The following is a 57671-nucleotide window of genomic DNA, read 5'->3' as shown; positions in this document are numbered from 1 at the left end:
AGGATGTGAAAACAGTGAGAGTTATCAAAAGATAATTTTTAATAATCTAAAATTAAAAGCCCTTCCAATTTGGAAGGGCTTTTTTATTTTTTATACTTTTTAAAAACTACTCTTGTTCTAAACCAAAGTTATCAAGATCTCTCCTGTCCTTTTTGGTTGGTCTGCCTTCACCATGTTTCCTGTAATGCTCTTTAGAGAGTTTTAATAATTCCAAATGCTCAAAGCTTTCTTTTGGAGTTTCATCTTTGCGGTAAACATCTACTAATTTTGCACCAACTCTGTTGGCAGGGATGTCTAAAACAGAAATTATGTAGGTGATTTGATCTTTTCTAAAGGTGATTTTATCCATAGGAAATACTTCCTTAGATGCTTTTGCTACTTGACCATTCACTGTAACTTGATTTTTTTTACAAGCCTCTGTCACCATGTTTCTGGTCTTATAATAGCGCACACACCATAAAAATTTGTCTACTCTCATAAAATTTCTAAAATCAACGTTAATTTGTTTACAAAAATAAATCAATATTGTATCTTGCACGACCTAAACAAGAAAGAATAATGAACAAATTTTTAAAGACTTTTTCGATGTTGGCAATTATAGTGATAATTGCTTCTTGTAGTAAAAGTGATAGTAGTAATGAAGTGCCTTTAAGAGATTATGCAGAACAATATGCAACGGATATTGCTAATATTGAGGAGTTCATGCAGACTCATTATATGGAAGTGGTAAATAATCCTGGTGCTGATGATGATATGGATGTAACATTTACTAAAATTCCTGATGGAGGAACACAAGTATCTATATGGAATCAAACGGATTATCCTATTCAAACCAGATTAGTAGAGCAAAATGATATTACTTATAAAATATACTATTTACAATTAAGAGAAGGTTCAGGTCCTGAAAGTAAATCACCGTGTAATGTTGATCAGGTTTTAGCAGGTTACAGAGGAGAATATCTTTATAAAAGTACTGTAGATGGCGTTACTGAATTAAAAGGTATTCAATTTGAAGAAAATAAAAACCCGCAATCTTTCTTATCCCTTACAGGTGTAATTCGTGGTTGGGCTGAAATATTTCCAAAATTTAAAACAGGTGTTTATACTGAAAATCCAGATGGAACTGTTTCTTATTCTGATTTTGGAGCAGGAGTAATGTTTATACCTTCAGGTTTGGCTTATTATAGAAGTTCTCAAGGAACGATTCCTTCGTATTCACCTTTAGTATTTAGCTTCAAATTATATGAAATTAACAGAGCTGACCAAGATGGTGATGGTATTCCTTCTTATTTAGAGGACATTAATAATGATGGTTATATGTATGTTTTTGATGCAGATGTTACCAATCCAGATGATACCGATGGTGATGGGGTTCCTGATTTTTTAGATACCGATGATGATGGAGATCAGTTTCTAACCCGCTATGAGATTAGAATAAACGTTGAGGAAACCGCTATTTATTCATTTGATGATATTCCAACTTGTGGTTCAAATGGTAATGGTAAAAAGCGTCATTTAGACCCGAGCTGTCATAACTAAATAATTTCTCTTGATAATCAATCTAAAAAACGGTATCGACAAACTTCTTTTTGGAATGAAACAAAAAGATGTTGAAATGCTTTATGGTAAACCGGATAAAAAATTTGAAGACGAAGACGGAAATCAAATTTATCTTTACAATGATAAAAAACTTCGTTTGACTTTTTATGCCGATGAAGATTTTAAATTGGGTTATATTATTTCTTCAAATCCTGAAATTACTATTTTAGATAAGAAGGTAATTGGTAGGAATGTTGATGAAATAAAAAATGATTTACCATTTAAATCATGGGAAGTTGAAACATTTGACAGCACCGAAAATCATTTTAATGAAAGTAATTGGCTGATTCTTCAAACGGAATACAATGAAGTGATTCGTGTAGAAATTGGTGCAATTATCAAAGATAACGATGAGTTTGACTGGAAGTTTAAATAATTTCGGCGCTTAGTCCAGCTTCTAAAAGTTGAGTGCATTGAGGTTTTAATTCATCAAAATGACCTGTTTTTACGGTACACTTTCCTTTGTAATGCACTAAAATAGCACATTGTTCTGCTTGTTCTGATGTGTGTTGGCAAACTCTTATTAGTGTTTCAATTACATGGTCAAAAGTATTGACATCATCATTATACAACACAATTTCGTTATTAATACCAATTAATTCTTCAACTAAAACTTCTTCTTGAACTTTTTCTATTGTACTCATTTTCATTAGCTTTACTTCGTAAAATTTTCAAAGACTAATTTACATATTTTAGAGAAACCCAATTGTTTCTTTCCAATTTTTTAACAAAAGTTAATCCTTTATCTTCACACGATTCGTTGATGAAAGGAATGTCTTCATTATAAAAACCACTTAACAACAGGATTCCGTTTTTATTTAAACAATCCACATACTGTTGCATATCATTCAACAAAATGTTTCTGTTAATGTTGGCAATGATTAAATCGTATTTTTTTCCTTTTAGCAAATTTGCTTCTCCTTCATAAACTGAAATTTCTTTACAATTATTTCGTTCAGCATTTTCTATGGAGTTTAAGTAGCACCAATTATCAATATCTATGGCATCAATTGGTTTAGCGCCTTTCATTTCAGCTAGAATGGCCAAAATTGCAGTTCCGCAACCCATGTCTAACGTTTTTAAATTGGTAACATCTGTTTCAAGAAGATGTTGAATCATCATGTGTGTAGTTTCATGATGTCCTGTTCCAAAACTCATTTTTGGTTCAATGATAATATCAAATTCAGCTTCAGTTTTAGGATGAAATGGAGCACGAACATGACACTTTCCGTCTACATCAATGGGTTCGAAGTTTTTTTCCCATTCTTCATTCCAATTTACTTGCTCTATTTCTTCAATAGAATAAGTTATTTTAAATTCAGGTGAACTTAAAATGTAGATATCGTTCAATATATCATCGGTGTAAAAATCTTTTTGAATGTAAGCGCTCAATCCAGTTTCTGTTTCTATGAAACTTTCAAATGCTTTTTCACCCAGTTCTGCAATTAATATTTCAGAGCCTAATTCTTTAGGTTCAATGTTAAAATGAAACCCTAAATAACTGTTTGACATAAATTATTTTTTGCAAAGGTAACAATCGAATGAAGTTTTTCAATTGTTTTGAAAATAAAAGTTAATCAACTTTTACGATAGTTCGTAAACTGGATTCTGGCAGTTCGTCTGGAACAACATTAAATATTAGTAATCTTCTATAACGATTGTTATCTGCATCATACAGATACGTTATAGTATTGTCTTGTGGGTTATAAGTCATTTTAGCTTTAGAAGTCTTAGATTTAAAGAGCCACGTGCCTTCATTTTCAGAAGTTTGAGAATAATTATAGATAGAACCATGATGTAATCGTGTTAAACCGTTATCAAGCATACTTATTACAATGTAACCATTTGTTTTAGAACCAATTTCGCGAATATCAATTATGGAATGTTCATATTCAGTTTCCATTAATTCATATTTTTTTTCATCATTATTCCAAACATAATATTTGCGAACGTCTGACTGTAATCTTTTTTGATTGTCAACCTGAGCAAAAATGTTAACGCAGGTGAATACAACTAACAAAAGAGCGAATTTAATTTTCATTGTATTATTTGTTTTGACATTGTGAGGTAAACTTAAGTCATTTAAACGTTAAAAAGCAAATAATATCGATGAAATACATTAATTTGGTTTTATAAATAAAAAAAACCTTTCAATTTAATGAAAGGTTTACGTATTTGAATTATTATTTAAATTAATTAAATTCCTTCTACAATTTTAGCAAAATCACTAGCTTTTAATGCTGCGCCACCAATTAATCCGCCATCAACATCGGGTTTTGAAAAAATCTCTTTTGCATTTTCAGGTTTAACACTTCCACCATAAAGAATGGAAACATCTTCAGCTATAGTTGCGCCATATCTTTTTATAACAGTTTCTCTTATGAATTCATGCATTTCTTGAGCTTGTTCTGGCGAAGCAGTTTCTCCTGTTCCGATTGCCCAAACAGGTTCGTAAGCTAGAACTATTTTTTCCCAATCTTCATTTGCAATGTGAAATAATCCATCTCTGAGTTGATTTTCAACGACATTAAAATGTTGATTATCTTTTCTGTCTTTTAATTCTTCTCCAAAACAAAAGATAACGGTCATATCGTGTTTTAAAGCGGTAGTTACTTTTTGAGCTAAAATAGTATCCGTTTCATGAAAATAGGCTCTGCGTTCTGAATGTCCAATTATTACGGTATTCACACCAATGCTTTTTAACATATCAGCTGAAATTTCACCAGTATAAGCACCATTTTCATTTTGATGCATGTTTTGGGCAGCAACAATGATATTGGTATATTCTAAATGGTCTACAGCGGAAGCAAGATTTACAAATGTTGGAGCAACAATTATTTGAGCTTCAACATCATTTGGCAATTTATCAATTAAATCATTTAATAAATCTTCGGTTTCTTCCGAATTTTTATTCATTTTCCAATTACCAGCAACAATTTTTTTTCTCATTATTTTAATTCTTTTAGTGTAGCATTTATTTCGTCAAAATCAGTTTCTATCGCTCTATAGGTAATTATTTTTCCTTCTTTATCAAGAATAATATACCTCGGAATCCAATCTAAATCTATCGATTTTCCAAATTCGCCTTTTGTTCCATCAGTTGCCCAAAAATGTTCTCCTTTTAAATCATGCTTTTCAATTCCATTCAACCATTTTTCAAAAGTTTTATCCATTGATATGAATACATAACTCACATTTGGATTGTTTTCTTGCATTGCTTTAACTTTTGGCATTGCTTTTACACAATCACCACACCATGAAGCCCAAACTTCAATTACGGTAATTTTGCCTTTTTGTTTTTCGAGTATACTAGAAAATGAAACTTCTGATTTATCAGTAGCAACTAGATTTTTAGACAATGTTTGTTTTGAAAATTCTTTTTTTTGTGCATTTGTACATGATATAGAAAACAGAGCACAAATCAGCATTATTGATATTTTTTTCATAGTAAATTATTCTTCTTTTTTCTTTTCAATGGAATCCTTTTTCAAAAAAACCAATTTATGTTTTTTTCTTTTTTGTTCTCTTCTTTTCTTCTTTCTTTTAACATCATATAAATGTTTTACTATAATTATAATACCGACTGAACCTATAGCAATTAGAGACAATCCAACTAAAATGAAAAAAGTATGCCCAATAGGTGGATCTTCATAGGTAGCAATTGTATTTAATACTATATATCCAATAATAATTAAAACAAAACACAATACTATACCAGCAATAGCTTTATTTTTTTCTTTTTTAAGGTTAAAAGACTTTAACATATATAAAATTAAAAGAATATTATTTTTTTAATTGTTCAAATGGTTTCTGAATTAACTTTTGATAATCAATTACATCAAATTTATTATCATTAATTCCATCGTAATATTTGTATTCATTTCCATTCCATAGATATTTAACTCCAGGTGTATCACGTCCTTTGCCAAGAACTTTCCAAAAAGGAATTATTTCAATAATCTTGTATGGATATTCAGCACCAGCAAACTTAAAGAAATCTGGAATTAAATCGGCTTCCTCGTTCATAAAGATAATAGAAATTTCTGGAAAGTTTTTTGTTTTCTTTTTCAATTCGGTTAATTCTTTTGCAGCTTCTCTACAATGGTCACAACCTGGAACAAACAAGCAAAGTGTTTTTCTTCCTTTATCTATGGATGGAAAATATTGTGCAAAACCTGATTTGTGCATTTCAGGTTCACTTATCACTACTGGTTTTGGTTCTTCTTTAGAAACTTCAACAGCAACAGTTTTTTCAACTTTTTTTACAGTATCGGTAATTGGTTGAATAATTTCTGTTTTTGGTTTACTTAACGAATCAATTGTTTCAAGAGAGTTTTCAATAGTTACTTCAGGTTGTTCAGCCTCGATAGGTTGAATTGGTGCAAGCATGAATAATGATAGGATAGAAGCAAAAGTAACTGTTGTTAAAACCCAAAAATTATCTTTTCGTTCACTTGTTTTTGAAATAATGATGAATAGCCAAACCAATAAAACAATAGCTATTACATTTTTAATAATTGCTTCAATTGGCGTCATTGGTAATAAACTTCCAAAGCAGCCACAATTTCCGGTATTTCCACCATTAATAAATGATTCGATAGTTAAATGGGTAGTGAAAATTGCAAGTAATAAAATAGTTCCAGGAATTACAATGCTTCTCAAAAAGTTTTTTTGCAGAATTAATAACCCAAGTGCAATTTCTATCCCGATTAAAATTCTGGAAAAATAAGGAGCAAATCCTTCTGAAAAACCCATTGGATACAACTGTTTTACCTCAAAAGTTGAAATAGCAAAATAGGGTGAAGGATATAATTTAGCAACTGCTGAGAGTAAGAATAAAAAGGAAATAATGATACGAATTCCCCAGGCAATGTTATTTTTTGAAGTCATAGTTTTATGTTTAGTTTTGACCAAATTTCATTAGTATTAAAGCAAAAACAGAATAATTAATCATGTCTTGATAATTAGCATCGATACCTTCAGAAACGATAGTTTTACCTTTGTTGTCTTCAATTTGTTTTACACGTAAAAGTTTTTGAAGTATTAAATCGGTTAATGAACTTACGCGCATTTCGCGCCAAGCTTCACCATAATCGTGATTTTTGTTTTCCATTAAGGTTTTGGTGATGGCAACTTTTTCATCGTATAAAGCAACTGCTTTTTCAACTGATAAATCTGGTTGTTCTACAACTCCGAGCTCTAGTTGAATTAATGCCATTATAGAATAATTAATGATACCAATGAATTCGCTTGTTTCGTCTTCATCAACTTTACGAACTACATTTTGTTGTAAACTTCTTATTCGTTGTGCTTTAATAAAGATTTGGTCGGTTAAAGAAGGTAATCTCAAGATTCGCCAAGCACATCCATAATCTTTTAATTTATTAGCATAAAGTTGTCTGCAAATAGCGATAACATTATCATATTCTTGAGATGTATTACTCATTTTTTCGATTTTTTTAGGTCAAATTTTTCCAAAAATAAAGAATATAGATTGAAGTACAAAGTTGATAATCTTATTCCTGAATTAAGATTTGTAATTAATTGATTTTTTATTTTTTACTTTAATTCAAATAGATTGTTTTTCTTGTTTGAATCAGGAACATAAGTACTGCCTAAAACCACTTTTTTAATTTTTTTTGCTGATTTTGTTGTAACAACAACTTCTTTGTTACCTTTTTTCCAAGCGGCAATTGATTGATGGATTTTTTCAACACTTCCATCGCTAAAGGTAATTTCTAAGTCAATTGGTAATGGTTTTTCGCCTAGGTTTTCAATCGTAATTTGATTCGCTTTTACATTTTTAATCGATAAATCTAAAATTCCTGTTCCAAAAAACCATTTGTCCCAAAACCAATCCAAATTTGTTCCGCTACCAGTATTCATGCAATAGAAAAAGTCATTTGGCATTGGGTGTTTTCCGTTCCATTTTCCGATGTAATAATGTAATCCTTTGTAAAATAGTTCATCGCCAAGCATATCTTTAACAAACAAATAGCCAAAAGCAGGTTTAGGATATGAATTGATGAACATTGAAGTGTCGTTTAAAAGCGTTGTCAAAGTTGTAATAGGAACATCAATTTCTTTTCCAGCATTTTGAGCAGTTGGTTCAATACCATATTTATCAACAAATCGATTGTCAATTAAAGGTGTAATTATCCATTCGCCAATGGTTGCCCAACCTTCATCCATCCAACCGTATTTTGTTTCGTTAATTCCCATATAAAAAGGAAACATAGTGTGAAAAATTTCATGATCAGTCAGTTCAATGCTTTCTTCTCTATCTTCAACCGGATTATCATTTACCATCATTGGATATTCCATTTGGTCTAAACCATCAAAAATAGTTTCATGTTGATATGGAAAAGGCCATTTTGGAAAGCTATAACTCATCGCTTCAACAGTTTTTCGAGCATCAGAGGCAACAAGTTCAAAATCTTTATGAATTTCGTTATAAACTGCATCAACTCTGGTTCTGCGTTTTGTTTTTGGATCAACCATTACACTCGAAGATTGCCAAACATAGTGATTACTCAAAGCTATTGCAACATCGGTTACATTTTTTGCTTCAAAGTGCCAAGTGTTCTCTTGTTTTGTTGAATTGGTAATTCCGCCTTTTTTTAAATCTTCACTAGAAATAATATACTTAATTTCATCATTTGTTTCAGCATGATGAATTCGCTCGCAATACTTATCATTATAAACTTCATTGCAATTCATTAAATCGCCTGTTGCCCAAACCATATAATCATTTGGAACTTTAACTTCCATTTTAAAATCACAAAAATCATTGTAGAATTCCTGTGTTCCTAAATATTGATGTTTGTTCCAACCATCAATATCATCATAAACTGCGATTCTTGGGAAAAAATAAGCTAAAAAGTAAGCACCATCATCAATTTTTCCAGTTCTGAAATTTGAACCTGTGTTAAGTGTAAATGAGAAATCAATGGTGAAGTTGATGTTTTGTTTTGGAGCAAGTTTTGGAATTCTAACAGTCATGTTAGTACCATTAATCATAAGTTTGTTTACATCAAATTTTTCATTATTTACAGACATACTTTCTATCGAAACACCATCGCTCACATTGTCTGATTCAACTTTCATCAAGCGCATGGAACCTTTTTTGAAAAAGTTTGGGTATAACTTGAATTCAATCGTTTTTAAAGTATCAGGACTATTATTAAAATATTGAATGGTTTCACTTCCTTTTAGCAACAATGTTTTCGGGTCAAAAGCAATTGAAATATTATAATTGGCTTTGTTTTGCCAATATTTTTCGCCTGGTTCGCCTGTTTTTGAACGTGTTTTTTTGATGTATGTTGCTTTAATATTAGTTGGTGTTGGAATGATGTTTTGAGCAGAAATTATGCTAAAAGAAATAAGCGCAATTGCGCCATAAATATATTTGTGCATTATATGATTTGTTTGCATGTTGATTTCAAAAGTACAAAAAAAGCAATAGCTAACGTTTGTAATAATTAAAAGGATAGATATTCTGAGTTTAATATTTATCTTTACAAAGAGTTAAAAATAGTTTACAAATAATTTCTTTTATCATATAAATGACCATCAATTGCCTAGGAAATCTTATTGATTTGTCTTCTCCCAAAGTCATGGGAATATTGAATGTTACTCCGAATTCTTTTTATGATGGCGGGAAATTTTCCAATGAAAAAGATATTTTAAATCAAGTGGAAAAAATGCTTCTTGATGGTGCTACTTTTATTGATATTGGTGCTTATTCAAGTAAACCTAATGCAGCATTTGTTTCGGAAGAAGAAGAAATAAACCGATTGCTTCCTGTTTTGAATGCTGTTTTGAAAAGTTTTCCAGAAACTTTGATTTCAATTGATACTTTTAGAAGTAATGTTGCTAAAATTGCTGTCGAAAATGGCGCATGCATTATCAACGATATTTCTGCTGGAAGTTTAGATGACAATATGTTTCTAATAGTAGCCGATTTGCAAGTTCCATATATTATGATGCATATGAAAGGAAATCCGCAAACGATGCAAAGCTTGACGCAATATGAAAATATTACGAAAGAAATGTTGTTCTATTTTTCGGAAAAAGTAGCCAAAGCGAGAAGCTTTGGAATCAATGATTTGATTATTGATCCTGGTTTCGGTTTTGCCAAAACAATGGAGCAAAACTTTGAAGTTTTAAATAATCTGGAGTTATTTCAAATGTTAGAATTACCTGTTTTAATTGGTGTTTCACGAAAATCAATGATTTATAAAGTATTAGAAACTTCAGCAGAATTTGCTTTAAATGGAACAACAGTTCTGAATACAATTGCTTTGCAAAAAGATGCAGCTATTCTTCGTGTTCATGATGTAAAAGAAGCTATTGAATGTATAAAATTAGTGAACCAATTATGAAAAAAATAGTACTATTAGGAGTTTTTGTTTTGTTGTTTTCTTGTACCAAAAAAGATGTTTTGTTACCTCAAATTCCTGAAACTATAGTTTCGGAAGTGCAAGACCATTCGCCAATTTATATGTTTTTTGAAGTAAAAGGAAAAGACACTTTGGTTGATGTGAACCGAAAAAATTCTATCAGTTCTACCAATTGGTTGTTTAATATTGATAAACGTTTGCCATTAAAACTGATTATTCCCGAAATTCAAAAACTTCAAGCCAAAAAAGAAAGTAGTGTTCACAAAAGTGAAACCGCTGAGAACTATTTTACTTATATGGATAGCAAGAAAAAAACATTAGCCTTTGAACCTTTTACGGAAACAGTTTATACAATGGAACAACCAACTTTTGGAGTGGAAGTTTATTTTGATGCTCATTCAGAGTTGTTTGTGGATAATGTTAAAGTTGAAAAAGAAAATTTACAATCTTATTTAGACAGTTTAGAAAGTGATAAGCCTAATAAATTTCAATTTTGTTTCAGTAAAGAACTCTCTTTTGAAGCTTATTTAAAGAATAGATTTTTATTAAAAAAATTAAACTTTGATACTCCAATATTACAATCGAGTACAATTGAATTTATTTACTAATCCAAGCAATTTACTGATGGTGATAGGGTTCGTTTTTGAGAATTGTAAACCCACGATACAATTGCTCAATAAAAAATAAACGCACCATTTGATGCGAAAAAGTCATTTCGGATAAGGAGACTTTTCCTTGAGCTTTTTTATAAACTTCCTCACTAAAACCATATGGTCCGCCAATTACAAATACTAAAGTTTTAACGCCCGAATTCATCTTTTTTTGTAAAAAATCTGAAAAACCAACACTGGAAAAACTTTTACCATTTTCATCCAAAAGTATTAATTGGTCAGTTGGTGAAAGTTTTGATAAAATTAATTCGCCTTCTTTTTCTTTTTGTTGTGCTTCCGATAGGTTTTTCACATTTTTAATATCGGGAATAATTTCCAAATCAAACTTGATATAAAAAGACAAGCGTTTTGTGTAATCGTCAATCAAGGTTTGAAGCGATTTATTATCTGTTTTACCAATTGCTAAAAGTTTGATGTTCATGAATTCTTATTTATTCCAGATTTTCCATGCTTTTTCGGCCTGAAGCTTTAACATTTCTGCTCCGTTTTTAATGATAGCGCCTTTCTTTTTGGCTTTCTTCAAAAATTGAGTTTCTTCAGGATTATAAATTAAATCAAAAGCAATGTGTTTTTCAGTAAAAAATTGATAAGGCAAATTGGGACATTCTTTTACATTCGGAAAAGTTCCTAATGGTGTACAATTAATAATAATTTGATAGTTGTCAAAAGTAGTAGCATTGATTCGGTCATAATCAATCATTCCTGGTTTTTCTTCGCGAGTTACAAAAGTGTAAAGAATACCTAACCGTTCTAAAGCATAAGCTACAGCTTTAGATGCGCCGCCAGTTCCAAGAATCAAAGCTTTTTTATGATGTGGTTGCAACAAAGGTTCTAAAGATTTCATGAACCCAAAATAATCGGAGTTATAACCTTTTAGTTTTCGATTTTTTGTAAAACGAATTACGTTTACTGCGCCAATTTTTGTAGCGTTTTTGGAAAGTTTATCCAAGTAAGGAATTATCGTTTCTTTATAAGGAATGGTAACATTCATTCCGGCCAAATCAGGATTGTTTTTGATTACTGCTGGAAATTCATTTAAAGATTGCAAGTCAAAGTTTTGATAAGTATAACCGTCAAGATTACCCATGGCAAACTTTTCCGTAAAGTATTTTTTTGAAAACGAATAGGAAATATTTTTACCGATTAGACCAAATTGTCTTTTCGACATTTATTCAGATTTTTTATGTTTAGCTATATATTCTTGAACAGATTCTCTATCCCAAACCAATGGAAATAATTCTTCTAAAAGCGTAACGTTCTTTGAATTTAATCGCAAAGCATTACTCAAATGAAAGTTGCCTTTTTCTTCTTCATGCAATAAGAAATGAAAACCTGCCATACGATATTCAATTTCAAATTGCTCTGGAAAATATTCCGCAGCTTGAATTAAGGTCAAAATAGCATTATTGTTTTCGCCCATTATTTTCATAATGTCAACCCAAAACAACCAAGTGTCTAATTGGAAATCACCAAGTTCTACGGCTTTTCTATAGCCAAACTCAGCTTCTTCAAAGTTATCCATTGCTTTGTTGATAGTAGCAAAACGTTTCCAGTACAAACGATTTTGGTCGTCTATTCCTAATGCTTTATTAACATAGTACAACGCTTTTTGATAATTTTTTTGACGAACATAAAAATCAGTTATAGCAATCCAACCTTTATCTAAAAGTGGATCTTCGTGTACTGTTTTGTTGAAATATTTTAATGCTTCAACTTTATTACCCAGTTTTTCAAAACATTTACCGATACGCAACAATGCATACGAAGTTGGATCGCCCAATTCTATAGTTTGATTGTAACTGTCAATGGCTTCAGCATATCTTTTTAAACGCTCCAAAGCTTTACCACGTTCCATGTAAGCGCCAATGAATTCTTCATCAATATAAGTTGCTAACTCAAAAGCAGCAGCAGCCAATTCATATTCTTTTAATCCATAGTATAAACGACCAGATTGGTGCCAAGCTATTTCGCTGTATGGATTTCTGTCGATGTAAGTTTTTAGATATTCAATGGCTTCTTTGTTTTGGTCTAAAAATTCAAAACAATAAACTACGTTGTATAAAGCAGATTGATCTTCAAAATCTTCTTCAAGACATTTGATGAAACTTTCTTTTGCTTTTTCAAGATTATCCATAAAAAGATATTCCATACCAATTAGGTTGAAAATATCAGCATGGTCTTCTGAGAATTGTAAAGCAGATTCTAAAAGTTCAACAGCAGTTTCATGCTTGTCTCTTTTAGAGTAAATATTTGCTTTTTGAATGTAAATTTCTTCGTTTGTTGGTTCGATGGCATACAACTCGGTAAGCAATTTTTCTGCTTGGTCAAGTTTGTCATCATAAATTAGCATTTCTACCTGAACTAATTTTAATCCAGTAGATTTAGGATGTTGATCTAAGCCTAACTTTAAAGCTTTTTTAGCTAAACTAGATTTTCCCATATCGAGGTAATGCAAGATGATTTCCTCGAATTCCTCTGAGTCAAAAAAGAATACTTTGTTGGTTTTCAACATAGATTCAAATTTTGATAGGGATAAATTACGGTCTTCTTCTTCGTTTTCGAAATGCATAATAGTAGGTTTAAAAATTATACTTAATAAAAGTAGTTAAACACATGCTTTTTTGAAGAAAAGTGAATTATTGTTGTAAACAATTTAATTAACAATTTATGATAAAGTATTCAGTACTTCATCCATCGCTTCAATGATTATAGCGCAACCTTCTTTTATTTCCTCTTCAGAAATGGTTAATGGTGGCGTTATTCTAATGGCATTAGCTTCAAATAGTAACCAGAATAATATTAAACCTTTATCTTGACATTTAAAAATGACTTGATTTGTAATTTCAGCGCTCTTTGTCATGGCTGCCAGCATTAATCCCTTTCCTCTAATTTCTTCTATCAAAGGATGTACCAAAAGACTTCTAAATAACTTTTCTTTTTCTAAAGATTGTTTGGCGTAGTCTTTTTCTAAGATTTCTTCTAAGGTTGCTAAACTTGCTGCCGCAATGACAGGATGTCCGCCAAATGTGGTAATATGTCCCAATTTTGGATCGTGCGATAATAAATCCATATACTTTTCATCAGCAATGAATCCACCAACAGGCATTCCGCCAGCCATTCCTTTTCCTATTATAATTACGTCAGGAACAACATTATAGTTTTCAAAGCCAAATAATCTTCCGGTTCTTCCAAAGCCAGGTTGAATTTCATCGACTATCATTAATGCACCAACTTCTTCACAACGTTTTTTTACTTTGGCTAAGAAATCATTTGTTGGTTCAATAAAACCTGCGCCACCTTGAATGCTTTCAAGAATGATTCCAGCGGTTTTGGTAGTGATTTTTTCTAAATCGGCTTCATTGTTAAAGGTGATGAAATCTACATCGGGAATCAATGGTCGGAAGATTTGTTTGCGTTCTTCAAAACCCATAACACTCATCGAACCCATAGTGTTTCCATGATAGGCGTTATGGCAAGAAATCAATTGACTTCTGCCAGTAACACGTCGAACCAGTTTTAGCGCACCTTCGCAAGCTTCCGTTCCTGAATTGACTAAGTAAACTTTGTTTAAACTCGGCGGTAAATGTTCTACTAACAATTTACAGTATTGCACAGCTGGATGTTGTGCATATTCACCATAAACCATCACATGAGAGTATTTGTCTAACTGGTCTTTGATGGCTTGATTGACTCTTGGATGTTGATGTCCTAAACTACACGCTGAAACTCCAGCTACAAAGTCTAAATATTTCTTATTGTTGGTGTCGTATATATAAGAACCTATGGCGTGCGAAACTTCCATTCCTAAAGGATATGGTGAAGTTTGAGCTTGGTATTTCAGGAAGTCTTCTTTCATCATTAATCAATTATCGCAAGTATTATGGGATAACTATTTCACTTGAGGTTTCGGATTGTTCTTGTCGTATTCTAAGGTTTCTTTTCTTGGTTCAAGTGGAAGATTTTCTTTATCCATTTCTTTCTTCTTGTCGGCTTGAATTTTAGCATCCAATTCATTTTCTTCTGGAGGAAAAATGTCGTCTTTACTCTTTATGCGTTCATCACCACGCCAAATGAAGCCTCGAAGTTTCCTAGCGTTTTCGGGTAAATCTTTTTCGGGATAAATTTCTCCTTCAGGCGAATTGTAATTGGTAATGGTTTCAATGGTATTTCCATCCAGTACCATATTGATTTTACTGCAAACACTTTTGTTAATTCCAATCAATTCCTGATTATCATTACGCATATAATAAATAACCTCGGTGTTCTTAATTAAATCAACCTCTTTGAGTTTGCTGTCTTCAAACCGTCCGTATAAATTTTGTCCTTTCACCTGATTAAAGCCTCCGCTGAGCGTATCTTTGGAGACGATAAAAGCGTTATTCAAAACTTTCAAGGAATCTAACTTTTCGGTTTTATTGTTACCTATTAAGTGCATGATGTCGCCCGTCATTTGGTTTTCAAAATTCCAAAGGATTGGGTTTTTAATCAATTTAGTTAACCCGGTTTTTTGGTCGGAATGTATGGAATCACATTTTCCGCTCATGTCCGTTTTATAGAATCGAACGTTATTAAAAGCTCTAATCACGCGGTTTCCAGTTTTACCGGTAACCATTAATTTTTTTCCGTGAATATAAACCGAATCGTTTTCTACCAAGTTAATAGCAACGGCTCTTTTGGTAACATACATCGAATCTTTCAGCTTGTATAATTCGGCATAGTGTCCTTTTACGATACCTTTATTAATAGAATCGGTAATTTTCACGTTGTTGGTTGCCGAAGCAAACTCGCGGTTACGGTCATAGTATAAACTGTCGCCTTCAATCAGTCGGTCGTTGTATTTAATGTAGGATTTCCTTAAAAAATGAGCCAAGTTCTTCTTGGTGTCATAAAATCCTTTTTCGGTATAGATGTAATTCTCTTTACTGGTAATGGTTGATGGTCCAAAAAGATACGAATGCCCAGAATTAGTATAATAATCCAAGTGGTCAGACTTAATGACATACTTTGGATTGGTAATAGAAACGGTTGTCAAGAAACGAAACTTCTTTTCATTGGCATAGTAGCGTCCTTTTTTACTTCTTAAGGTGTTTTCTCTGTTGGTGATAATCCCTAAAGTATTATAGTAGGCTTCCTGCGTATTTCGGTCAAAGTTAATCGTGTCGGTTACTAAGGTAGATTCTGGCGAGCGCATAATAACATTACCGGTAGCAAAGGCCTGTTTTACTTCGCCGTTGTATTCTGCATATTTGCTGTTGAGTGTAAGCGTGTCGCCTTGCACCATTTGCACATCGCCAAAGGCTTTCAGGTAGTTTTCTTTTTCAAAAAAATAGGCTTTGTTGCAAGTAAAACGAACGCCTTCGTGATTTACTCTCACATTGCCTCTCAATAAGATAGCATCGGGAATTTCTTCTTCGTTTTTGTCTGCAAAATCGGCATGTTCTATGTTGATTTTAGAAGATTTTTGTGCCTCTAACTGATTGACGAAACAGAAAACAAATCCGAAAAGTAAAAGTAACTTCTTCAAGCGGTAAAAATTTTTGTCAAATTTAGGAATTTAGAACCAATAGGATACGGAATTAAGAATAATTTATGTTTCAACATTCAATCTATTCTCTATATTTGTGACTATGTCTTCATAAATCAAAGTGAAGCCAGAGTAACCACTATGAAAAAAAGCGCAAGACTTATAGTAGCCATAAGTATCTTTTCTGCAAGTTTGAATTTTGCCCAAAACAAGCCCAACATGACGCAACCATTACCCGAAAGCAAGCCAAAAAAGGCCGTAGTATATCAAGTATTCACCCGATTATTCGGAAACAAAGTCACCACCAACAAACCATGGGGAACCATTGAAGAAAATGGAGTAGGGAAGTTCAATGATTTCACCGATAAAGCCTTATCCGAAATCAAAAAACTAGGCGTAACCCACATTTGGTATACTGGCGTTCCGCATCACGATGTCATCAGAGATTATACTAAATATGGCATCTCGAATGATGACCCAGACGTGGTGAAAGGACGTGCCGGAAGTCCGTATGCGGTTAAAGATTACTACAACGTTAATCCTGATTTGGCTGTTAATCCTGCCAAGCGTTTACAAGAATTTGAAGCTTTGGTGAAAAGAACGCATGCCAACGGACTAAAAGTCATCATCGATATTGTTCCTAATCATATCGCGCGTAATTATCATAGTTTAAGCAACCCAAAAGGCGTAAAAGACTTCGGAGCAAACGATGACACTTCGGTAGAATATAAAAGAGACAACAACTTCTATTATATACCTGGTAAAGCTTTTGAAGTACCAACCTCTGATAGCTACAAACCTTTGAATGGCGAAAAAAATCCTTTGATTGATGGTAAATTCAAAGAGTTTCCTGCCAAATGGACCGGAAATGGTTCGCGCCTTGCCAAGCCAGACATCAACGATTGGTATGAAACCGTAAAAGTAAACTACGGCATCAAGCCCGACGGTTCGAAAGACTTCCCAGAACTGCCTGAAGGTTTTGATAAAAAAGATTTCAAAGCACACTACGAGTTCTGGCAAGGAAAAGACGTTCCGAATAGCTGGAAAAAATTCCGCGATATTGCGCTTTACTGGATAGCAAAAGGCGTTGACGGCTTCCGATACGACATGGCCGAGATGGTTCCTTACGAATTTTGGAGCTACATGAACTCTGCCATCAAGATGCAAGACTCTGATGCCTTCCTTTTAGCCGAAGTATACAACCCAAAAGAGTACCGCAACTACATCAAACTCGGATTGATGGACTACTTATACGACAAGGTTGAGACTTATGACTTATTGAAAGCCGTAATACACGGGCAAACCCTGCCTGATCCGTTATCTGACATCCAAAGCAACATGACCGACATAGAACACCACATGTTGCACTTCTTAGACAATCATGACGAACAGCGATTAGCAAGTCCAGCCTTTGCAGGAACGCCCGAAAAAGGAAAACCGCTTATGGTCATCTCGGCAACCATCAGCACGTCGCCAACCATGATTTATTTTGGGCAAGAAGTAGGCGAACCCGGCAACGAAGACGCTGGTTTTGGCAAGCCAACTAGAACTTCAATTTTTGATTATATTGGTGTACCTCACCATCAACGTTGGATGAACGGCGGAAAATTTGACGGCGGACAATTATCCGAAAGCGAAAAAGCGCTCAGAGATTTCTACGCCCGATTATTGAACTTCACCATCAACAGCAGTGCGATGATGGGCAAGTATCAGGAAATCCAAACCGTGAATAGAAACGAAACTAAAGAATATGACCCAGGATTGTACTCGTTTGTACGCTGGGATAACAAAGAAAAACTCATCGTCATTGCCAATTGCTCGTGGGTTACCACCAGTCATGTTGATTTGATTGTACCCGAAGATGTTATTCAAAAATGGAACCTGAATGACGGCGACTATAAAGTAACCGACCAGTTGTATAACCACGAAACTTCAACGCTAGAAGTAAAAGACGGACGCGGCATCATCAAAGTAAAAATCAAACCAAGCGAGAGTTTTATATTTAAGCTATAAGAATATCAATAAAAACAAAACCCTTTCTTCAACAGAAAGGGTTTTTTAGTACTGTTAGGCAGCGTCGCCGTCTTCAGGAGCTTCGCCGGTATGTGTGTTATACATCACATAGTCATTATGCTTAGCGGTATCTTTATCAATCCAAATGGCTTGCCCAAGATTGGTATATTTTATCAAAACACTATAAATAGCATTGCCAGCTTCAACGCGGTCTTCTTGTTTAATATCTCTTTCACCAATTTCTACGTGTTGGTCAACAATTAAATCCATAAATTCATTAGCTAAATCAGTAATTTTAGACAATTCATCAGCAGTTAAACCATGTTCAGAAAGCACCGGAAGCATTTCTGTACCCACGCGAACCACTCTTTTGGCAGTGATTAACAATTCAGAATCAGTTTGACGAGAAAGAGATTCTGTGCCAAACTTTTTATACTTAGCGCTGTCTACAGCATACACTAATTCAACGCTCGACATTACTTCGCGAACGTTTACACGAATTTCTTCGGCTTTTTTATCCTTCAATTCAGTGCGTTCAACTTGGTCTTGTAAGGCTTCAACATCAGTTTCAAGTTCCGAAAAAGCTTCAACTTCGGCTTTCAAAGCTTCTCTTTTTACAGCAGTAATATTGTATTTATCAAATTCAGCTTCGTCTCTTTTTATAAAAGCAAGTTTTTCAAGAGACTTGGTTACCAAAGTGGCGTCAGAGAACTTGTAAAGGCGAACGGCTTCTTTTTTCTTCATGGTAAGGTCGGTTTATAAGTGAGTATTCAGTTACAATAATCAAACATAAAGAAAAGATTAATAGGTTGTATCTCTGAAGGCTAAAAAAATGTAAAAAAATACTACGGAAAATATTTTGAAGGTTTACGAAATATTTTTGAAACCTACGGAAGCATTATTGAAGAACACGGAAGACGTATTGATGCAAACGGAAGAATTGTTGAAACCAACGGAAGAAGTAATGAAGCACACGGAAGCTTTATTGAATGACACGGAAGCTTTGTTGAAGGCTACAAAGCCTTGAAAATGCTGAAAAGTCACTTTTTCTATGCTTTCATCAAAATGTTTCAGGCATAAAAAAAACCTTTTACTCAGTAAAAGGTTTTTTTCTATAAATAAGTTACTACTTCCTTATCGTGTGATGGTTTGTTTCCTGTCAGGACCAACCGATACGATGCTGATTGGCACTTCTACGGCGGCTTCAATAAAGCTGATGTAGTCTTTTAGTGCTTGTGGCAGCTCGTCATAAGTGGTCATTCCGGTTAAATCGGCTTTCCAACCTTTGATTTCGGTATAAATAGGGGTTACATTTTCTTCTTCAATGTTGTAAGGTAAATGATGAATTACTTCGCCTTTATAGTTGTAGGCAGTACACACTTTTAGCGTATCAAATCCCGAAAGTACGTCGCCTTTCATCATCATTAACTGGGTTACACCGTTAACTTGGATGGCATATTTAAGAGCAACCAGATCTAACCAGCCACATCTACGCTTTCTTCCGGTTACTGAGCCAAATTCGTTACCTACTTTCGCCATGATATCGCCTGCATCGCCAAAATCTTCGGTTGGAAATGGACCCGAACCCACACGAGTAGTATAGGCTTTGAAGATTCCGAATACTTCTTTGATTTTGTTTGGGGCAATTCCAAGTCCGGTGCAAGCGCCGGCAGCCGTAGTGTTGGATGAGGTTACAAACGGATAGGTTCCAAAGTCAACATCCAACAACGAACCTTGTGCTCCTTCGCATAAAATAGATTTTCCGTTTTTTTGCGCTTGTGCCAGGTATTCTTCGCTGTCTATAAAGTTGAGTTTTTGTAAATCTTTGATGGCTTCAAAGAATTCTTTCTCTAATTCTTCTAGGTTGTATTGAATGTCAACGTTGTAAAAGGCAATCATTGCTTCGTGTTTGTCGGCTAGTGCGCGGTATCTTTCTTTAAAATCGGCCAATTCTATATCGCCAACTCTAAGTCCGTTTCTTCCGGTTTTGTCCATATAGGTTGGACCAATACCTTTCAAGGTTGAACCAATTTTTGCTTTGCCTTTTGCCGCTTCAGAAGCAGCATCAAGTAGTCTGTGCGTTGGTAAAATTAAATGTGCTTTACGCGAAATGATTAATTTCGACTTCAAATCAAGGTTAAACTTGGCCAATCCGTCAATTTCTTGTTTAAAAACTACTGGATCTATCACCACGCCGTTCCCGATAATGTTTACATTATTGCTGTGAAATATCCCCGAAGGAATGGTACGCAATACATGTTTAATTCCGTCAAATTCTAGGGTATGTCCTGCGTTTGGACCGCCTTGAAAGCGCGCGATGATGTCGTATTTCGAGGTTAATACGTCAACTATTTTTCCTTTTCCTTCGTCTCCCCATTGTAATCCGAGTAGTAAATCTACAGTCATTGTGTGTTCTTGTTTGATGTGTATATTAGGTAGTTATTCTTTTCTTTTTCCGTTGAAGAAGTTAAATTTTGCAAAATAATTTATGCCGCCTAAAACAGCTGCAACCACAAATCCTATAGCTAATGTTTTTAGGATGAATGGAATTTTGATGCTGGTATAGTCGATGATAATTTGTCCGACGAATTTGTAAACCGTATAGAAGATGAATACGAAAATAAATGTTCTTACAAAATACTGTTTACTGGTCATGGGCTATTTACTTTTGCTTTTTGGTGCCGTAGAAATACAGCGAATGGTTTTGAATATCGATGTCAAATATCTCTTCAATGGTTTTTTTAATCGTTTGAATCCTTGGGTCGCAAAACTCAATCACATCTCCGGTATCCGTCATGATAATATGGTCGTGCTGCTTGTCAAAATACGATTTTTCATAGTGCGCTTGGTTTTGCCCAAACTGATGTTTACGCACCAACTTGCAATCCAAAAGCAATTCAATAGTATTGTATAACGTAGCACGGGAAACGCGATAGTTTTTATTTTTCATTTTGATATACAGATGCTCAATATCAAAATGCTCCTCGCTATTGTATATTTCTTGAAGGATAGCATAGCGTTCCGGAGTTTTACGGTGGCCTTTTTCTTCAAGATAAGCTGTAAAAACAGACTTAACAATCTCTTGATTTTTACTATTATCGGATGCAATTAGTGTCATATGGCAAAGGTAAGTTATTCCATTAAAATTAAGAAAGTTTCAAGCGCTAAAGTTTTGAACGCATTGTTGATAACGACAGCTTAGTTGGTATATACGCGGGTTACTTTATCAACGCCGTCAATTTTTTTAATATTGTCGATGAGTTTTTTAAGAATGCTGTTGTTTTGCACGATAACAGAAACTTGTCCTTTAAACAATCCGGCTTCGCCGCTAAGTGAAATACTTTGTATGTTCACATGCATGTTGTTGGATATCACTTTAGTCAGCTCGTTGGTAAGTCCTAGCGTGTCCATTCCGGTGATTTTCAGGGTTGCTTTAAACTCTTGTTTCGAGGAGTCAATCCATTTCGCAAGCATGATACGATATGCGTAGTTCGATTGAAGGGTTATCGCGTTAGGGCAGTCTTTTTTATGCACTTTGATGCCTTCATTGATGGTGATGAAACCAAATACTTCGTCGCCAGGAATAGGATTACAGCAGTTGGCAAGTTTATAATCGAGTTTGTCGTTCTCAGCGCCAAATACAAGCATGTCATAATTGCTGCTAAGCTCTGGACGGTTGATTTCATCAGGATTATTCGAAGGCGGACGTTTGATTTTCGTCTTGAAGAAATTCATAAACGTGTTGCCTTTTTGAGCCGCGAAGTCTTTTAGTTGTTGATTCTCAATAGAACCAATACCTACGCGATAGAATAAATCTAAACTCGTTTTTAATTTGAAGAAATTCACCAGTTCATTAACAACACTTTCGTTTAAAGTGATTTTTAAGTGTTTTAATTTACGAGTTAGGAGTTCTCTTCCTTCTTCTGCAATCTTTTTGGTGTTTTCATTCAGAACGTTTCTAATCTTATTCTTGGCTCTTGAAGTAGTTACGTAGTCCAACCAGTTGATACTCGGCTTTTGATTCACTGAGGTAATGACTTCAATTTGGTCGCCGCTTTTTAATTCATAATTCAGCGGAACGAGTTTACCGTTTACTTTGGTTCCACGAGTTTTAACGCCAATTTCAGAGTGAATGCTAAAGGCAAAATCAAGCGAAGTAGCACCTTTTGGCAAGGATTTGATTTCTCCTTTTGGTGTAAAGACGAAGATTTCTTTAGCATACAAGTTCATTTTGAAATCTTCCACAAAATCAACCGCGTTAGATTCGGAGCTTTCCAGTGCTTCTTTCAACAAGTTGAGCCAAGTGTCAAGTCCGCTTTCTTCAGTTGCGCCTTGTTTGTATTTGTAATGTGCAGCATAACCTTTTTCTGCAATTTCATCCATACGTTCGCTACGCACTTGAATTTCAACCCAGCGACCTTTTGGTCCCATCACGGTGATGTGTAAGGCTTCGTAGCCGGTAGATTTTGGAGAGGAAATCCAATCGCGCAATCTACTAGGTGAAGGACGATAATGGTCGGTTACAACCGAATAGATTTTCCATGCAAGGAATTTTTCGTCGTGTAAGTTGGATTTATAGATGATGCGGAGCGCAAATTTATCATATACTTCATCAAACGTAACGTTTTGCGCAGCCATTTTACGGCGTATGGAATAGATAGATTTTGGTCTTCCTTTGATGCTATATTCAACACCTTCTTCGTCTAATGATTTTTTAAGAACATCCGAAACTAATTTGATATAAGCGTCTTGTTCTTCTTTAGTTTCTTTGATTTTGCTTACAATTTCGTTGTAAACTTCCGGTTCAGTATATTTTAATCCTAAATCTTCTAGCTTGGTTTTGATGTTATACAAACCCAATCGGTGTGCAAGCGGCGCATATATGTATAAAGTCTCAGATGCAATTTTCACTTGCTTGTAATCAGGCATAGAATCCATCGTTTGCATGTTGTGCAAACGATCAGCAATCTTGATAAGGATAACCCGAACATCATCATTCAAGGTTAAAAGCATCTTACGGAAATTTTCCGCTTGCATAGAGATGTTCATGTCCTTTTTAACCTGAGCAATTTTGGTCAATCCTTCTACCAAATGAGCAATCTTCGGATTGAACATTTTTTCAATCTCTTCGATGGTAACATCAGTGTCTTCAACAACATCATGCATCAAAGCTGCAGCAATACTTGAAGCACCCAATCCAATTTCGGACGCAACGATTTTTGCAACACCTATAGGATGAAAAATATAAGCTTCACCAGATTTTCTTCGTTGGTCTTTGTGTGCATCAACAGCCACATCAAAAGCCTTTCGAATCAGTTTTTTGTCTTCTGTAGAAAGGGTTTGATAACTTATTCGGAGTAATTCTTTGTATTCGCGAGCAATAGCTTTGTTTTCTTCTTCAATATCAATTTCAGTCATACGTACTCTAATGAGTTATTAAAATTAAGCATAAGTATTGAACTGTGCAATATGAACTTTGAATTAAATTTTGTTGAAATTTAAGTCGTGAAAATCATAGCTAAAGTCGGTTAAAGGTGATATTGCTTTCATAGTAAAATGATTGGCATTTCCTTCAGCATCTAAATCAAAAAAGATATGCGAATCAGCGTTGAAACTGCGAACATCCCATTTGACAACAAAGTTTTGATCTTTATAGAAAAATATTTCGCCCACTAATCTTTTAGAACGTTTTGAGGCAAAATATAATTTTCCTTTTCTTTCAGTAATGGTTACTTCGCCAAACCAATCGTCTTTATAAATGCCAACGTATTTTTTGGTATTTATTTTGAGTTTTTTGTCTTTTAAGTTTTCGGTTACTTTAGCCCAAACTTCACCAGTAATTTTATCGGCATTGTCTTCTTTTGAAGCACGTTCTTTACTCAAATAAGCAAGATGATCAAATTTTGGAAAACCAAGATAACTGTCTTTAATAGTGTTAGATATCACATTAAAAGCAGTTCCACTTTGTTGATTAGTCAAAACAATGATTCCCAGTTTTTCTTTTGGAAACATGATTGATTGAGTAACGATTCCGTCTAAACCACCAGTGTGAGAAACTTCTAAATGTCCATTAACATCGGTTAATTTCCAACCTAAACCATAAGAACTAAAATTAGTTGAATAAGGAAAAGAATTTCGCAAAGGCAAAATAGTTTGCGATTTCCACATTTCGTCGTGCTCTTTTTTACTGAATAATTGTTTCCCGTTATAATTTCCATCATCCATTTGCGCAATTAACCAGTGACTTAAATCATTTACAGAAGCATACAATCCTGCTGCTGCATCAAAAATAGAATTGGTATAACGAGGAACTACTTCAAGTTTTCCATTAGTTGGAACATGCGGAACAATTACGTTTGTAGTGTCTTTTAATCGTTTCCATGAAGAAGCACTGTTGTTCATTTCCAGCGGTTGCATTAAGCGTTCTTCTACAAAATCGCACCAAGATTTTGCTGAAACTTTGGCAATAACTTCCCCAGCAATAACATATAACAAATTGTCGTAATCATATTTACTTCTGAATCCAGAAACGGGTTTTAAATACTGAATATTTTTTACAATATCTTTTGGAGTAAAATCATGACCGTCAGGCCAAATCATTAAATCACCAGCACCAAGACCTAAACCACTTCTATGAGTTAACAAATCACGAATATTGAATTCATTGGTAACATAATCATTATACATTTTGAATTCAGGCAAATACTGAATGATTTTGTCATCCCAATTTATTTTACCTTCATCAACTAAAATGGCTAATGCTGAAGCAGTAAAAGCTTTACTGTTGGAAGCAATTCCAAACAAAGTGTTGGCATCAACTTTTTGATTGGTTTTTATGTTTGTGACACCATATCCTTTTGCTAAAACTAGTTTTCCATCTTTAATGATTCCTATAGCAATTCCTGGAACATTGAACGTTTTCATGGTGTTTTGAACTAACTCATCTACTTCTTTCTCCGAAATTTGAGCAGTTGCAAAGTTTATCGCTATCAAGCAGACAGCAATGTATTTTAGATTTATCATATAGTTTTAATTAAATTCTTTTAATTTTTCTTCGACTTTTAAATATAATTCTTTTTCCCAAGAAATGTTTGATATACTTGGAAAATTATTGTTTTTGCGAAAATCATTTGGAGCAATTAAAATGGGGAAATTTTTGTTTTTTGCTTTTGTTGCTAAATAAAAAACCTCTTCAATATTTTTATCACCAATCGGAATACATCCAATGGTTACATCTTTTCCGTGTATCATAATATCGCCACCTAAATCAGTTCTCCCATCAAGTTTTGCCTTTTCTCTATCAAATGAATTTGGATAATTTACTTTTATAGAAAGATGATATTTACTGTTAGGGTTCAAATATTCCATTTGATAAACTCCTTCAGGAATTTGCTTGTCTCCATTTTTTAATTTTGGGCCTAAAACACCGCTAAAGTTTGTGAAATTGTAGGTTTTAATTAATTTCCAATCTTTATTTTTGGGTGCTCTTCCATATAGTTCGAGAATCTGTTCGGTCTTGAAAGCTAAAATTGCAATTTCAATATTTTCCGCATCAAAATTATTTTTCTCTAAGCATTCTTTAAGTGATTTTTCAGTTCTTTTTTTAGTTTTTTTGATGACACTTTCAATGGTTTCTTCTTTCTTAGTTTTTGAAAATGCATTAATGATTTTATTTTTATTGAGTAAAACTGCAAAAAGCAAAATCAATAAAACAGTTGGTATAATCATTTTGAAATTCATAGATTGAAAAATTAAAAACCTCTTTGTCTTTTTGCTTCAAAAAGTAAAATAGCTGCTGCAACCGATACATTCATACTATCAATTTCTCCTTGCATTGGTATAATGATGTTTTGTTTTGCTTTTTCTCGCCAAGGTTTTGATAAACCTGTTGCTTCAGTACCTACAACTAAAGCAGAAGGTTTAGTGTAATCTTGGGTATGATAGGAAGTAGAGTTTTGCAAAGTTGCGCTGTAGAAATTAATGTTGTTTTTTTGTAAATATTCTATAATTTCTTCAGTTGTGCCTACAGCTATTTGATTGGTGAACAGACAACCAACACTTGAACGAACCATATTTGGATTATACAAATCAGTTTTAGCATCTGCAACAAGAACAGCATCAATATTTGCAGCATCACATGTTCTGAGCATTGCACCAATATTTCCAGGTTTTTCAATACTTTCCATTACCAAAAGTAAAGGGTTTTCGGGAAGTTGTAATTCAGTAAGTAAGTGCGATTTTGTTTTGGCAACAGCAATAATACCTTCAGTTGTATCTCGATAGGCTAATTTTTGATAAACTTCTCTAGAAATTTCTATTATTTCAATTTCTGAATTGTTGTTGACTAACTTTTTTACATTAGTTTCATCAAATAGTTCAGGAACAAAAAGTAAAGTTACTAACTGATATTTTCCTTTTAATGCTAATTCTATTTCCCGAATTCCTTCTATCAAAAACATACCCGATTGTTTTCGGGCTTTTGCTTTTTCTTGGAGTAAAACCAATGATTTAATAAACGGATTTTGGGAAGAAGTGATTTGTTTCATTCTGGAAATTAAAATTCAAAGTTAAATCAAATTAATGAATCAAATATAAATATCCAGATAACGGATTTGGATAATCAACATCATTCAAGAAAAGTAGATAAAAGTAAGTTCCGTCTGGAGCTTTTTTGGTTCCAATGGCTTCTTTTACATATCCATTCCAGTCTTCAGTATTTTGATTTCCTTCCCAAATTAGTTTTCCCCAACGATTGTATATTTCGATTCTAAAATCTAGAAAAATATCTCGTAAACCTTCTATATAAAAAACATCGTTTAAAGTGTCACCATTTGCTGAAACAAAATTATATACTGTTGGCGGACAGTTTTTTGTAAGCAATTGAAATGAAGTTATGCTAAAACAGTTTTCATTATCCAATCTTATAAAAATGTCTTTTGGAGTTGATGAAGCTACATAGTTTGTCGTAGTCAATATTGGATTTGTATTGGTGTTTGCATCTTCATAGCTTTCAAAGAAATGCACAGTATCACTTTGATTTGTTTTTACTAATTCCTCATAAGATGAGAAGTTAAAAGTTCCTTTTGTGAAACCTTCATTACAAGATATTATTGGTTCTAAATCGTTAAAAGGAGGTGATTTGTATAATGTGACTATAGTAAAAAAAGTGTTATTGTTTTCATCCAATTCAGGAACGTGGCCAACTCCATTTCCGTCATCATCAACTGCAAAAAGAAGTGGAAAAGTATCTGGAATATCATCGGGAATAACTATAGAAATATTAGAACTCCATTGTTCCTCAGCAGCAATTGGCAAAATAGTTTCTGTAAATTCAATTAATTGTCCGTTGGCATAAATTGCAATTGAAGTTCCAGAAGGTAATATTCCTGTAGCATTTGAGTTTTTAACGGTAAAATCAACATCAATAATTCTAGAATCACAATTTTTTTCAACATTATCAATTGTAATTGTAGCATCTGGTAATTGGTTGTTCAGTTTTGTAACAACCGTGTTAATCATTACAAAATCTTGAAATGAACTAAGATTTATTTCAGCTGATGTATCGCCAATTTGAATGTAATTTTCAATATTATAAACATCCAAATCCATATTGTACAAGGTTGAACTACCCGTAAAAGAATTGGTTCCGTTAAAAACATTGTTAGCTGGATTTAAAGTGTTACTCAATAAATTTCCATTAAATGTAAACGTTTCAGTTGCTAGTAAAGTATCGCCTTCCCAAGCCAAAAAACCAACTTTAGAATTATTATTATCTAAAACGTTTAGATTGTCCAAGGTAATTGAAAGCATATCTGGTACACCTTGTAAACCATCATAAACATTAATTTGATTCAAAGGCAAATTTGGATTTCTGTAAACTATTATGATAGCCCAACCAGCAAAATTTGTCTTGCGGGTTAAATGCAAATCTTCAAAGGAGGAAATGTCTAAATTTGATAAAGTATAAACTCCATTTCCAGTCGTTTGAATTTGAGAAGTAACATCTTTAAAAGCACTGAAATAAGTAAAAGTTACACCATTGAAACTTCTACTGTAACTAAAAGTTCTGTCTGGAGTTATTTCTTCAGAATTCAAATTAACCTGAAAATCACCATCGCCACTTCCAGCCCAATACAAATAAGCTTTTTGAACAATATCCGATGGATTTAGATTTAAAGTTGCTGATGACGAAGTATTGGTTACATAATCATCAATTGAATTATTTTCTGCAGTATTCATTGTATTACCAATGAAAGTGAAGTCATAACGACCGTTAAATTGCTCGTACAAGGAAATATTTTGACTGCTTATTTTTGAAAAAAAGCTAATCAAAACAATAATTGTTAATAATATTCGTTTTCCTTTCACAGCGTTGAAATAGACAATAAAATTAAGGAAATATTTCAATAAATTGCTTTTTTGCCAATTTAGTGTAATTAAAAATAAATGTTTACTTTTCCAATGTTAATTTGAAGACTTGAAAAAATATACTATTAAAAAATATAAAATTGATGATTTTCAGCTTTGGAATGATTTTGTGAATCAAGCCAAAAACGCTACTTTTTTATTTCATCGAAATTTCATGGAATACCATAATACAAGGTTTAACGACTTTTCTTTGTTGGTTTTTGAGAATGAAAAACTGATGTCAATTCTACCTGCAAATTATGTTGATGATGTTCTTTTTTCTCATCAAGGATTAACATATGGAGGTTTTGTTTTTAATGATAAGATTAAACTTGGTCAGGTTTTAGAAATTGTAAAAGAAGTTTTAAATTTTCTACATGATAATGGCTTCAAAACTTTTAAATTAAAGTTGATGCCTTCTATTTACAACTCCTTTTTTTCAGAAGAAATTGAGTATGCATTGTTTTTAATTGAAGCAAAACTAATTCGTAGAGATTGTTTATCGGTAATTGATTTGAATAAAAAATTTAAAATTTCAAAAACCAGAAAAGAAGCCATTCATCGAGGTAAAAAAAATAATTTAGAGATTAGAGAAGAAGATAATTTTAAGTTGTTTTGGGACGAAATATTAATTCCTAATTTAGATAAAAAGCATAATGCAACTCCAGTTCATTCAGTTGAAGAAATAGAAATATTGCATAAAAGATTTCCAAAAAACATTAGGCATTTTAATGTTTATGACAATGGAAAAATTGTAGCCGGAACCACAATTTTTGTAACAGATAAAGTAGCTCATCCTCAATATATTTCTGGAAACCCACAAAAAAATGAGTTAGGAAGTATTGATTATTTGTATCATTATTTAATAACCGAAGTCTTTAATGATAAAGATTTTTTCGATTTTGGACCTTCACATGAAAATGATGGAAAGCAAATCAACCAAGGAATTTTGTTCTGGAAAGAAAGTTTTGGAGTAAAAACAACCGTTCAGGATTGGTATGAAATATCAGCAAAAAATTATAAAAAACTAGAAAACATTTTAATATGATTAAATTTCTAGATTTACATAAAATCAATTTGCCTTATCATGAAGCTTTTCATCAAAAGATGCAAGAAGTTCTTGATAAAGGTTGGTTTATTTTGGGTGATGAGGTTAAAAAATTTGAGCAAAGTTTCGCTGAGTTTTGCGGTATGAGACATTGTATTGGTGTTGGGAATGGTTTAGATGCTTTGGTTTTAATTTTTAAAGGTTATATAGAACTCGGAGTTTTAAAAAAAGGAGATGAGATAATTGTTCCAGCAAATACATATATAGCTAGTATTATAGCTATTTTGCAAGTTGATTTAGTTCCAGTTCTTGTAGAACCAGATTTAAATTCTTTTAATATTAGTCCTGAGGAAATTGAAAAAAAGGTAACATCAAAAACCAAAGGAATTTTGGTTGTTCATCTTTATGGTCAATTGGCTGATATGGATAGAATAATTGAAATTGGATATAAATATAATTTATTGATTGTTGAAGATGCTGCACAAGCTCATGGATTAGTATTCAAAGGAAGTCATCCGCGTGCATTTAGTTTTTATCCAGGAAAAAATTTAGGTTCACTTGGTGATGCTGGAGCAGTTTTGACTAATGATGATTCATTGTCTAAAATGATTCAATCTTTACGAAATTATGGTTCTGAAAAGAAGTATCATAATGAGTTAGCTGGTATTAATTCTAGATTAGATGAATTGCAAGCGGCATTTTTGAATGTCAAATTACCAAATTTGGAGATTGAAAATAATCGAAGAAGAGAAATAGCTAGACGATATACTAAGGAAATTGTAAATGATAAAATCATTTTACCTTTTTGTGAAAAACTTGAGAATCATGTTTTTCATTTGTATGTTATCAGAACAAAAAATAGAGACGAATTGCAAAATTATTTAAAGTTAAATGATGTAGAAACTTTAATTCATTATCCAATTCCGCCACACAAGCAAAAGGCATTCTCATCTTGGAATTCTAAATCGCTTCCAATTACCGAAAAAATTCATGACGAAGTTTTAAGTTTGCCCATAAGTCCAGTTATGACTGATGATGAAGTTGATAAAGTCATTAGAATAATTAACAACTATTAGAAAGATATGAAGAATTTTTTATTTGTAACACTAAGAATTTGGAAGTACAAATTTCTTTCTAACTGTAAAAAAGTTTTAGGAAATCCTGCTGTTTATCATCCGTTGCTATTAAAAGGAAATGGAAAAATTTCCTTTGGTAAAAATGTTCAAATAGGAGTAATCGATTCTCCAAACTATTATTCGCATTACACTTATTTGGAAGCTCGAAATAATGAAAGCGAAATAAATATTGGGAACAATGTTTCTATAAATAATGCTTTTTCGGCGGTTGCTTTTTCAAAAATAACAATTGAAGATAATGTTTTGATTGGAGTCAATTGCTCTATTATTGATAATGATGGTCATTCACTTCAACCTGATAAAAGAAATGATGACCAACCAAAAACGGCTTCTGTAACAATTGAAGAAAATGTTTTTTTAGGCGATAATGTTACAATTTTAAAAGGTGTAACTATTGGAAAAAATTCAGTTATTGGAAATGGTTCCATAGTTACTAAAAGTATTCCTGATAATTCGATTGCAGCAGGAAATCCAGCACGAGTAATTCGCAATCTTTAAATTGAAAAACGATTAATGGATATATTAATTAAATCCTACAACAGACCATATTATCTAGATAGATGTCTTTTTTCTATTCAAAAACATGTTGTAAATAATGGGAATGTTGTTGTTCTTGATGATGGAACGCCGCAAATCTATTTAGATAAAATTCAAGAAAAATATCCATTTGTTATAATAAAGAAATCTGAGTTTTATAATGAGAAAGTCACATATACTTCGGTAGGAAAGCGACCAGAAAAATATAAAATCCCAATAGAGTTTTGGTTGAATGCAGCAAAAAATGCATCTGAAAACTTTATTCTGATTGAAGATGATACTTGGTTTATTGATGATGTCAATTTGAATGAAATAAACAATGAAATTGCAAATAACAGTGTTGCAATGACAAAATTATATTGGATAGGAAATTCAATTATTAATCAAAACAAAAAAGAGCAGAAATTAAATAACATTGTTTTATTGGAACCAAAATTATTTACAATAGTTCCGTCGATATATAATTTCATTTTTTACAAGTTTGATAAATTTAAAATTCGAAAAACGCTTCGTCTTTTTAAAATCCATACTGATGAAAAACACCTTGCTTACTATACAATTTATGCAGTTGCCGGAATGATTTTCAATAAAGAATACTTTTTAAGCTTATGGAAAAATCATCAAAATAAAGTTGATGAAGGTTTGCAATTGTATAATGCAGTTAAAAAGTTTAAAGATTCAAAGGGGAAATTGAAATTTGCCCGTTGCGAAAAAGAAGTTTTAAAAACAGGTTTTATTTCATCGGCAACCAATGAGCATAAAGAAAAATTTTCAGGCAATGTCGATATGTTTCAGTTCAACAAAATCATGAATGAAGCTTGGTTAAATGATACTTTTGAAGTCATCAAATCTTTGCCGAATGACATTCATTCTGATGAAGTTGTAAAGGTTTTAAATTCTTCAAATCAAAACGCAATTCAAACAGAAAATTGGATAAATTGGAGTAACGATTTTAAAAATTATTACATAAATATAGGTTGTAAAATTGATTGATTTACAGAGTAGAAACCAATGAGTTTAGAAATAAATAAATCTTATCGTTCTATCATGAAAGCTACTGGAGTTTTCGGAATGATGCAAGTTTTTAGAACAATTATCAGCATAATCAGTTCTAAAGTTGTTGCAATTTATATTGGACCAATTGGTATAGGTTTGGTTTCACTTTTAACAAATTCTGTAAATATCATAACTGCCATAACAAATTTTGAATTTCTGACGGTTGCAACTCGTGAAGTAGCTTTAGTTAGCGGTGATGAAGATAAATCTAAGTTATCCAATACAATTTCAATGTTGCAAAAAATGGCAATTATTATTGGAGTTTTAGGTGCGTTAATTTCATTTATTTTTAGTTCCTATTTAAGCGATTTGACTTTTGGAAATAAAGAAAAACAGCATTGGTTTCAACTATTAGCTGTTTATTTTCTGATTGTTAGTTTTACTAATACGAGAATGGCAATTCTACAAGGCGTCAATAAAATAAAAGCTTTAGCGGTTTGCAATATTGTTGCCGCTTTTTTTATTGCTATCGGAACAATAATTATTTATTATTATTTACGGATAGAAGGAATTATTTGGGTTATGATGTACTCAAGTATTGTTCTTTTGTTGGTTACTTTATATTTTACAAGACAATACAGTATTAAAATTTTGCCATTTAATTTTAATGAATTTTATGAAAAATCCAGTCCAATTTTTAAGTTCGGATTTTTTATGTCTATCAATTTAATTTTGGGTCAGATTGCAAATTTTTGTATAAAGTTATATTTAAATGACGATGGAAATTTTACTCAAATTCTAGGTTACTATGAAGTAAGTTCAGTGATTTTAATCAATTATTTAGGACTAATTTTTAATGCTATGGCTTATGATTTTTACCCAAAATTAACAGCTTTAAGTTCTGATAATTCAAAAGTTAAACAAGTAGTAAATCATCAAATTGAGATAGCTTTAATTTTGGTTACGCCAGCTATCATAATGTTGTATATGGTTGCGCCATTAATGATAGAACTATTATATACAAAAGAGTTTTTGAGCGCTTTTTCGATATTAAAATTTGCTTTGTTTTCAATTATTTTAAAAGCGGTAGTTTTCCCAATCGGATATATTATTTTAGTAAAAGGCGATAAAAAGATATTTTTTAAACAAGCTCTTTTTAGTGATATTTTAAACTTTGTTTTATCAATAGTTTTATATAAATATTATGGCTTGCTTGGACTTGGGTTGGCTTACTTTTTCAACTATTTATTCTATTTAATCTACGTTTATCAAATAGTTAAAAAGAACTATGAATTTAGTTTTTCAAACTCTTGTAAAAAATTGATTTTGATGTGTTGTTCTGTTGGTTTTTTAGCGATTGTTTCAGTTTACTTTTTGGATACTTTTTATGCTAATTGTATTATTTCAATTTTAGTAATTATCTCTATCATATTTTCGTGTAAAGAATTAAACCAAAGAATTGATTTTAAAGATATTCTGAATAGAAGAAGAAAAAAATAGAGTTAATTTTTCTCCCAAACTTCAACATATTGATTTGCAATTTTCTCAGCATTGTGAACTTCTTCTATAAAAGTTCTAGCACGTTTACCAATGGCTAAAATTTCTTCAGGATTTTCAATTAAATAAGTTAATTTCTCTACCAAATAATCAATATTTGGTAATGCATTTATGGCAACTTTTTCACTCAATTGATAATGTTTTTCAAAAATTGAACTAGCATTAGTGAAAACCACTTTTCCTTTTGTCATAGCTTCTAAAGCATTGCTTCCTTGATCATGACCATATAATTGATCAAGAACAATATGTGCTTTGTTGTATAACTGAATGTACTTTGAATAAGGAACATTTTCTACAATTGAAATAGATACTTTTTCAGGATATTTTTTAGCAATTATTTTTAATGCTGTTTCAAAATAATTATTTCCTTTTTTAAAATAACTTTCTCTATTAATACCATGAAAAATCTCAATTTTACTGCCAATTTTCATTTCATTTTTTGGAAACTTTTCAAGGTTAATTGGTGCAGGAATCAATCCTAAATATTTTGGATGATTTTCTAACGGAATTTGATAATCAATATCAGTTGCAATTACACCTTTTATATTTTTATAAATGTAATGATGTAGTTTTTCAAATTCTTTAGTTCTGTATTTTAAAACATTAATAAAGTTTTTGTCTTTTATTTTTCCTTTTAAATAGGGTTGAACTATCGAGGGATTTTCAGGATGTTTAAAATTATAATCTACATACATGAAATCGTCACCTGCCGAAAGCAAAAACACTTTTTTATTATTTTGAAAAAGGAAATCTAAAATCTTTTTCTCGAAATGATAATTACAAAAAAAACTATTTTCATTAATAAGTTGAACTATATCAAAATCTTTGAATTGGTTTCTGTTTTTCCAGAATTGTTTATAGATTAAAAAGGAAGAAAAATCAAAACCAGTAAGTTTTAAAACACCAATTTTCATTTTTTTTAATAAACCAGAATCCCATTTTTTTACTAATTGAAAATCTACAGGATAATTTTTAAAACCATCATTGAAGCCAAGAAGCACAACTTCATGTCCTAATTTTTGCAAACCTTCTTTCAAAGAATTGTGCAAACGACTGTATTCTCCAACGAGTAAAATTTTCATTTATAAATTCTAGGTTAGGCAATGATGTAAAATCAACCTTTTCCGTTTAAATATTTTATATTTGACAAATATAAAGCCAAGATAAGCAAAGAATGAATACTAACCATAAAATTGCAATTGTTTCCTCGTCGCTTGGCGTTGGTGGTGCTGAAAAGTTCGCTTCTTTGCTGAGTTTTATGCTCAATTCAATAGGATATGAAATTCACAATATCATTATAAACGATTTTGTAGTTTATGATTACAAAGGAACATTGGTTAATCTTGGAGAAATCTTTTCAGAAAGTAAAGGTGTTTTTAGAAGTTTAAAAAAAGGAAAACATATTGCTAATTATCTAAAAGAGAACAATATTAAAATTGTAATCGATAATCGTTCAAGACCAACAATTTCAAGAGAATTGTTTACCAAATGGGTTTATGGTTCGGCAAATAAGTATTATTTTTTTCATAGTTCCAATTTGGAAATGTATTTAACATCTTCAGTTTTTTGGGCAAAAAAGATTTTTAGTGATGCAACAAAATTGATTTGCGTTTCCAAGAATATTGAAGATGTTTTGAAAGCAAAATATAATTTTAGAAACACTATTACACTTTATAATCCAGTAGTTTTTGAAGATAAAGTTTATGAAAAACCAACTAATTTACCTGAAAAATATTTTCTGTTTTTTGGTAGATTTGAAGAAAATGTGAAGAATTTTAGTTTGATGTTAGAAAGCTTTGCCAAATCGAATTCTTTTCAAAGTGGTTACGATTTAGTTTTAATTGGCGATGGTTCTAGTAAAGATTATATTATTTCAAAAAGTAAAACGTTGCAAATAGAAAATCATGTTCACATTTTGCCTTTTCAAAAAGACATTAAACCTTTTATTCAACATGCTTTTGCAACTCTTTTAACGAGTCATTTTGAAGGATTTCCTATGTCAATTATTGAATCATTGGCTGTTGGAACGCCTGTTGTTTCGGTAGATTGTGAATCTGGACCAAAAGAGATTGTCGTCAATAAAAGTAATGGATTATTAGTCGATAATCACAATGTTGATGCTTTTGGAGAAGCAATAAAATTATTGATTGATGATCAAAATTTGTATCAAAATTGTAAAAATAACGCCAAGAAATCAGTAGAACATTTATCTTTGGAAAACATTACGCAGCAGTGGGAACAATTATTAGAAAACACATGACCACAATTCACGATTCAAATCTCATAGAAATCACAAAAGTAAACGACGTTAGAGGCAATCTTTCTGTAATTGAAAACGATGCCATTCCTTTTGAAATGAAGCGTATTTACTATTTGTATGATATTCCTAGTGGAGCAAAACGCGGTGGACATTCACATATTGACCAACATGAATTTCTAATTGCTTTAAGTGGAAGTTTTGATGTAGTTTTAAAAGACGGAAAAGAACAAAAAACAGTGACTTTAAACAGACCGAATGTTGGGTTACACATCGTAAATGGAATTTGGCGTGAACTGAAAAACTTTTCTTCAGGAGCAGTTTGTTTGGTAGTTGCATCTGATGTTTTCAAAGAAGAAGATTATATACGAAATTTTAAAAAATTCAAATCATCTAAAAACTGATTTGCTTAATCCAATTCCTGCTAAAAATTGTTTCATTCTTATTAAAAAAATTAAGATAGTTTCGGGTAAATTAAGAAGTATTCTTTTTTTAAATTCTAATCCTTTTAAATCAATATTATTTTTTAATTCATTTGCTTTTACATAATTTCCGCAGACTTTGTACTTGATAATACTTGAAAAACGATTTAAATCTTGATAAGATTTTAGTTCAGGCAATTTTTGTTCGTTAGCAGTATGTTTTTCAAAAAAATAATCTTCAAAAATATAATTCATATTCCTAGAAACACTATTATCATCATAAACATAACGCGCTAAAATAGAGTTGATAAAAAGAATTTTGTAGTTTATGCCAATTCGAATCCATAAATCAATGTCTTCTGATATTTTTAGGTTTTCATCAAAGACACCTATTTTATCAAATACATCTTTATGAATACAAACACTAGAAGTCCAAAGTATAGATTCTTTTTTGCTTGCTTTGAAAAAATTTACAATCTCAAATTCTTTTATAATTTTAACTGAATAAAAAGCTGGAAGAATTTTGCTTTTTGTTTCGATTTCTATTGCACAAGCAAATACTTTTTCAGTTTTAAATTGATTTGAATAGAAGTGAAATCTTTCTAAAAAATTAGGAAACCAATAGTCATCAGCATCCAAGAAGCAAATATAATCAGCAGTTGATAATGAAATTCCAAAATTTCTAGACTTAGCAACACCTTGATTTTCGGTTTTATAATATCGAATTCTCTTGTCCTTAAATTGATTTATTTTTTTCTCACTTTCATCAGTTGAACCATCATTGATTATAATAATTTCATATTCTTGAAAGCTTTGTTGAAGTATGCTTTCAATTGTTTTAGAAACAAATTTTTCTTTATTAAAAACAGGAACTATTATTGAAAAATAAGGCATTTTTTTATTTTAAATTCAAATATAATTAAAACACTCTTTTTATTTTTTAAAATAGTACTTTTGTCACTATAAATGTCAAATAAAATTGTACATATAGTAAGTTTCGACAATCCATTTCCACCATTTTATGGAGGAATTATTGAAGTTTATTATAAATTAAAACCTATCCACGAATTAGGGGTTTCAATATATTTTCACTGTTTTGTTGATACTATTCCAAATAAATTTGATGAACTTAAAGATGTAACTTCAAAGGTTTTTTTTTATAAAAAGAATAAGAATCCTTTTTTGTTTTTTTCATACATTCCTTTTTCAGTTTTCACCAGAAATAATAGAGAATTAGTTCAGAATATTGAATCTGCTGATGCACCAATTTTATTTGAGGGTTTAAAAACTACTTATCTAGTTAAAAAAGGTTTTTTTAAAAATAAAATAAAAATTCTTCGATTACATAACATTGAACAGCTTTATTTTAAAGGAATTTCTAAAAGCGAAACCAATTTTATAAAGAAAATTTTATTTTCTTTTGAGGCTTTAAAATTTAAAAAGTATGAAAATGTTATTAATGAGTTTCAAAAAATAATAACTCTTTCTAAAAATGAAGAAACATACATAATAAACAATTTTATCAAACCAAAAACAAATTATATTCCTGTTTTTCACGGTAATAAAATAGTAAAAACTCATAATGGTTTTGGAAAATATGCTGTTTATCATGGTGATTTGCGAATGTCAGATAATAAAAAAGCAGTTATCCAACTAATTGATATTTTTAAAAAAATAAACTATAACTTGGTTATTGCTGCTTCTGAAAACGAAAATTTTGTTCAGAAAAGAATTAAAAACTACAATAATATTTCATTTGTTAAAATAAATGATTTTGAACATTTACAAGATATTTTAGTTGATGCGCACATCAATATCATGATTTCATTTCAACAGTCGGGAACTAAATTAAAATTATTAAATTCGTTGTATAATAGTAGATTTTGCTTGATAAATGAAAATATTTCAGACGATAGTAAATTAACTGATTTATGTGAGTTTGTTTCTTCGAGTGATGATATAATTTCTAAAGTTGAATCATTAATTAATATTCCTTTTTCTGATTTTGAAAAAAGAAAAATGCTTTTAGAATCATATATGAATGACGATGTGAATGCAAAACTTTTGATAAATACAATTTTTGAAAATGATTTATAATCGAAAAATAATAGCTGATTTAATTTTTGAAACTCTTTCCAATAAGAAAACAGAGTTGATAAATAATTTTCAAAATTCTGATGTCACAATTAAATATTTTTATTTAGATGATTTATTGCCAATAGAAATCGCAATCAAAATTCACGAAGTTTTTCCGAGACCAGAAGAAATGATTTTGAAGAAAAACATCCGAGAGCACAAGTATATTGCTGCACAAATGAATAATTACAATCCTTTGTTGGAAGAAGTTATTTATTCGTTTCAAGATTTGAGGATTGTTAATCTTATTGGTGAAATTTGTTCTATTTCTGAGATATTGCCTGATGATAATTTGTATGCTGGCGGAATTTCTATGATGGGGAAAAATCAATATTTGAATCCACATCTTGATAATTCACATGACAAGGACAGGAATTTATGGCGTGTTTTAAATTTACTTTACTATGTGACTCCAGATTGGAAAGAAGAATATGGCGGAAATTTAGAACTTTGGCCAAATGGAATTGAAGAAAAACAAATAACTATTCATAGTAAGTTCAATAGGTTAGCGGTTATGGTTACGCATAACCAATCATTACATTCGGTTTCGCCAGTAGTTTTTGAGGGTTATCGCTGTTGTGTTTCGAATTATTATTTTTCAAGAAATCCTTATCTAGAATCAGATAGATTTCATGTAACATCTTTTCGAGGACGACCAGAAAATAGATTTTCAGATATTATATTAAGAATGGATTCTTTTATTAGAATGAATTTGAGACGAATTTTCAAAAAAGGCGTTAAAGAAAATCCACATGTTTATAAAAAAGAACAGAAGAAAAATTAATTTCTAATTTTTGTGAAATATTTTTTAGCTTGAACTAACACAATAATTGCCATAACAAATTCAAACGGATAACTAAACCTGGAATTGGTTCCATAAGTTACAAGTGCTTGTAAAATTGATGCAGCAAAGATCAATAATGTAATTAAAAATACAGTATCTATTTTTTTTGATTTAAAAAATGAAATCAACTGCATTGGAATTGTTATTAAGAAGAATATTTTAAACAAGCGAAGTGGAAAATGTTCAACATTCCAAAGACAATCGAAAAAGGAATTTGATTTTTTTAAGTAAAAATTTTGTTCATCAATATATAAATTCGTTTTCCAAAAATTCCACCAGGAAACAAAAACTTGCTTTAGATATTCAGTTGGATTAAGTTTAATGGTTGCATTACTGTAATTACTCAATTTGCTGGATAAATCAGGTAGCGAAAGTTTTGTGTGTTTTTCTAATTCAAGATGTGCATCCCAAATAGACATTTCAACACTTTTATTTTGTTGTATATTATAATCTCGATATTTTGCATAAATAGTTCCAATTTCCTTGTATTCTTCTGTTGTGTTTTCTGCAAAAGAAACGCAGTTTTGCGCCATATTGAATCCATACAAAGTAGTTGATGTAAAATAACCTGTGTTTAATTTATTTACATAAGACCAACCTAAAAAAGTCAATAATGGAAATATAAAAATCACTAATTTTCTGCTAATTATTTTTTTCAAATTGAAGTTATTGAACGAATAAGCTACGAAAATCAGAAACGGAAAAAAGATATAAAAAGGTTTAACTAATACTAAAAAACCTAGAAGAAAACTTAAACCTAAATCTTGCTTAGATGATGAATTTTCTAGTTTGTTTTTAATCAGTAAATAAAATAAATAGCTAATTAAAAAATAAGTAAAAGCTTCTGTCAAAATTGAAGTTTCAAAAAAAACAATATGAATTAAACTGCTGAATAAAAAAGTAGTTATGAAAGCAGTTTTTTTGTTCTGCAATAATTCATAAGCAATTTTGAAACATAAAATAGAAGTTATAATTCCCAAAAAGAATTGAAAAATTATGGTCAACTTCAGCCAGTTTCCAGTTAAGAAAATCAATAAAGGATAACCTGGACTTCTAGTTCCACCATAACCATCTAAAGAAAAAGTAGAAATTTTTGAAGCTAATTCAATATAGCCATCAGAATCTGGAAATAACGTTGGAATTTGATAGAAAAATAAAACTAATGAACGTATTATTATTCCATAAATAACAAGAAATGAAATTGGATTTTTTTTGATAAAAGAAATAACTAATTTACTCATCTAAGCATTTTTTTTAAATGAATAATTTAGATTGCTTTAAACCGTTTTTTGTACCACTTCAAAAATAGTACTGTCTTCGCATTTAAGCGTTTTAGTTGGAAATTTCATGATTAAAGCATAATCATGTGTTGACATAATGATGGTTTTTCCTTGTTCATTAATTTTTTTTAAAACTGCCATAACTTCAACACTCGTCTGTGGATCAAGGTTTCCCGTTGGTTCATCGGCTAAAATTAATTCTGGGTCATTTAACAAAGCTCTTGCAATTGCTACACGTTGTTGCTCTCCGCCCGAGAGTTGATGTGGCATTTTATTTGCAAAAGATTGCATTCCAACACTATTCAAAACATTGTCAATTTTATCTTGCATGTCTTTGGCATTTTTCCAACCAGTTGCTTTTAGAACAAATAATAAGTTTTCGTTGATATTTCTATCGGGTAATAATTGAAAATCTTGAAAAACAATTCCAATTTTTCTTCTCAAAAAAGGAATATCTCTTTCTAATAATGTTTTTAAATCATAGCCAACAATGTTTCCTTCACCTTCAGTTAAAGGCAAATCGCCATACAAAGTTTTCATAAAACTACTTTTTCCAGCTCCTGTTTTTCCTATGATGTACAAGAACTCACCTTTGGTTACTTCAAGGTTTATTTTCGACAAAATAACTTTGTGACTTTGATAAATGGTAACATTCTTTAAGGATAAAACTGATTCTGACATTTTTGTAATTTTATGTTGTAAAAGTAATAAATAAAAAGCCCAATTTCCAAACCCAAAAAAGAACTACTTTAGAGTTATTAACCATTTTTAACAAATTGTTTAAAAGAATGTTTATAATAAAATAGTAACCTTTTACGTTATAGTATATAGAGTTCTATTTTTGAAAAAAGTAAATTTTTAAGCAATGCAAAAAAAAGCAGTCCTTTATTTTCTCGTATTTATTTTAGGAATCAGTCAGTTATCGGCTCAACAATCTGAAATTTATACCAATAATTTGAGTGAATTTGATAAAGCTATTGAGTTGTTCAAAAACAAACAGTATCAATCAGCACAAATTATTTTTGAAAAAGTTAAGCAAGAAAACAAAAACATTGATACACAGGCAGATTGTGCTTATTATATCGCAACTTGTGCTATTCGTTTGAATCAGTCGAATGCTGATGAAATGATGGAGAAATTTGTTTCAGATTATCCAACAAGTTCGAAGCAAAATCAAGCTTATAAAGAAGTTGCTCAATTTTATTTTGAGGAAGGAAAATATCCGCAAGCTTTAGAATACTTCGATAAAGTAGATGAAAGTACTTTGACTTATGGTGAACAAGAAAAGTTTAATTTTCAGAAAGGTTATTCTTATTTTACAGCAAAAAACAAAAAAGAAGCAACAAATTATTTTAATAAAGTAGTAAATTCTAAAGAATATGGATCGCAAGCCAAATATTATTTAGGTTTTTTAGCCTACGAAGGCGATAATTATCAGGAAGCGAATAAATATTTCGATCAAGTTTCTGGTGAAGAAAAATACAAAGAGAAATTATCCTATTTCAAGGCAGACATGCATTTTAAATTAGGTGAATTTCAAAAAGCTATTGATGCTGGTTTGGTAGCAATACCAAAATCGAATGCAATGGAGAAATCGGAATTGAATAAAATTATTGGTGAAAGCTATTTTAATTTAAAACAATACGACAAAGCGTTACCTTATTTAAAAGAATACAAAGGCAAAAAAGGAAAATGGAGTAATACTGATTATTATCAATTGGGTTACACTTATTACCAACAAAAAGATTATGAAAATGCTATTTCTCAATTCAATAAAATAATTGATGGTAAAGACTTTGTTGCTCAAAATGGCTATTATCATTTAGGTGAAAGTTATTTGAAAACAGATAAAAAGCAACAAGCCTTAAATGCTTTCAAAAATGCTTCTGAAATGGATTTTGATAAAAAAATTCAAGAAGATGCTAATTTAAATTATGCTAAATTGAGTTACGAAATTGGAAACTCATACCAAAGTGTCCCAGATGTTTTGGCTTCATTTTTAGCAAAATATCCTAATACGCCAAACAAATTAGAAATTGAAACACTTCTAATTAATTCATACATTACTTCTAAAAATTATAAAGATGCATTGGTTCTTTTGGAAAAAAATAAATCAGCGGCAAACAAAGAAGCTTATCAAAAAGTTACTTTTTATCGTGGTTTAGAATTGTATACTGATGGAAACTATAACGAAGCTTTATCAATGTTCAAAAAATCAATTGCTGAACAAAAAGTAGCCAAGTTTACGGCAAGAGCAACGTTTTGGAAAGGTGAAACGGAATATATTTTAGATAATTTCAGCGATGCTTTACTAAGCTTTAAGCAGTTTGAAAATTATTCTGAAGCTAAGAACACACCAGAATACAAAAACATTAATTACAACATCGCTTACGCTTATTTTAAGAAAAAAGAATACGACCAAGCTGCAGATTCATTTCAAAAACAAATAGACTTGGTTAAAGATGATAAGGTTCGTTTGAATGATTCTTATTTGCGTTTAGGCGACAGCCGATTTGTGACTTCAAAGTATTGGCCAGCAATGGATGCTTACAACAAAGCTATTGAAATGAAAGGAATCGATGCTGATTATGCCGCTTTTCAAAAAGCGTTGAGTTATGGTTTTGTTTCTAGAAATGATAGAAAAATTGAAGATTTCAATAAATTTTTGCAAAATTTCAAAACCTCACAATATCGTGATGATGCTTTGTATGAACTAGGAAATACTTATGTTAATGAAGGAAAAACCGATTTGGCTATTAAAACCTACGATCAATTATTAGCAGAATCTAAAAATGGAACGTATTCGGCTAGATCAATGTTGAAGCAAGGTTTGGTGTACTATAATAATCAAAAAGAAGATTTAGCATTAACTAAATTTAAAAAAGTAGCGGCTGATTATCCTAGAAGTCCAGAGGCAATTGAAGCGGTTTCAACTGCACGTTTGATTTATATGGATAAAGGCAGAGTTGATGAATATGCATCATGGGTTAGAACTTTAGATTTTATTGAAGTTTCTGATGCCGATTTAGATAATGATACTTATGAAGCTGCTGAGAAACAATTTTTACAAAACAATACCAAGCAGGCAATCACAAGCTTGAGCAGTTATATTGCCAAGTTTCCAAACGGTTTGCATGCGTTGAAAGCCAACTTCTATTTGGCGCAATCCTACTTTGCAGATGGTTTGCCAACTAACGCTATTTCGGGTTATGAATACGTAATCAGCAAATCACGCAACGAGTTTACCGAGCAATCTTTAGCACGTCTTTGCGAGATTCATTTAAAGAAAGACGATTTTGCAAAAGCTGTTCCTGTGTTGAAACGTTTAGAAGCTGAGGCAGAATTTCCTCAAAATGTAACCTTTGCTCAGGCAAACTTAATGCGTGCTTATTTTGAACAAAAAGATTATCCAAATGCGGTTACTTATGCCGATAAAGTTTTGGCAAATCCAAAAACAGATGATAAAGTAAAAAGCGATGCTCAAATAATCGTGGCGCGTTCGGCTATAAAAGCAAATGATGAAGTAAAAGCCAGAGCTGCCTATGCTAAATTGTTAACCATTGCTAAAGGAGAATTGGCAGCCGAGGCATTATATTATGATGCTTATTTCAAAAACAAAGACGGAAAATTTGAAGATTCAAACAAAGCCGTGCAGAAATTGTCAAAAGACTATTCCGGATACAAGTATTTTGGCTCAAAAGGTTTAATCGTTATGGCAAAAAACTTCTACGGATTGAAGGATAGTTTCAATGCCACTTATATTTTGGATAGCGTTATCAAAAACTTCACTCAGTTTCCTGATGTAGTGGAAGAAGCTACGCAAGAGTTGCAAAAAATAAAAGCGGAAGAATCAAAAACAAATTCATCAATTACTAATTAATTTATCCTTTTTGCCCAAAAAGATTATAAAGTAAATCAATATGAGAAATTTAAAATATATAGTTATCATAACACTTTTTTCGAATGTAATTTTTGCACAGAAGAAAGACGAAAACATCGGAACAGAAGTGGTAAATGTTGTAAAACCTTATTCGCCAACCATATCGGATGCGTTTAAAGTGAAAGAAACACCATCGTTTGATGATGATGAAACCTCAAAAAAGGAAAATATTCAATACAATATTTTTTCGTTTCCTGTGGCTTCAACTTTTACGCCATCAAAAGGTAGAGCAGCCAACGTAGAAAAATCAGCGACAGAGAAAATTTTTAAAAACTACTTGACTCTAGCTGCTGGTAATTATGGAACAATTCAAGCAGAGCTTTTTGTGACTGAAAATGTGAGCAACACCGATTATTTTGGAGGAATGTTGCGTCATAGTTCTTCGCAAGGCGGAATTAAAGATGTCATTCTCGATGATAAATTCTATAATACTTCTTTAGATTTAACCTATGGAAGTAGAACTCGAGCATTGACTTGGAATGCAGATGCTGGTTATCAACACCAAGTGTACAATTGGTATGGAATTTTCCCAAGTTTTTTTGACCAAACTACTATTGATGGAATAGATGAACAACAAACCTATCACAACCTGTATCTTGGCGGACGATTGAGTCTTGGCGATTCTTTTTTAAAGGAAAGCACGCTTAAATTCAGCCGTTTTTGGGATGCTTTTGGTTCAGCTGAAAATCGTTTTGTAGCAAAACCTAATTTAGAGTTTGATATTATTGAGGAGAAAATAAATGTTGGCTTTGTGGTTGATTACATCAGCGGAACATTTGACAAAACCTACAACGGTGGCGGTTCTTATAAATACGGATACACCAATTTTGGGGTTACACCGAGCGTAAAATTGCAAAAAGACGACCTTTCGGTCAATGCAGGTGTTGGACTGTTTTATAGTTCAGCGCAAGAATCAGGAGAAAGTAAGTTCTTCATCTATCCGCAGGTTGTTGGATCTTATAAAGTAGTTGGCGATTTAATGATTGCTTATGCTGGATTAGAAGGAACGCTTAAACAAAATTCGTATAAAGAATTTGTAGACCAAAATTTCTTCCTTTCGCCAACCATTTTCGTGGCTCCAACCGATCAAAAATATGATGTGTTTCTTGGGTTAAAAGGAAAGCTAGCAAACTCTGTGAGCTATAATCTTCGTGCTTCATATTTGAATGAAGAAAACAAACCTTTGTTTAAAAGCAACGGATATGAGGAATCGGTAGGTAATGAGGGTTATCATTATGGAAACTCTTTCAATGTAGCCTATGACAGAGTTAAAACGCTGAGCTTCTTCGGAGAATTAAAGGCTGATTTTTCTAAAAATGTGTCGTTTGGAATCAACGGAACCTTTAGCAGTTTTAATACCGATGCAGAAGCAGAAGCTTGGAACCTGCCTAGCCTTAATTTGGCTGCCAACCTTGATGTGAACATCACTCCAAAATGGTATGCTGGTACAAAAATATTCTTTGTAGGCGAAAGAAAAGACTTTATGCATGTTGCACTTTTAACCAATCCTGCACCCGAAGATAAAGTAGTAACTTTAGACAGCTATTTTGACCTGAATGCACATGTAGGCTATAAACACAACGAGCGTTTAACCTTCTTTTTAAAAGGAAACAACCTGGCAAACCAAGATTACCAACGTTGGTTAAACTTCCCAGTACAAGGATTGCAAGTTTTAGTAGGAGCGAGTTATAAATTTGATTTTTAATAAACATGCAAACAGTAATAATCCTGCACAATAATGCAGGATTTTTTGTTTACAAGCTATGATAAAAAAAGAAACGATACTTCACAGATACAAAGAACTTATTCAAGACCGCATTGATGTGTTTCATGATATGATTACTAGTCTAACTGAAGATGCACAGAACGATGCAAAAGGTAGTGCAGGCGACAAACACGAAACGGCGCTTTCAATGATGCATTTGGAGCAAGAAAAACTAAATTATAAACTTAAAGAACTATTAGACCAAAAGACGATTCTTGATAACATTGATGTCACCCGCGAACATCGAGTAGGTGCTTTGGGAAGTTTGGTAAAAGTTAACGATTTATGGGTATTCATTTCTTCCGCTTTGCCTAAAATTATAGTAGAAGACAAAACCATCTTTGCTGTTTCTCCAAATGCGCCATTAGGAAGTAATATTATAGGAAATCGGGTAGGACATTCCTTTGAAATCAATGGAAAGAAATATTCGATTGATTCAATTATTTAGATTGGTAATTACTGAAACGAGTTGATTAATTTTGAACTATTTGTTTTTTAATCTTGATTTTTTTTGGATTTATGAAAAGTAATATCATAAATGGAAAAACCATTGATAAGTATGATAAATCAAAAAATTTCTTGGTTAAAATTATGTAAAGACCATCTTGAAATATTTTAATTAAAAAAGCAATTACAACTGGCAAAATCATTAAAAATATAGTAGCCTTTAAAAAATCGTCATAGAAATTCTTTATTTTATACGATATAAAAAAAGGAAGTAATAAACAAAAAATTACGATGTATTTGGGAAGTAATATTGTTTGCAACCATAACGGATTGTATTCGATTAAAGTTTCTAAATTTTCACAATTATGAATAGCCATAAAGATTAATAAACAAAAAACAACTAATCCAGAGATGATTAATTTAGTTTTTGTTATTAAAGTAGTTTTCCAAAAATCAGAGAAAAAGAATAAAACAAATGGTACTAATACAATTCCTCTGGTTAAAATAAAGAAAGCCAAAATACTTCCTAATAAAATTGGCTTTTTGAATTTGTCATTTGAAAAATTATGATTGTAATAAATTAGAAAGCATAATATAAAAAACACATTACTCATTAAATCACTTAAACAGAATATTTCCCACCAAAAAGCTGGTGAAATTATTAAGAGTAAAATGAAATACAGAGATTTTTTTGTTTCAAAATAATGTTGAATTGTATAGAATAGTATTGCACAAGAGAATACTTGTAAATAAGCAACATTTCCTAGTAAATAAAAAGGTAAACCAATAATAAAAAGGCTAGGTAAATTAGATGTATATTGATTTAAATGATCTTTAGCTATATATGGATATTCACCATTTAAAATTGACTTAATTCCAACATCCATAGCAGACCATCTATCAACATTTAGTGTGTAACCATCGACATTGTGAACAATCAAAAAAACAATAATAATAACGGTTGTTGAAAAAACTAAATATAAAGTTTTAGGTTTGATTTTTGAAAAAATTGAATTGTCAAAAATGTTTTTCCAAAGAAATAGTGTTGAAAATAAAATGTAAACGAATAATAAACAATAGTAGGGAATATAATCTTGTCTTATGCTATATCTATACAAAAACAAAAGATTTATAAAAATAAATAGGAACTTGTAAAATAGTAATAGGAAACGTTGCATATTTTTTTATTCAAAAGTATATATTTTTAAATCAAATAGAATTAATCTAACTTTTTTATTAAAATTTTCAATTAAAATGAATTTTTTAGTTATATATTATAACTAAAAATATCTTTTTATTTTTAAATTATATCTATAATTGCATCTTTGCTTCTGAATTACAAATAAAATTTCAAAATAACCGAATCAACAAATAAAAAATAAAAAATAAAGAATAAAGAATAAAGAATATGTGTGGAATAGTATGTGCCTTTGAACTAAAACAAAAATCAGAAACCTTGCGACCACAGGTGTTGGAAATGGCAAAAATCATTCGTCATCGCGGACCAGATTGGAGCGGCATCTATAGCAACGATAAAGCAATTTTGGCTCACGAACGTTTAGCTATTGTTGACCCAGCGTCGGGAAAACAACCTTTGTTTACTGAAGATAAAAAACTGGTTTTAGCTGCTAACGGTGAAATCTATAACCACAGAGAGTTGCGCAAACAGTTTGATGGAAAGTATAATTTCCAAACTGAAAGTGATTGCGAAGTGATTTTGGCATTATATCAGGAAAAAGGAGTTCATTTTGTTGACGAAATGAACGGAATCTTTGGTTTTGCTATTTATGATGTTGAAAAAGACGAATATTTTATTGCGCGCGACCACATGGGAATTATACCTTTATATATTGGTTGGGATCAATATGGAACATTCTACGTAGCATCAGAATTGAAAGCACTTGAAGGTTTCTGTACTAAAATAGAACTCTTTCCTCCAGGATATTACATGAGTAGTAAAGATGGTGAGTTGGTGCAATGGTATAAAAGAGAATGGACCGATTATGAAGCCGTAAAAGACAACGAAACGAGTATTACTGAAATAAAGAAAGCTTTAGAAGCAGCAGTTCATCGTCAATTAATGAGCGATGTACCTTATGGAGTATTACTTTCGGGAGGTTTAGATTCCTCAATCACATCGGCTGTTGCTAAAAAATATGCTCAAAAAAGAATCGAGTCAGGCGATACGCAAGATGCTTGGTATCCACAATTGCATTCTTTTGCTGTTGGATTAGAAGGTTCACCCGATTTAGCTGCCGCTAAGAAAGTTGCTGAACACATAGGAACTATTCACCATGAAATCAAATTTACTATTCAAGAAGGATTGGATGCGGTTCGCGATGTAATATATAATCTTGAAACCTATGATGTAACTACGATTAGAGCATCAACTCCAATGTATTTAATGGCAAGAGTTATCAAATCGATGGGTATAAAAATGGTGCTTTCGGGTGAAGGTTCGGATGAGTTGTTTGGAGGTTATTTGTATTTTCACAAAGCACCAAATGCAAGAGAATTTCACGAAGAAACCGTTCGTAAATTGAGTAAACTCCATATGTATGACTGTTTAAGAGCAAACAAAAGTTTAGCTGCATGGGGAATTGAAGGACGTGTGCCATTTCTTGATAAAGAATTTATGGATGTCGCTATGAGAATTAATCCACAAGACAAAATGATTAATGGCGAACGTATGGAGAAATGGGTATTACGTAAAGCTTTTGAAGAGATGTTACCAGAAAGCGTTGCATGGCGTCAAAAGGAACAATTTAGTGATGGTGTTGGTTACTCATGGATAGATACTTTGAAAGCAATGGTTGCTGTTGAAATCACTGATGAGCAATTAGCAAATGCTAAATATAAGTTTCCATTACAAACGCCTTTATCAAAAGAAGAGTATTATTACCGTTCGATATTCTCTGAACATTTTCCTAGTGATGCAGCTGCTTTGTGCGTGCCTCAAGAAGCAAGTGTAGCCTGTAGCACCAAAATTGCTTTAGAATGGGATGAAGCATTTAAAAACATGAATGATCCATCGGGTAGAGCAGTTGCAAATGTACATGATGATGCTTATGTTAAATCTGCTGTTGTAGAAAATTAAAAATAGAGTTTAAAAGTTAGTTTGTATGTTAAAAAACGCTCATCATTTTTGATGAGCGTTTTTTGTTGAAATAATTGCTAAAATGTTAATAACTTCAAGGTTTTATTGTCAAATTTAACGAGGAAATCCTATGTGTTTTGTTATATTTGCGTGTTAGACAAAAAACAGATTTTTTACGATAAAATAATATGAGCGACGAGATTAAAAAGAACAATTATTCAGCCGATAGTATTCAGGCATTAGAAGGAATGGAGCATGTTAGAATGCGTCCATCCATGTATATTGGTGATACTGGAGTTAGAGGTTTACATCACTTAGTTTATGAAGTAGTTGATAACTCTATTGATGAAGCTTTAGCTGGTCATTGTGATACAATTAGTGTAACAATAAATGAAGACAATTCCATTACAGTTGAAGATAATGGTCGTGGTATTCCGGTAGATATGCACAAAAAAGAAGGCGTATCTGCTTTGGAGGTTGTAATGACGAAAATTGGAGCTGGAGGAAAATTTGATAAAGATTCGTATAAAGTTTCCGGAGGTTTGCATGGAGTAGGTGTTTCTTGTGTGAATGCACTTTCAGACCATTTACGTGCTACAGTTTTCCGTGAAGGTGTAATTTGGGAACAAGAGTACGAACGTGGAAAAGCTATGTATCCAGTAAAGCAAATTGGAACTACAGACAAAAGAGGAACAACGGTTACTTTTAAGCCTGATGCCTCTATTTTTACACAGACTTTGGTGTATTCTTATGATACATTAGCTGGACGTATGCGTGAATTATCTTTTTTGAATAAAGGTATCACGATTAATTTCATCGATAGAAGAGAAGTTAAAGAAGACGGAAGCTTTGTGGGTGAAGTGTTTCATTCAAAAGAAGGATTAAAAGAATTTGTTCGTTTTCTTGACGGAAATCGTGTGCCAATCATTTCGCATGTGATTTCAATGGAGAATGAAAAGGGTGAAATTCCGGTTGAAGTAGCTTTGATTTATAACGATTCCTATGCTGAAAATATTTTCTCATATGTAAACAATATTAACACTCATGAAGGAGGAACACATTTACAAGGATTCCGTATGGGGTTAACTCGTACATTAAAAAAATATGCTGACGCTTCAGGATTATTAGAAAAATTAAAGTTTGAAATATCAGGTGATGATTTCCGTGAAGGTTTGACTGCTATTATTTCTGTAAAAGTACAGGAACCACAATTTGAAGGACAAACTAAAACCAAACTTGGTAATAGAGAAGTAGTTTCTCCAGTTTCACAAGCCGTTGCAGAAATGTTAGAAAATTATTTGGAAGAAAATCCAAATGATGCTAAAATCATTGTTCAGAAAGTAATTTTAGCAGCACAAGCACGTCATGCAGCGAAAAAAGCTCGTGAAATGGTGCAGCGTAAAACTGTTCTTGGCGGCGGTGGATTACCAGGAAAATTATCTGATTGTTCAGAACAAGATCCAGCAAAATGTGAAGTGTATCTTGTCGAGGGAGATTCGGCTGGTGGTACTGCAAAACAAGGTCGTGATCGTAATTTTCAAGCTATTTTACCATTACGTGGAAAAATTTTGAATGTTGAGAAAGCAATGCAGCATAAGGTTTTTGAAAATGAGGAAATCAGAAACATATTTACAGCTTTAGGCGTAACTATCGGTACAGAAGAAGATAGCAAAGCATTGAATTTAGAAAAACTGCGTTATCATAAAGTAATTATTATGTGTGATGCTGACGTTGATGGTAGTCACATTTCTACCTTAATATTAACATTCTTCTTCCGATTCATGAAAGAGTTGATTGAAAACGGACATGTTTATATAGCTGCGCCACCATTATATTTAGTGAAAAAAGGTAATAAAAAAGAATATGCATGGAATGATGTTCAACGTGATCAAGCTAATGAAAGAATGGGTGGAAGTGCTGCTATTCAGCGTTATAAAGGTCTTGGAGAAATGAATGCTGAGCAACTTTGGGAAACCACAATGGATCCTAACTTCAGAACATTACGCCAAGTTACCATTGATAGTTTAGCAGAAGCAGATAGAATCTTCTCAATGTTAATGGGTGATGAAGTTCCGCCTCGTAGAGAATTTATTGAGAAAAATGCGGTTTATGCAAATATTGACGCATAATTTAAATTAAAAACAAACACAAATTAAATATACAAAATGAAAGTTACTATTGTAGGAGCAGGAAACGTTGGTGCTACTTGTGCTGATGCTATTGCTTACAGAAGAATTGCGAGTGAAATCGTGTTATTAGATATTAGAGAAGGATTTGCTGAAGGAAAAGCGCTTGATATTATGCAAACGCAAACAACTTTAGGTTTCAATACAAAAATAGTAGGTTGTACTAATGATTACGCCAAAACAGCAAATAGTGATGTTGTAGTTATAACTTCAGGAATTCCTAGAAAACCAGGAATGACACGTGAAGAATTAATCGGAATCAATGCAGGAATTGTAAAATCAGTTGCAGAAAGTTTATTAAAACATTCCCCAAATGCAATTGTTGTTGTTGTTTCTAATCCAATGGATACAATGACCTATTTGACATTCAAATCAATGGGATTACCAAAAAATAGAATCATCGGAATGGGTGGAACTTTAGATAGTTCACGTTTTAAAACCTATTTGTCACTTGCTTTAGATAAACCAGCAAATGATATTCAAGGAATGGTTATTGGTGGACATGGAGATACAACGATGATTCCTTTGACAAGATTGGCATCTTACAATGGTGTTCCAGTTTCTCAATTTTTATCAAACGATGAATTGAAGAAAGTTGCTGCTGATACTATGGTTGGAGGTGCAACTTTAACCGGATTATTAGGTACTTCTGCTTGGTACGCACCAGGCGCAAGTGTTTCTTATTTAGTGGATGCAATTTTAAACGATCAAAAGAAAATGATTCCATGTTCTGTTTATTTAGAAGGTGAATATGGGCAAAATGATATTTGTATTGGTGTACCATGTATTATTGGTAAAAACGGTGTAGAATCTATTGTTGATATCAAATTAAATGACGAAGAAAAAGCTTTGTTTGCTAAAAGTGCAGATGCAGTTCGTAATATGAATGAAGATTTAAAATCACATTTATAATATATTAAGGTATAAACTAAAAAAGACTGCAATTTTGCAGTCTTTTTTTTTATATTATTTAACAAATAAATTGCTTAATCGTATTGAGAATTATATATTTGCACGTTTCAAAAAAAGGGAACTATCCTAAAATTGTCACTTTATTTTTTAAAGCGATGAATTTCAGTGGTTTTCATTTTAAAAATTTTAACCAAAAACAAAAAATTAATTAATTTTTAGTAATAATGCAGAATAAAGGACTAGTTAAATTTTTCGCAATTCTATTTGCATTGGTAAGTATTTACCAACTTTCATTCACTTTTGTGGCTAACAAAGTTAAAAATGATGCCAAAGCATTTGCAGGCGGAAATCCAGAAAAAGAAGTAAAATATCTTGATTCAATCGGTAAGGAAGATGTTTTCAGTTTAGGATTTACTCAATTTACCTACAATGAAGTAAAAGACAAGCAAATTAATAAAGGACTTGACCTTGAAGGTGGTATTAACGTTATCCTTCAAATTTCAGTTAAAGATGTATTGATTGGATTGTCAAATAATTCTAAAAATCCTGTATTCAATAAATCTTTAGAAGACGCAACTAGAAATCAAAGAGGTAATCAAAGTTATTTGGATGCTTTCTTCGAAGCGTTTGATGCAAATAAAGGAACTACTAAATTAGCTTCTCCTGAAATTTTTGCTAACAGAAATTTACAAGGTGAAATTGATTTCAGTATGTCTGATGATCAAGTAAAGAAAGTATTGGCTAAAAAAGTTGATGAATCAGTTGAATCTGCTTTTGGAGTATTAAGAAGCCGTATAGATAAATTTGGTGTAACACAACCAAACATTGCAAAATTAGGTCAAACAGGAAGAATCTTAATAGAATTGCCAGGTGCAAAAGATGTTGACCGTATAAAAAAATTAGTTTCTAGTAAAGCTGAATTAGAGTTTTGGGAAACATACAAAGCAGAAGATTTCTATCAATTTTTAGGAGCTGCAAACGAAGCTTTAAAATCTACGGTTCAACCAGAAACTGCTGAAGTTGAAAAACCAAAAGATTCAATTGCTGCTTTATTAACAGACAATGCTGCTGATTCTACTGCAACTAAAAAAGGAAACAACCCATTATTTGATAAATTATCTCAAGGTGGTGGACCAATATTAGGTATCGCTAACGGTAAAGATGTAGAAACTATCAATGGATATTTAAACCGTCCTGAAATCAGAGCGTTAATTCCAGCTGATAAATCTAACGTTAAATTTGCTTGGGGTAAACCAAAAACTGTAACTGATCCTAAAACTAAAAAGGAAACAGAAACAGTTGAATTATATGTTTTAAAAGGAAACAGAGAAGACGTAGCGCCATTAAGTGGTGGTGTTATTGTTGATGCAAGAGATACTTTTGACCAATTAGGAAAACCAGCCGTTTCTATGCAAATGAATGGCCAAGGAGCAAGAGCTTGGGAAGAACTAACAGGAAGAGTTTATACTGATAAAACTGCTATTGCTATTGCTCTTGATGATGTAGTTTATTCTGCGCCAGGAGTTTCTACAGGACCAATTTCTGGAGGAAGAAGTGAAATTTCAGGAAACTTTACGGTTACTGAAACTAAAGATTTAGCTAACGTTTTAAGAGCTGGTAAATTACCTGCTACTGCCGAAATCGTACAATCTGAAGTGGTTGGACCATCATTAGGTCAAAAAGCTATCGATGCTGGTACTACTTCATCTATCGTTGGTTTCTTATTAGTATGTTTATGGATGGTGTTTTACTATGGTAGAGCTGGTTGGTATGCAAATGCTGCCTTATTAGTAAACTTATTATTCTTATTCGGAATTTTAGCAAGTTTAGGTGCTGTATTAACATTACCAGGTATCGCAGGTATCGTGTTAACATTAGGTACTGCGGTTGATGCCAACATTATCATCTACGAAAGAGCCAAAGAAGAACTTCGCGAAGGAAAATCGCTTGGCGAATCGGTAAAAGCGGCTTATGGTTGGAAAGGTGGTATGCGTTCAATCATCGATGCTAACGTAACTCACGTATTAACGGGTGCTATCTTATTCATCTTTGGTACAGGTCCAATACAAGGTTTCGCAACTACCTTATTAATTGGTATTTTCACCTCATTATTTACTTCTATCTTCATTGCTCGTATCTTCATCGATAGAGATATTGAAGCTAACAGAAGTTTAATGTTTGCTACTAATATTACTAAAAATTGGTTTACAGGTTTCCATTTCGATTTCATCAGAGTTAGAAAATGGTCTTATATTTTCTCTACTGCTGTAGTGATTGTAAGTTGTGCTTCATTCTACTTCAACGGATTAGACGAAGGTGTTGATTTTGTTGGAGGAAGAACGTTCCAAGTAAAATTCGAAAAACCAGTTGAAGCTACACAAGTATCTGAAGAATTATCAACCGAATTTGGTGCAACGGTAGAAGCAAAAGTATTTGGTGATGATAACCAATTAAGAATTACTACTAAATATAAAATCAAAGAAGACGGAGTAGAAGTAGACCAAGAAGTAAACCAAAAATTATACAACTCTTTAAAGAAATACTTCAACGCAGATGTTACTTACGAGAAATTCATCAATACGTACGACGGAAAAACTATTGGAGTATTACAAGCATCTAAAGTAGGTGCCGCTATTTCTGCTGATATCAAAACCAACTCGTTCTGGGCAGTTATCGGAGCAATGTTAGTAGTTGGTTTATACTTAGTAATTTCGTTCCGCAAATGGCAATACTCAGTAGGTGCAATCGCTGCGGTACTTCACGACGTTATTTTCGTGTTAGGATTATACTCATTACTATACAAATACATGCCATTCCACATGGAAATGGATCAACACTTCATTGCAGCAATCCTTACTGTAATTGGATACTCAATGAATGATACCGTTATTGTATTTGACCGTGTTAGAGAGTTCTTAGCAGGAAACGTAAAAGGTAATTTCAAAGAAGTAGTAAACGCTTCTATCAACACTACACTATCAAGAACCATCAACACTTCATTAACCATGATTATAGTATTATTTATCATGTTTGTATTTGGTGGAGAATCAATCCGAGGATTCATCTTCGCCATGTTAGTAGGTATTGTGGTAGGAACGTATTCATCGTTGTTCATTGCAACTCCTGTAGTTTACGATACTATGAGTAAAAAAGACATCGAAGAAATAGAAGCTAGACATTCAAAATAAATAGAGCTGAATATATAATTGAAAAGGGTTAAACAAAGTTTAACCCTTTTCTTTTTTAATAATATATGCTTCAACTTTACTAGTAAATCTTACCCATTTAAAAGAAAATAGTAAGCATTCAAAAGTAAATCTCCCATATTCATAGTTAAATACTAAGAATTCATAGTTGAATATTACCTATTTATATCTAAATGTTAGATTTTCATAAGTGAATCCTACATATCATTTAATGAATATTACAAATCATTCTTTGAATCCTACAGATTTACTTATAAATATGGCATATTTATTTTTAAATCCTACATATTTATGTTTAAATATTACAAATTTACTTTTGAATATTACATATTATTTAATGAATTTGTAGTATTCACTAATAGATTATACGTGTTATTATTCTTAAAAAACACATTATCGTTTTTATTTGACTTTTGTCGGATATTTACCTTAAAAATATTGCCGTATCAAAACACTTTTCTAATTTTAGATTAAGTAACAAACAAGTTAATAATCTAATAATCTATTATTTATGGCTGGAAGAACTTCGGGACGTGTAATTATCCCATCCAATCCGACGGAGCTATTAAATTTGGCTCAAAAAATTTATGATAAACATCAAGCTGATGGTGCTGCGTCTCCATTAAACGCTATGCAAGATTATGATTGGACGGTTGATGGTCCAAAAATAGTTCCTTGCAAGAAGAATAATGATGATGCAGAAGCAGCCGCAAAACTGGCAGAGAAACTTTATAGAGATAGAGATATCGATTTAGAGCCAATCAAGAAAATCGTTAAAAACAGTGCGGCAGTTTTAAAAAGTATTTATGCTAAAAACCCAAAAAAATTGGGCGATTATGGTTTAGTAGTGGATGACACTCCTAAAGCAAAGAAACCATCTGAAGACTAGCAGTGCTTTTAATGCAAAAATCCCGCATCCATTTATAACGATACGGGATTTTTTTATTATTCTATTATAACTATTACTTCTTAATGATATTCTTCAGCACTGCTTTATTTTCGTAATTAATAATTTCTAATTCAATCACTTCATTTTTTTTGTTCTTGCCTTCAATTACGTAAAGTTTACCACCTTCGCTTGGTTTGTTACTTCTATCAAAATCAACATCGCCATAAGTTAACGTATTTTTCACATCCGTACTATCAACCCAGTCTTCTGCCAGTCGGCGTGAAGCTTCAGTATCATAGTGAAAAGGCTTGTTTCTGATGTTGTTCAACACTCGGGCATTAGGAAAATAATTGCATCGGGTATCTTTTCCGCTCCAAACCATCGCCACAAAAAACATTCC

Annotated in this window: 54 protein-coding genes (2 of these 54 cut by a window edge); 24 read left to right on the top strand and 30 right to left on the bottom strand. The window is 31.9% G+C overall.

Going from position 1 to position 57671, the window contains the following annotated elements; all coding sequences use genetic code 11:
• Positions 1–35 carry the end of a GEVED domain-containing protein gene (locus tag RN605_RS05605; protein ID WP_313322966.1) on the top strand. The gene continues 8689 nt to the left of window position 1, outside the view, so the window shows 35 of its 8724 coding nt (coding positions 8690–8724); its start codon lies beyond the left edge, outside the window; the stop codon is at positions 33–35.
• Between the two features lie 71 nt (positions 36–106).
• On the opposite strand, the gene RN605_RS05600 is transcribed toward RN605_RS05605, so the two are convergent.
• Positions 107–478, bottom strand: a complete 372-nt coding sequence (locus RN605_RS05600) for an RNA-binding S4 domain-containing protein (protein ID WP_313322964.1) — start codon at positions 476–478, stop codon at positions 107–109.
• Between the two features lie 80 nt (positions 479–558).
• Between RN605_RS05600 and RN605_RS05595 the strand changes: the two genes are divergently transcribed.
• Both RN605_RS05595 and RN605_RS05590 read left to right on the top strand, forming a co-directional pair.
• Positions 559–1539 (top strand): FKBP-type peptidyl-prolyl cis-trans isomerase, encoded by a 981-nt coding sequence (locus RN605_RS05595; protein ID WP_313322963.1) that lies wholly within the window; start codon positions 559–561, stop codon positions 1537–1539.
• A 10-nt stretch (positions 1540–1549) separates the two neighbouring features.
• Entirely contained in the window at positions 1550–1975 is a 426-nt protein-coding gene (locus RN605_RS05590; protein WP_313322962.1) for a hypothetical protein, read from the top strand.
• On the opposite strand, the gene RN605_RS05585 is transcribed toward RN605_RS05590, so the two are convergent.
• From RN605_RS05585 to RN605_RS05545, 9 genes are all read right to left on the bottom strand, one after another.
• Positions 1968–2243 (bottom strand): ATP-dependent Clp protease adaptor ClpS, encoded by a 276-nt coding sequence (locus RN605_RS05585; protein WP_313322961.1) that lies wholly within the window; start codon positions 2241–2243, stop codon positions 1968–1970. The genes RN605_RS05590 and RN605_RS05585 overlap by 8 nt on opposite strands.
• 34 nt (positions 2244–2277) lie before the next feature.
• The gene (gene prmA / locus RN605_RS05580; RefSeq protein ID WP_313322960.1) at positions 2278–3111 is read right to left on the bottom strand and encodes a 50S ribosomal protein L11 methyltransferase; all 834 of its coding nucleotides are present in this window, start codon (positions 3109–3111) and stop codon (positions 2278–2280) included.
• Positions 3112–3172: 61 nt separating this feature from the next.
• Entirely contained in the window at positions 3173–3640 is a 468-nt protein-coding gene (locus RN605_RS05575; RefSeq protein ID WP_313322959.1) for a hypothetical protein, read from the bottom strand.
• A gap of 155 nt (positions 3641–3795) precedes the next feature.
• Positions 3796–4548, bottom strand: coding sequence for a triose-phosphate isomerase (gene tpiA, locus RN605_RS05570; RefSeq protein WP_313322958.1), 753 nt, complete (start codon positions 4546–4548; stop codon positions 3796–3798).
• Positions 4548–5045, bottom strand: coding sequence for a TlpA family protein disulfide reductase (locus RN605_RS05565; protein ID WP_313322956.1), 498 nt, complete (start codon positions 5043–5045; stop codon positions 4548–4550). Before RN605_RS05565 ends, tpiA begins: the two co-directional genes overlap by 1 nt.
• Before the next feature lie 6 nt (positions 5046–5051).
• On the bottom strand, positions 5052–5363 hold the full coding sequence (locus RN605_RS05560; RefSeq protein ID WP_313322954.1) for a hypothetical protein: 312 nt from the start codon (positions 5361–5363) through the stop codon (positions 5052–5054).
• Between the two features lie 19 nt (positions 5364–5382).
• Positions 5383–6489, bottom strand: a complete 1107-nt coding sequence (locus RN605_RS05555; protein ID WP_313322952.1) for a MauE/DoxX family redox-associated membrane protein — start codon at positions 6487–6489, stop codon at positions 5383–5385.
• A 10-nt stretch (positions 6490–6499) separates the two neighbouring features.
• Entirely contained in the window at positions 6500–7045 is a 546-nt protein-coding gene (locus RN605_RS05550) for a DUF1599 domain-containing protein (protein ID WP_313322951.1), read from the bottom strand.
• Positions 7046–7158: 113 nt separating this feature from the next.
• Positions 7159–9015, bottom strand: a complete 1857-nt coding sequence (locus RN605_RS05545) for a M1 family metallopeptidase (protein WP_313322950.1) — start codon at positions 9013–9015, stop codon at positions 7159–7161.
• Between the two features lie 149 nt (positions 9016–9164).
• Here RN605_RS05545 and folP point away from each other — a divergent pair, with 149 nt between their 5' ends.
• Positions 9165–9983, top strand: coding sequence for a dihydropteroate synthase (gene folP, locus RN605_RS05540; RefSeq protein WP_313322948.1), 819 nt, complete (start codon positions 9165–9167; stop codon positions 9981–9983).
• On the top strand, positions 9980–10609 hold the full coding sequence (locus RN605_RS05535; protein ID WP_313322946.1) for a hypothetical protein: 630 nt from the start codon (positions 9980–9982) through the stop codon (positions 10607–10609). The genes folP and RN605_RS05535 overlap by 4 nt, the downstream gene beginning before the upstream one ends.
• 10 nt (positions 10610–10619) lie before the next feature.
• On the opposite strand, the gene rlmH is transcribed toward RN605_RS05535, so the two are convergent.
• From rlmH to RN605_RS05510, 5 genes are all read right to left on the bottom strand, one after another.
• Positions 10620–11093 carry a 23S rRNA (pseudouridine(1915)-N(3))-methyltransferase RlmH gene (rlmH, locus tag RN605_RS05530; protein WP_313322944.1) on the bottom strand — a complete coding sequence of 158 codons (474 nt, stop codon included), beginning with the start codon at positions 11091–11093 and terminating at the stop codon, positions 10620–10622.
• A gap of 6 nt (positions 11094–11099) precedes the next feature.
• Complete coding sequence (locus RN605_RS05525) at positions 11100–11840, bottom strand: shikimate dehydrogenase family protein (protein WP_313322942.1); 741 nt, start codon at positions 11838–11840, stop codon at positions 11100–11102.
• Positions 11841–13241: a tetratricopeptide repeat protein gene (locus tag RN605_RS05520; RefSeq protein WP_313322940.1), complete on the bottom strand. Its 1401-nt coding sequence runs from the start codon at positions 13239–13241 to the stop codon at positions 11841–11843. It lies immediately after the preceding gene.
• A gap of 96 nt (positions 13242–13337) precedes the next feature.
• Positions 13338–14528 carry an aspartate aminotransferase family protein gene (locus RN605_RS05515; protein ID WP_313325798.1) on the bottom strand — a complete coding sequence of 397 codons (1191 nt, stop codon included), beginning with the start codon at positions 14526–14528 and terminating at the stop codon, positions 13338–13340.
• Positions 14529–14561: 33 nt separating this feature from the next.
• Positions 14562–16196: an OstA-like protein gene (locus tag RN605_RS05510; RefSeq protein ID WP_313322938.1), complete on the bottom strand. Its 1635-nt coding sequence runs from the start codon at positions 16194–16196 to the stop codon at positions 14562–14564.
• Positions 16197–16337: 141 nt separating this feature from the next.
• Here RN605_RS05510 and RN605_RS05505 point away from each other — a divergent pair, with 141 nt between their 5' ends.
• Complete coding sequence (locus RN605_RS05505; protein WP_394853495.1) at positions 16338–18209, top strand: alpha-amylase family protein; 1872 nt, start codon at positions 16338–16340, stop codon at positions 18207–18209.
• A gap of 54 nt (positions 18210–18263) precedes the next feature.
• Here the strand turns inward: RN605_RS05505 and RN605_RS05500 are convergent, their stop codons facing one another.
• Complete coding sequence (locus RN605_RS05500; RefSeq protein ID WP_313322936.1) at positions 18264–18953, bottom strand: hypothetical protein; 690 nt, start codon at positions 18951–18953, stop codon at positions 18264–18266.
• A gap of 136 nt (positions 18954–19089) precedes the next feature.
• Here RN605_RS05500 and RN605_RS05495 point away from each other — a divergent pair, with 136 nt between their 5' ends.
• Positions 19090–19236 carry a hypothetical protein gene (locus RN605_RS05495; protein WP_313322935.1) on the top strand — a complete coding sequence of 49 codons (147 nt, stop codon included), beginning with the start codon at positions 19090–19092 and terminating at the stop codon, positions 19234–19236.
• Between the two features lie 107 nt (positions 19237–19343).
• On the opposite strand, the gene RN605_RS05490 is transcribed toward RN605_RS05495, so the two are convergent.
• From RN605_RS05490 to RN605_RS05455, 8 genes are all read right to left on the bottom strand, one after another.
• Complete coding sequence (locus RN605_RS05490) at positions 19344–20615, bottom strand: adenylosuccinate synthase (RefSeq protein ID WP_313322933.1); 1272 nt, start codon at positions 20613–20615, stop codon at positions 19344–19346.
• Positions 20616–20648: 33 nt separating this feature from the next.
• Positions 20649–20864, bottom strand: a complete 216-nt coding sequence (locus RN605_RS05485) for a hypothetical protein (RefSeq protein ID WP_313322931.1) — start codon at positions 20862–20864, stop codon at positions 20649–20651.
• A gap of 7 nt (positions 20865–20871) precedes the next feature.
• Positions 20872–21327, bottom strand: a complete 456-nt coding sequence (locus tag RN605_RS05480; RefSeq protein WP_313322930.1) for a Fur family transcriptional regulator — start codon at positions 21325–21327, stop codon at positions 20872–20874.
• An 80-nt stretch (positions 21328–21407) separates the two neighbouring features.
• Entirely contained in the window at positions 21408–23627 is a 2220-nt protein-coding gene (locus RN605_RS05475; protein ID WP_313322928.1) for a RelA/SpoT family protein, read from the bottom strand.
• Between the two features lie 63 nt (positions 23628–23690).
• Positions 23691–25232 (bottom strand): serine hydrolase, encoded by a 1542-nt coding sequence (locus RN605_RS05470; RefSeq protein ID WP_313322926.1) that lies wholly within the window; start codon positions 25230–25232, stop codon positions 23691–23693.
• 6 nt (positions 25233–25238) lie between these two features.
• The gene (locus RN605_RS05465; RefSeq protein WP_313322924.1) at positions 25239–25949 is read right to left on the bottom strand and encodes a L,D-transpeptidase family protein; all 711 of its coding nucleotides are present in this window, start codon (positions 25947–25949) and stop codon (positions 25239–25241) included.
• Positions 25950–25960: 11 nt separating this feature from the next.
• Positions 25961–26755, bottom strand: a complete 795-nt coding sequence (locus tag RN605_RS05460) for a TrmH family RNA methyltransferase (RefSeq protein WP_313322922.1) — start codon at positions 26753–26755, stop codon at positions 25961–25963.
• A 31-nt stretch (positions 26756–26786) separates the two neighbouring features.
• On the bottom strand, positions 26787–28616 hold the full coding sequence (locus RN605_RS05455; protein WP_313322920.1) for a gliding motility-associated C-terminal domain-containing protein: 1830 nt from the start codon (positions 28614–28616) through the stop codon (positions 26787–26789).
• Positions 28617–28686: 70 nt separating this feature from the next.
• On the opposite strand from RN605_RS05455, the gene RN605_RS05450 reads away from it, so the two are divergent.
• From RN605_RS05450 to RN605_RS05430, 5 genes are read left to right on the top strand one after another with little or no spacing between them, the layout of a single operon-like run.
• Positions 28687–29664, top strand: a complete 978-nt coding sequence (locus RN605_RS05450; RefSeq protein ID WP_313322918.1) for a GNAT family N-acetyltransferase — start codon at positions 28687–28689, stop codon at positions 29662–29664.
• The gene (locus RN605_RS05445) at positions 29661–30740 is read left to right on the top strand and encodes a DegT/DnrJ/EryC1/StrS family aminotransferase (RefSeq protein ID WP_313322916.1); all 1080 of its coding nucleotides are present in this window, start codon (positions 29661–29663) and stop codon (positions 30738–30740) included. The genes RN605_RS05450 and RN605_RS05445 overlap by 4 nt, the downstream gene beginning before the upstream one ends.
• A 6-nt stretch (positions 30741–30746) precedes the next feature.
• Positions 30747–31298, top strand: coding sequence for an acyltransferase (locus RN605_RS05440; RefSeq protein WP_313322914.1), 552 nt, complete (start codon positions 30747–30749; stop codon positions 31296–31298).
• Between the two features lie 15 nt (positions 31299–31313).
• Positions 31314–32330 (top strand): glycosyltransferase family 2 protein, encoded by a 1017-nt coding sequence (locus tag RN605_RS05435; protein ID WP_313322912.1) that lies wholly within the window; start codon positions 31314–31316, stop codon positions 32328–32330.
• A gap of 18 nt (positions 32331–32348) precedes the next feature.
• Complete coding sequence (locus tag RN605_RS05430; RefSeq protein ID WP_313322910.1) at positions 32349–33833, top strand: oligosaccharide flippase family protein; 1485 nt, start codon at positions 32349–32351, stop codon at positions 33831–33833.
• Between the two features lie 2 nt (positions 33834–33835).
• On the opposite strand, the gene RN605_RS05425 is transcribed toward RN605_RS05430, so the two are convergent.
• Entirely contained in the window at positions 33836–34972 is a 1137-nt protein-coding gene (locus tag RN605_RS05425; RefSeq protein WP_313322909.1) for a glycosyltransferase, read from the bottom strand.
• A gap of 92 nt (positions 34973–35064) precedes the next feature.
• On the opposite strand from RN605_RS05425, the gene RN605_RS05420 reads away from it, so the two are divergent.
• Both RN605_RS05420 and RN605_RS05415 read left to right on the top strand, forming a co-directional pair.
• Positions 35065–36150 carry a glycosyltransferase gene (locus tag RN605_RS05420; protein ID WP_313322907.1) on the top strand — a complete coding sequence of 362 codons (1086 nt, stop codon included), beginning with the start codon at positions 35065–35067 and terminating at the stop codon, positions 36148–36150.
• Positions 36147–36551, top strand: coding sequence for a sugar 3,4-ketoisomerase (locus tag RN605_RS05415; RefSeq protein ID WP_313322905.1), 405 nt, complete (start codon positions 36147–36149; stop codon positions 36549–36551). The genes RN605_RS05420 and RN605_RS05415 overlap by 4 nt, the downstream gene beginning before the upstream one ends.
• On the opposite strand, the gene RN605_RS05410 is transcribed toward RN605_RS05415, so the two are convergent.
• Positions 36537–37463 (bottom strand): glycosyltransferase family 2 protein, encoded by a 927-nt coding sequence (locus tag RN605_RS05410; RefSeq protein WP_313322903.1) that lies wholly within the window; start codon positions 37461–37463, stop codon positions 36537–36539. The genes RN605_RS05415 and RN605_RS05410 overlap by 15 nt on opposite strands.
• 72 nt (positions 37464–37535) lie before the next feature.
• Here RN605_RS05410 and RN605_RS05405 point away from each other — a divergent pair, with 72 nt between their 5' ends.
• Positions 37536–38666, top strand: coding sequence for a hypothetical protein (locus tag RN605_RS05405; protein ID WP_313322901.1), 1131 nt, complete (start codon positions 37536–37538; stop codon positions 38664–38666).
• Positions 38656–39489 carry a 2OG-Fe(II) oxygenase gene (locus tag RN605_RS05400; RefSeq protein WP_313322899.1) on the top strand — a complete coding sequence of 278 codons (834 nt, stop codon included), beginning with the start codon at positions 38656–38658 and terminating at the stop codon, positions 39487–39489. The genes RN605_RS05405 and RN605_RS05400 overlap by 11 nt, the downstream gene beginning before the upstream one ends.
• Here the strand turns inward: RN605_RS05400 and RN605_RS05395 are convergent.
• On the bottom strand, positions 39486–40790 hold the full coding sequence (locus RN605_RS05395; RefSeq protein ID WP_313322897.1) for a hypothetical protein: 1305 nt from the start codon (positions 40788–40790) through the stop codon (positions 39486–39488). The two genes, RN605_RS05400 and RN605_RS05395, sit on opposite strands and share 4 nt — an antisense overlap.
• A gap of 36 nt (positions 40791–40826) precedes the next feature.
• Positions 40827–41510, bottom strand: coding sequence for a cell division ATP-binding protein FtsE (locus tag RN605_RS05390; protein WP_313322895.1), 684 nt, complete (start codon positions 41508–41510; stop codon positions 40827–40829).
• A gap of 184 nt (positions 41511–41694) precedes the next feature.
• Between RN605_RS05390 and RN605_RS05385 the strand changes: the two genes are divergently transcribed.
• Genes RN605_RS05385 through RN605_RS05375 form a run of 3 tightly spaced genes read left to right on the top strand, consistent with a single transcriptional unit; the run spans position 41695 to position 46982 of the window.
• Positions 41695–44709 (top strand): tetratricopeptide repeat protein, encoded by a 3015-nt coding sequence (locus RN605_RS05385; protein WP_313322893.1) that lies wholly within the window; start codon positions 41695–41697, stop codon positions 44707–44709.
• A gap of 40 nt (positions 44710–44749) precedes the next feature.
• Positions 44750–46474, top strand: coding sequence for a TonB-dependent receptor (locus RN605_RS05380; protein ID WP_313322891.1), 1725 nt, complete (start codon positions 44750–44752; stop codon positions 46472–46474).
• Positions 46475–46532: 58 nt separating this feature from the next.
• The gene (locus RN605_RS05375) at positions 46533–46982 is read left to right on the top strand and encodes a hypothetical protein (protein ID WP_313322890.1); all 450 of its coding nucleotides are present in this window, start codon (positions 46533–46535) and stop codon (positions 46980–46982) included.
• Between the two features lie 25 nt (positions 46983–47007).
• On the opposite strand, the gene RN605_RS05370 is transcribed toward RN605_RS05375, so the two are convergent.
• Complete coding sequence (locus tag RN605_RS05370) at positions 47008–48099, bottom strand: hypothetical protein (RefSeq protein ID WP_313322888.1); 1092 nt, start codon at positions 48097–48099, stop codon at positions 47008–47010.
• Between the two features lie 290 nt (positions 48100–48389).
• Between RN605_RS05370 and asnB the strand changes: the two genes are divergently transcribed.
• From asnB to RN605_RS05345, 5 genes are all read left to right on the top strand, one after another.
• Positions 48390–50078, top strand: coding sequence for an asparagine synthase B (asnB, locus tag RN605_RS05365; protein WP_313322887.1), 1689 nt, complete (start codon positions 48390–48392; stop codon positions 50076–50078).
• 188 nt (positions 50079–50266) lie between these two features.
• On the top strand, positions 50267–52207 hold the full coding sequence (gene gyrB, locus RN605_RS05360) for a DNA topoisomerase (ATP-hydrolyzing) subunit B (RefSeq protein ID WP_313322885.1): 1941 nt from the start codon (positions 50267–50269) through the stop codon (positions 52205–52207).
• Positions 52208–52243: 36 nt separating this feature from the next.
• Positions 52244–53176, top strand: coding sequence for a malate dehydrogenase (gene mdh / locus RN605_RS05355; RefSeq protein WP_313322883.1), 933 nt, complete (start codon positions 52244–52246; stop codon positions 53174–53176).
• A gap of 224 nt (positions 53177–53400) precedes the next feature.
• Positions 53401–56364: a protein translocase subunit SecDF gene (secDF, locus tag RN605_RS05350; RefSeq protein ID WP_313322881.1), complete on the top strand. Its 2964-nt coding sequence runs from the start codon at positions 53401–53403 to the stop codon at positions 56362–56364.
• Positions 56365–56893: 529 nt separating this feature from the next.
• Positions 56894–57271: a hypothetical protein gene (locus tag RN605_RS05345; RefSeq protein ID WP_313322879.1), complete on the top strand. Its 378-nt coding sequence runs from the start codon at positions 56894–56896 to the stop codon at positions 57269–57271.
• A gap of 73 nt (positions 57272–57344) precedes the next feature.
• Here the strand turns inward: RN605_RS05345 and RN605_RS05340 are convergent, their stop codons facing one another.
• Positions 57345–57671, bottom strand: the 3' portion of a protein-coding gene (locus RN605_RS05340; RefSeq protein ID WP_313322877.1) for a DUF4258 domain-containing protein. The gene runs 48 nt beyond the window's last position; the window shows 327 of its 375 coding nt (coding positions 49–375); the start codon falls outside the window, past its right edge — the gene reads right to left on this strand; the stop codon is at positions 57345–57347.

The sequence above is a fragment of the Flavobacterium sp. PMTSA4 genome, assembly GCF_032098525.1.
Classification (GTDB): domain Bacteria; phylum Bacteroidota; class Bacteroidia; order Flavobacteriales; family Flavobacteriaceae; genus Flavobacterium; species Flavobacterium capsici.
The sequence above is the reverse complement of the archived record's forward strand: the minus strand, read 5'-3'. Positions and strand labels throughout refer to the sequence as shown.

Bases quoted from the DNA above. Each gene is read 5' to 3' on its own strand.
- RN605_RS05600 (WP_313322964.1), bottom strand. From the start codon at position 478: ATGAGAGTAGACAAATTTTTATGGTGTGTGCGCTATTATAAGACCAGA.
- RN605_RS05595 (WP_313322963.1), top strand. From the start codon at position 559: ATGAACAAATTTTTAAAGACTTTTTCGATGTTGGCAATTATAGTGATA.
- RN605_RS05585 (WP_313322961.1), bottom strand. From the start codon at position 2,243: ATGAGTACAATAGAAAAAGTTCAAGAAGAAGTTTTAGTTGAAGAATTA.
- prmA (WP_313322960.1), bottom strand. From the start codon at position 3,111: ATGTCAAACAGTTATTTAGGGTTTCATTTTAACATTGAACCTAAAGAA.
- RN605_RS05575 (WP_313322959.1), bottom strand. From the start codon at position 3,640: ATGAAAATTAAATTCGCTCTTTTGTTAGTTGTATTCACCTGCGTTAAC.
- tpiA (WP_313322958.1), bottom strand. From the start codon at position 4,548: ATGAGAAAAAAAATTGTTGCTGGTAATTGGAAAATGAATAAAAATTCG.
- RN605_RS05565 (WP_313322956.1), bottom strand. From the start codon at position 5,045: ATGAAAAAAATATCAATAATGCTGATTTGTGCTCTGTTTTCTATATCA.
- RN605_RS05560 (WP_313322954.1), bottom strand. From the start codon at position 5,363: ATGTTAAAGTCTTTTAACCTTAAAAAAGAAAAAAATAAAGCTATTGCT.
- RN605_RS05555 (WP_313322952.1), bottom strand. From the start codon at position 6,489: ATGACTTCAAAAAATAACATTGCCTGGGGAATTCGTATCATTATTTCC.
- RN605_RS05550 (WP_313322951.1), bottom strand. From the start codon at position 7,045: ATGAGTAATACATCTCAAGAATATGATAATGTTATCGCTATTTGCAGA.
- RN605_RS05545 (WP_313322950.1), bottom strand. From the start codon at position 9,015: ATGCACAAATATATTTATGGCGCAATTGCGCTTATTTCTTTTAGCATA.
- folP (WP_313322948.1), top strand. From the start codon at position 9,165: ATGACCATCAATTGCCTAGGAAATCTTATTGATTTGTCTTCTCCCAAA.
- RN605_RS05535 (WP_313322946.1), top strand. From the start codon at position 9,980: ATGAAAAAAATAGTACTATTAGGAGTTTTTGTTTTGTTGTTTTCTTGT.
- rlmH (WP_313322944.1), bottom strand. From the start codon at position 11,093: ATGAACATCAAACTTTTAGCAATTGGTAAAACAGATAATAAATCGCTT.
- RN605_RS05525 (WP_313322942.1), bottom strand. From the start codon at position 11,840: ATGTCGAAAAGACAATTTGGTCTAATCGGTAAAAATATTTCCTATTCG.
- RN605_RS05520 (WP_313322940.1), bottom strand. From the start codon at position 13,241: ATGCATTTCGAAAACGAAGAAGAAGACCGTAATTTATCCCTATCAAAA.
- RN605_RS05515 (WP_313325798.1), bottom strand. From the start codon at position 14,528: ATGAAAGAAGACTTCCTGAAATACCAAGCTCAAACTTCACCATATCCT.
- RN605_RS05505 (WP_394853495.1), top strand. From the start codon at position 16,338: ATGAAAAAAAGCGCAAGACTTATAGTAGCCATAAGTATCTTTTCTGCA.
- RN605_RS05500 (WP_313322936.1), bottom strand. From the start codon at position 18,953: ATGAAGAAAAAAGAAGCCGTTCGCCTTTACAAGTTCTCTGACGCCACT.
- RN605_RS05490 (WP_313322933.1), bottom strand. From the start codon at position 20,615: ATGACTGTAGATTTACTACTCGGATTACAATGGGGAGACGAAGGAAAA.
- RN605_RS05485 (WP_313322931.1), bottom strand. From the start codon at position 20,864: ATGACCAGTAAACAGTATTTTGTAAGAACATTTATTTTCGTATTCATC.
- RN605_RS05480 (WP_313322930.1), bottom strand. From the start codon at position 21,327: ATGACACTAATTGCATCCGATAATAGTAAAAATCAAGAGATTGTTAAG.
- RN605_RS05475 (WP_313322928.1), bottom strand. From the start codon at position 23,627: ATGACTGAAATTGATATTGAAGAAGAAAACAAAGCTATTGCTCGCGAA.
- RN605_RS05470 (WP_313322926.1), bottom strand. From the start codon at position 25,232: ATGATAAATCTAAAATACATTGCTGTCTGCTTGATAGCGATAAACTTT.
- RN605_RS05465 (WP_313322924.1), bottom strand. From the start codon at position 25,949: ATGAATTTCAAAATGATTATACCAACTGTTTTATTGATTTTGCTTTTT.
- RN605_RS05460 (WP_313322922.1), bottom strand. From the start codon at position 26,755: ATGAAACAAATCACTTCTTCCCAAAATCCGTTTATTAAATCATTGGTT.
- RN605_RS05445 (WP_313322916.1), top strand. From the start codon at position 29,661: ATGATTAAATTTCTAGATTTACATAAAATCAATTTGCCTTATCATGAA.
- RN605_RS05440 (WP_313322914.1), top strand. From the start codon at position 30,747: ATGAAGAATTTTTTATTTGTAACACTAAGAATTTGGAAGTACAAATTT.
- RN605_RS05435 (WP_313322912.1), top strand. From the start codon at position 31,314: ATGGATATATTAATTAAATCCTACAACAGACCATATTATCTAGATAGA.
- RN605_RS05430 (WP_313322910.1), top strand. From the start codon at position 32,349: ATGAGTTTAGAAATAAATAAATCTTATCGTTCTATCATGAAAGCTACT.
- RN605_RS05425 (WP_313322909.1), bottom strand. From the start codon at position 34,972: ATGAAAATTTTACTCGTTGGAGAATACAGTCGTTTGCACAATTCTTTG.
- RN605_RS05420 (WP_313322907.1), top strand. From the start codon at position 35,065: ATGAATACTAACCATAAAATTGCAATTGTTTCCTCGTCGCTTGGCGTT.
- RN605_RS05415 (WP_313322905.1), top strand. From the start codon at position 36,147: ATGACCACAATTCACGATTCAAATCTCATAGAAATCACAAAAGTAAAC.
- RN605_RS05410 (WP_313322903.1), bottom strand. From the start codon at position 37,463: ATGCCTTATTTTTCAATAATAGTTCCTGTTTTTAATAAAGAAAAATTT.
- RN605_RS05405 (WP_313322901.1), top strand. From the start codon at position 37,536: ATGTCAAATAAAATTGTACATATAGTAAGTTTCGACAATCCATTTCCA.
- RN605_RS05400 (WP_313322899.1), top strand. From the start codon at position 38,656: ATGATTTATAATCGAAAAATAATAGCTGATTTAATTTTTGAAACTCTT.
- RN605_RS05395 (WP_313322897.1), bottom strand. From the start codon at position 40,790: ATGAGTAAATTAGTTATTTCTTTTATCAAAAAAAATCCAATTTCATTT.
- RN605_RS05390 (WP_313322895.1), bottom strand. From the start codon at position 41,510: ATGTCAGAATCAGTTTTATCCTTAAAGAATGTTACCATTTATCAAAGT.
- RN605_RS05385 (WP_313322893.1), top strand. From the start codon at position 41,695: ATGCAAAAAAAAGCAGTCCTTTATTTTCTCGTATTTATTTTAGGAATC.
- RN605_RS05380 (WP_313322891.1), top strand. From the start codon at position 44,750: ATGAGAAATTTAAAATATATAGTTATCATAACACTTTTTTCGAATGTA.
- RN605_RS05375 (WP_313322890.1), top strand. From the start codon at position 46,533: ATGATAAAAAAAGAAACGATACTTCACAGATACAAAGAACTTATTCAA.
- asnB (WP_313322887.1), top strand. From the start codon at position 48,390: ATGTGTGGAATAGTATGTGCCTTTGAACTAAAACAAAAATCAGAAACC.
- gyrB (WP_313322885.1), top strand. From the start codon at position 50,267: ATGAGCGACGAGATTAAAAAGAACAATTATTCAGCCGATAGTATTCAG.
- mdh (WP_313322883.1), top strand. From the start codon at position 52,244: ATGAAAGTTACTATTGTAGGAGCAGGAAACGTTGGTGCTACTTGTGCT.
- secDF (WP_313322881.1), top strand. From the start codon at position 53,401: ATGCAGAATAAAGGACTAGTTAAATTTTTCGCAATTCTATTTGCATTG.
- RN605_RS05345 (WP_313322879.1), top strand. From the start codon at position 56,894: ATGGCTGGAAGAACTTCGGGACGTGTAATTATCCCATCCAATCCGACG.